We start from the raw sequence: 50,988 nt of genomic DNA on the forward strand, positions 1-50,988 counted from the left end.
TCATGACGTTGTTCGGCGTGATTCGTGCTGCGGAATGGATGCGCACGCGCGGACGGACGCGCACCCCTGAGCAGATGCTGGCGGCGCTGAAGCGCACCAATATGCTCGCGCCGTTTGTCGCCGTGGCGTTCACCGCCTGGTCGCTGGCGCTGTTTCCCTATGGCGACAGCTATGCCCAGGCGCATGTCGCCTTTTATATGGCGATCACCGTCATCGGCTGCATTTTTTGCATGATGCACCTGCTGCCAGCAGCCCTGGCCACCACCGCAGTGGTCAACACAGCGTTCGTGGTGTTCTTCGCGTCCACCAATATCATGACCTTTGTTGCCACTGCGATTGACGTCCTGCTGGTGTCCATCGCCATGCTGATCATTCTCAAGGCACAGTACGCCGACTTCACCCGGCTGGTGAACATGCAGGCGCAGACGGCAAAACTCAGCGAGGAAAACCTTCACCTGGCCAATCAGGACAGCCTGACCGGACTGGCCAATCGGCGGCAGTTCTTTTCCCGCCTCGATACGCTGCTGTCCCGCGCCCGCGAGCAGGAGATTCGCCTTGCCGTGGGGCTGATCGACCTGGATGGCTTCAAGCCGGTCAACGATCTGTATGGCCATAGCATTGGTGACAAGCTGCTTTGCCAGGTTGGCCAGCGCCTGACCGGGCTGCTCGACGAAGATGTACACCTGGCCCGGCTGGGAGGCGACGAGTTTGGCCTGATCATCACTCAGGCCATGAGCGACGACCAGTTGCGGGAGTTTGGCGACAGAATCTGCGCCAGCATGCGCGAGCCGTTTCTGCTGGTGGACATCCCTATTCAGATCAGTGCATCACTGGGCATCGCGACCTTCCCGGATCAGGCATCCGACGCCACGCAAGTGTATGAATACTCCGACTACGCCCTGTATCAGAGCAAGCGCCACCGCCCCGGCACGGTCTGCCTGTTCAGCGCAGCCCATCGCCAGCAGCTCAATCGCGAAGGGCTGACCGAACAGGCCCTGCGCAGGGCCGATCTGGATTCTGAGTTTCACGTGGTGTTCCAGCCCATCGTGGATATTCACAGTGAGCAAACCGTCGCGTTCGAGGCCCTGGCACGCTGGGAAAGCCCGGAGTTGGGTAACGTGCCGCCCAGTGAGTTCATCCCGATTGCCGAGCGCGTCGGCATGGTCAATCGCCTCACGGTGCCGTTGCTGAGCAAGGCGCTGGACACGGCCGCGAGCTGGCCTGCGGGTATCCGCCTGTCATTCAACCTGTCCGCCCACGACTGCGGTTCGGAGGACGCCGCCCAGCAGATCGTCGAGCTGATCAAAAGCAGCCATTTCGACCCGGCCTGCCTCGATCTGGAAATCACCGAAACCGCGGTCATCCAGGACCTGCCGCAGACCCAGCGAGCAATCAGCCGGTTTCGCGAACTGGGCTGCGGCATTTCCCTCGACGACTTCGGCACCGGCTATTCCAGCCTGAGCCAGATCCACGCGCTGTCACTGACCAAACTGAAGGTGGACCGCACCTTCGTCACCAACATCCACCTCGACCCGGCCAGCTTCAAGATCGTCAAGTCGCTGGTTGCCCTGTGCCAGGACATGCAGCTGGAATGCATCGTCGAAGGCGTGGAAACCGCCGCAGAGCTCGACGCCCTGAAAAACCTCGGCTGCGCCTGGGCCCAGGGCTACCTGTTCTCCAAACCCATGCGCGCCAGCGACATCAGCGCCTGGCTTGAAGGCGAGCAACTGGCCAGGGTGCAGGCGGTTTAATTCGCTGATCGGACGAGGCGCGACTCGCGCTCGTGCTACGGTAGCAAGCTCTGCTATCTGAGTTTTCCAGCCCCAAAAAACCAAAAGCCCGCAATTAAGCGGGCTTCAGGGTGTTTCTTGCTAGCGCTACCGGTCTACACCGTACGCTGGATCACTCCCACTCTATTATCAACAAGCGTGCGCAGGCCCTTCAAACCATAGCCCATAAGGCATCTGGAATTTTCAAACCATGAAAAATACCATTCGCTTTAGTCGGCACCCATTTCAGCTCTTAATCTCTTGAAGTTGGCTTCGAGATGCTCAGCAAGCGCCCGCTGACAGCCATCGGCAATCCAGGTTTCGACGGAAAGGCGCATCGCTCCGACACTGGCCATTGCAGCCAGGCGTAGTCCTGCCTGCCTATCGGCACCCGGCCAAAGCTCGCACAGGGCTTCATAGGCGGCATACTCCATTTGCAGAAACTTGGCCTGATTGCCCAACTGAAGCTGCTCCGTAGTCTGCACAATTCTCCCGATCAGCACCGCAACATCCGGATGCATGTGTGCAGCCAGAGCAATCAGTGCGGCGTGAATAGTAGCGAGTGGGGATGCTTTCACGCCCTGCTTGCGTATCTCAGCACCTAGCTCATCCGGCAACGACTTTTGCCAAGCCAGGATAATTTCGTCCTTGGAACCGAAGTAGTGGAAGAACGTGCGACGGGCGATACCCGACGCTTCGGCAATCGCATCCAGCGTAGTCCCCTCATAGCCACGTTCGGAAAACAGCTTCAGGCCTACATCGGTGATACGGCGGTACATCTCTCGGCGCTTCCGTTCGCGAACGCCTTCTTTGCCCTTCTGCTCGCGCGTCATGCATTCGATCTCACATGTTCGGGGTTGCATTTATGCACTGAGTGCAATATATTTTTTGCACCAAGTGCAAAATTTACCAGCAAACCCTGCTACATCCAAGTGGAACCCACACAATGAAAGCCATACGCATCCATGGTTTCGCAAATGCCCCTCTCATAGAGGACATCCCCACGCCTCATATCGGTCCAGAAGACGTGCTCGTGCGCGTAGAGGCAACTGCTCTCAATCCTCTCGACGGCCTCGTGGCATCAGGGGTCGCCCGTCAATTTTTCAAGATTGATCTACCGATAACCCTCGGCACCGATTTCGCCGGGACCGTTGAGCGCATCGGCGAGGCTGTCACACGATGGAATGTCGGGGACAGGGTGATTGCCTGCGTCGATGCGGGATCAGGTGGCGGTCTTGCGGATTTCGCCGTGGCGCCCGCCAACGCATGTGTTCCTCTACCCGGTGCTCTTTCCGCTGCTCAAGGAAGTGCGATTCCTACCGCAGGTATCACAGCATGGCATGCATTGTTTTCCAACGCCGGGCTGAAAGCCGGCGAGACGGTGTTGATCCATGCTGCGGCAGGGGGCGTCGGCAGCTTTGCCGTCCAATTCGCTTGCATGTCAGGTGCGCACGTGATCGCAACCGCCTCGGGTGATGGCTTGGCAATGGCGTACGCACTGGGAGCAGAGAAAGTCATTGACTACCAAAACGAAGATTTCACCCGCTTAACCAGTGACGTCGATGTGGTGCTCGATTTGGTCGGTGGCGAAACCCAAAGTCGATCCTACAGAGTCCTGCGCACGGGCGGGCGGCTCGTTTCCACAGTTATGCCACCTGACGAGGCAGAGGCACGGGAACACGGAGTAACGGCGAGCATGTTCTACGCCAAGCCCTTTATTGACCGCCTCGACGAGCTCGTCACGATGGTCATCGAGCAAAATTTGAAGGTCGTCATCGACCGTACGGTCGCCTTTGAGCGTTTCGACGAGGCATGGAAACACCAGCTCTCGGGTCGCGCACGCGGCAAGATCATCGTTCTCCCGCACTAAAACCATCAGTCCATCTACAGGAACATCCTATGACCACTTCTTCCCTTGGCGGGACATTTACACCTGCCGGCACAGCGATGAACCTCAAGCGCATGGGCTACGGCACCATGCAGCTACCCGGACCGCACGTTTGGGGGCCTCCGCGCGATAAAGAAGCCGCTCTGGCGGTATTGCGCGAAGTAATTACCTTGGGTGCAAATCACATCGACACCGCCGAGTTCTATGGTCGTGGTGTCTCGAATCGACTGATCCGTGAAGCACTATCGCCTTATCCCACAGACCTCACGATCATTACCAAGGTCGGTTTCGTACGCGGTGAAGATGCGTCCTGGGCGCCTGATCTTACGCCGGACGGTCTCAAGCGGGCAGTGCATGAAAACCTTGCCAGTCTTGGCCTGGAAACCCTCGATGTCGTCAATTTGCGGCTAGGTGGTGCACATGGTCCGGATGACCGATCACCTCTGGAGCCGCTGCAGGTTCTGGTCGAGTTGCAACAACAAGGCCTTATTCGCCATATCGGCCTTAGCAATGTTACCCCAGCGCAATTTGCTGAGGCCAAATTACTGGCCAAGATCGTCTGCGTGCAGAACCAGTACAACCTGATCAAACGAGACGATGACCATTTCATCAACGCGCTGGCAGATGAAGGCGTGGCCTATGTGCCGTTTTTCCCGCTAGGCGGTTTTTCTCCGCTGCAATCGTCGCTGCTTTCTCAGGTGGCTGAAGAGCTGGGAGCTACACCAAAACAAGTTGCTCTGGCGTGGTTACTTCAGCGCTCGCCCAATATTCTGGTAATCGCGGGGACATCCTCTTCAGAGCACCTTCGAGAAAACTTTTGCGCAACGAATCTCCTACTATCGGAAACGCAGATCACAACACTCGATAGAATTGCCGAAATAACTGAGTAACAACACAACTTCAGAATTGTATGCGGCAGATCTACATCCGCTTTATAAACAAACGCCCGCTATTACGCGGGCGTTTGTTTATTGCGAGCAGGGCTCACTCCCACTCAATCGTAGCCGGCGGCTTACTCGAAACATCGTAAGTCACCCGAGAAATCCCGTCGATTTCATTGATGATCCGCCCGCTGACGGTTTCCAGCAGTTCGTAAGGCAGGTGTGCCCAACGTGCGGTCATGAAGTCGATGGTTTCTACGGCGCGCAGGGCGACGACCCAGGCGTAGCGGCGGCCGTCGCCTACGACGCCAACCGATTTGACTGGCTGGAAGACGACGAATGCCTGGCTGACTTTGTGGTACCAGTCGGCCTTGCGCAGTTCTTCGATGAAGATGTGGTCGGCACGACGCAGCAGGTCCGCGTATTCCTTTTTCACTTCACCGAGGATGCGCACGCCCAGGCCAGGACCCGGGAATGGGTGGCGGTAGACCATGTCGTAGGGCAGGCCGAGTTCCAGGCCGAGGCGGCGGACTTCGTCCTTGAATAGCTCGCGCAGGGGTTCAACCAGCTTGAGGTTCATTTCTTCCGGCAGGCCGCCCACGTTGTGGTGCGACTTGATGACGTGAGCCTTGCCGCTTTTCGCGCCAGCCGACTCGATGACGTCCGGGTAGATGGTGCCTTGGGCCAGGTACTTGATGTTGTCGAGCTTGCAGGATTCGGCATCGAACACGTCGATGAAGGTGCGGCCGATGATCTTGCGCTTTTTCTCCGGGTCGCTTTCGCCAGCCAGGTTGTTCAGGAACTGCTCTTCGGCATTGGCACGGATGACCTTGACGCCCATGTTCTCGGCGAACATGGCCATGACCTGCTCGCCTTCGTGCAGACGCAGTAAGCCGTTATCGACGAATACGCAAGTCAGTTGATCGCCAATGGCCTTGTGCAGCAAGGCTGCAACCACGGAAGAGTCGACGCCGCCGGACAGGCCCAGCAGAACGTTGTCGGTACCGACCTGGGCGCGGATGCTGGCAATCGCGTCTTCAGCAATGTGCGACGGGGTCCACAGCGCTTCACAACCACAGATGTCGAGGATGAAGCGCGACAGGATGCGGCCGCCCTGCTTGGTGTGGGTCACTTCCGGGTGGAACTGCACGCCGTAGTAGCCGCGGGTATCGTCAGCCATACCGGCGATAGGGCAGCTTGGTGTGCTGGCCAGGACGTGGAAACCGTCCGGAATCTCGGTGACCTTGTCGCCGTGACTCATCCAGACATCGAGGCCCAGGACGCCATCGGCATCCACGTGGTCTTCGATGCCGTCGAGTACGCGGCCCTTGCCGACTACATCGACACGGGCGTAGCCGAACTCGCGCAGGTCGGAGCCTTCAACGCGGCCACCCAACTGCTCGGCCATGGTCTGCATGCCGTAGCAGATGCCGAAAACCGGCACGCCCAGATCAAACACGGCTTGCGGAGCACGCGGGCTGTTGGCTTCGTGCACGGACTCGGGGCCGCCAGCGAGGATGATCCCGCGCGGGGCGAATTCGCGAATCGCTTCATCGTCCATGTCGAACGGATGCAGTTCGCAATACACACCGATTTCACGCACGCGGCGAGCGATCAGTTGAGTGTACTGGGAGCCGAAATCGAGGATCAGGATACGGTGGGCGTGAATATCGAGGGCCATGGAAGGAGCTCTGATGAGCAGTTGCGAGCTTTAAGCTGCAAGCTGCAAGTTGTCGGAATCTGCGGTAGCTGCATAAGCGCAACTACCGCTTGTAGCTTAAAGCTTGAAGCTATCAGCTGTCGGCCTTAGCCGACACGATAGTTCGGTGCTTCCTTGGTGATCTGCACGTCATGGACGTGGGATTCAGCCATGCCAGCGCCGGTGATGCGTACGAACTCGGGCTTGGTGCGCATTTCTTCGATATCGGCGCTACCGGTGTAGCCCATGGAAGAACGCAGGCCGCCCATCAGTTGATGGATGATGGCCGACAACGAACCCTTGTAGGCCACACGGCCTTCGATACCTTCCGGTACCAGCTTCTCGGCACCTGCGGACGAGTCCTGGAAGTAGCGGTCCGAAGAACCTTGCGCCTGGGACATGGCGCCCAGCGAGCCCATGCCGCGATAAGCCTTGTAGGAGCGGCCCTGGAACAGTTCGATTTCGCCTGGCGCTTCTTCAGTACCGGCAAACATCGAACCCATCATCACGCAGCTTGCGCCAGCAACGATGGCCTTGGACAGGTCACCCGAGAAACGGATGCCGCCGTCGGCGATCAGGGGAACGCCAGTGCCTTCAAGGGCAGCGGCAACGTTGGCGATAGCGCTGATTTGCGGGACGCCCACGCCTGCAACGATACGGGTGGTGCAGATCGAGCCTGGGCCGATACCGACCTTGACCGCGTCAGCGCCGGCTGCAGCCAGAGCCTTGGCCGCTTCGCCAGTGGCGATGTTGCCGCCGATGACCTGCACTTCAGGGAAGTTTTCCTTGACCCAGCGAACGCGGTCGATCACGCCTTTGGAGTGACCGTGAGCGGTGTCGACCACCACCACGTCAACACCGGCAGCCACCAGCGCCGAAACGCGATCGCCAGTGTCCTTGCCAGTACCGACAGCAGCGCCGACACGCAGACGACCCTGGTCGTCCTTGCTCGCCAGCGGGTAAGCCTTGGCCTTTTCGATGTCCTTGACGGTCATCATGCCCTTGAGTGCGAACTTGGCGTCGACGATCAGGACTTTTTCAAGACGGTGCTTATGCAGCAGCTCGCGCACTTCGTTCTTGTCTGCGCCTTCACGCACGGTGACCAGACGCTCTTTAGGCGTCATCACTTCGCGAACAGGGATATCCAGACGGTTTTCAAAACGCACGTCACGAGAAGTCACGATGCCGACCAGGTCGCCATCATGCAGGACAGGTACGCCGGAGATGTTATGCAGGCGGGTCAGCTCGAACAGGTCACGAACCGTGGCGTCAGCCTCGATGGTGATCGGGTCCTTGACGACACCGGCCTCGAACTTCTTGACCTTGCGAACTTCAGCGGCTTGCTGCTCGATGGTCATGTTCTTGTGGATGATACCGATACCACCTTCCTGAGCCATGGCGATGGCCAGACGGGCTTCAGTGACAGTATCCATTGCAGCGGAAACCAAAGGGATATTCAGTTCAATGCCACGGGTCAAACGGGTTTTCAGACTGACTTCGTTGGGCAGTACCTCGGAATAACCGGGCACAAGGAGAATGTCGTCGAATGTTAGGGCTTCTTGACTGATACGCAGCATCGCGGGGGCTCCCGGGCGGGAAAATTGGAAGCGCGCCATTATACCTACACACCCGCGCAGGCTCAATGTAAACCTCAGCCTAATATCAAACGAACTTATAGCCGGACTTTGACGAAGGAAACCGGGCGGTCCAGGCGTTCGGCGAAGTCGTCGAGAAAGCTCTGAGTGAAGGACGCATCGAGCCAGTTATTGAAGATGAATCCGAGGTTGGAAAACCCGCAGGCGTCCAGGAACAGAAAGCCGTTGATATCGTCCTCATGGCGGCATTCCGGGCAGATGAAGTTATCGGTGTGGCCGGGCATCCAGTCTTCCAGACTGTCAAACAGCGCCTCACCGATTTCCCGACGGCATTCAGGGCAACCGGCCTCTTCGGCAAAATTGTTCAACGGCGTGAAGATGCAGCGCCTGGTAACGATCTCCAGCCCGTTGACGGCCTGCCCGAACGGCAATGCGTCGGGGTTCTGCACTACCCTTTTCGCGCCCGGCGCAATGGCGTAGGCCATCTTGTTGTAGGTTCGCCCGCAGGTGCTCAGTTCAGGCTCGACCACATTGAGTTTGACCAGCCAGCGCAGGATCAGGCGCGCACGAGCCTCATGTCCGGGAAAACTGGAGATTTGCGGGACAATGATGCTTTGGGTGTTCATGGCAATGTGTCGCTGAAGGCTGATCGGGGGCGGCAGTTTAACAGGTCAGGCCCAAACCCCGGCTCATCAACCGGCAATGTAGCGGCCGATCAACGCCAGACCACTGACCAGCACCAACCAGGTCACCAGCCGCACAAAGGCTTCGCGGGACAGTTTCGTCACCAGCGACCTGCCGATCCATGAGCCCAGCAACATCGCCGGCAACAGGCAAACCGCCAGAACCAGCAACGGAATTTCGGCATAAACCCCGGCCAGCAGAAACAGCCCGAGGCGCACGATGGTGCTGCAACTGATCAGTGCGCTTTGCGTGGCTCGCGCCTGCTCCTTGGAAGTCAGTCGACTATTAAGGTAAATCGCATAGAGAAAGCCACCGCTGCCAAACAGGGCACCGAACAGACCACCAATTGTGCCCATAGGGATCGCCCAGCCCGCCGCCAATTGCGTCGGTCGCACCTTCACCGCCAGGCTGTAAAGCGCATACGCGGTCACGAACAGCCCCATCAATAAAAGCAGCACATCGGATTTCAGATTGAGCAGAAACAGCACGCCCAAGGTGCAACCTACCGCCATGCAGGGCAGCAGACGAAGCAACTCCGAGCGGACCACCGATTGCCGGGAAGGCAGCAGGTTGCCGAAAGCCGCCAGGAAATCCAGCATCACCAGCAAGGGAATGATCCGCGACAGCGGCATGAAATGAATCAGGACAGGCCCGGCAACCAGTGCCGTACCGAAACCGGCAACGCCAAACACCACATAAGCGGCCACTACCGCCAGCTCGATCCATAGCAGATCCAGCGGTGCAAAACCCAACTGGTTGAACCATTCGCCCGCCACAGGACTCTCCCTGAATTGACCACGCGCTGCTTATATACAGACCGTGTGAAGACGTAGCGAGCGAAGGTCAGGCAAGGCGAAAACAGGCGAGGAAGCGGAGTTTACTGGTTGTAAATGAGCATTCCGAGCCTGTTTTCAACGCAGCATGACCGAGCGCAGCAGTTTTCACGCAGTCTGTATAGCTGCGCCACCCGGAAACCGCCAGTGGTGGTGGCCGGGCAAATCCCTTTATGATGCCGTCATGATTAAAGATCCTTTCGCAAGACTCGGCCTGAACCGGGAAGTCCTCACTGTCAGCCAGCTCAACGGCCGCGCCCGCGTATTGCTGGAGGATGTGTTCAGCAGCATCTGGGTCGAGGGCGAGATATCCAACCTGTCGCGCCCGGCCTCCGGCCATGTGTACTTCACGCTCAAGGACTCCGGGGCTCAGGTGCGCTGCGCGCTGTTTCGCCAGAGCGCGGCACGTGTCCGGCAGGCGCTCAAGGATGGCTTGCAGGTCAAGGTTCGCGGCAAGGTTTCGCTGTTCGAGGGCCGTGGCGACTATCAACTGATCCTTGATACCGTCGAGCCTGCGGGCGATGGCGCATTGCGACTGGCCTTCGATGCACTCAAGGCCAAGCTCAGCGACGAAGGCCTGTTCAGTACCGAACGCAAGATCGCGCTGCCGCTGCATCCGCAACGTATCGGCATCATCAGCTCGCCTACGGGCGCGGTGATACGCGACATCATCAGCGTGTTCCGCCGCCGTGCGCCACAAGTCGAGCTGACCCTGATTCCTACTGCCGTTCAGGGCCGCGAAGCGATTGCGCAGATTGTCCGGGCGCTCAAGCTGGCGGATTCCAGAGGCTTCGATGCCCTGATCCTCGCCCGAGGTGGCGGCTCGCTGGAAGACTTGTGGTGCTTCAACGAAGAAGCCGTGGCGCGGGCCATCGATGCCTGCGTGACGCCTATCGTCAGCGCAGTGGGTCATGAAACCGATGTGTCCATCAGTGACTTCGTGGCCGATGTGCGTGCGCCAACGCCTTCTGCTGCTGCGGAATTGCTGGCACCGGACTCCAGCGACCTGCATCGCCGGGTAGAAAACCTCAATCGACGCCTGATAAGCCGCATGCGTGATCGACTCATGCGCGAACGCTTGCGCCTGGACGGCATTTCCCGCCGCCTGCGCCATCCCGGCGAGCGCTTGCGTCAGCAGGCTCAGCGTCTGGACGACCTGGACATGCGCCTGCGCCGTGCTTTCGAGCAAGGCATGCACAAACAGCAAGTGCGCCTGGCGCATATGGAAAGCCGTCTCGCCGCCCAGCATCCGGGACGCACCCTGGCCTTTCTGCGCCAGCGTCTGGATGTTCTGGCCGAACGTTTGCCCCGAGCCATGCGCGAACAGATCAAGACGCGCAAGCTACAACTGCAAAGCCAGATTCAGACACTTCATGTCGTAAGTCCGCTGGCAACACTGGGCCGTGGCTACAGTATCCTGCTCGACGAACGCGGCCATGCCATCCACAACGCCGCACAAACCCAACCCGGTCAGCGCCTCACTGCCAAGCTGGGCGAAGGCGAATTGCAAGTGCGCGTTGAGGACAACCACCTGACGCCCGTGACCCTCTCTCTTCTGGACTGACCTATCGATGCTACGTTTTATCGCACCGCTGCTCGCCCTCCTTCTGTGCCTTCCCGCCCATGCCGACAGCTACATCACACGCGCCCTCAACAAGCCGGTGCCCGGCGGTGTCGCAGTGATTGATCTGGGTACCAGCAACCAGCCGCCCAAAGCCACCTTCCAGGGCAAACCGGTGCTGGTGGTCAAGGAACAAGGCACTCGCTGGCTGGCCATTGTCGGCCTGCCGTTGACGATCAAGCCCGGCACGCAACAACTGGCATCGGGTGGTCGCAACCTGAGTTTCACCGTTGGCAGCAAGAAATACCCCGAGCAACACATCACCCTGCAGAACAAGCGTCAGGTCAACCCGAACCCGGAGGACACCAAGCGCATCAACAGCGAAACGCCAAAACTGCTGGGCGGTTATGCGGTATTCAGCCCTGGCACGCCGAGTAACCTGATCCTCGACAAACCGGTAAACGGGCCGCTGTCGAGCAAGTTTGGTGTGCGCCGTTTCTTCAATGGCGAAGAGCGCAACCCACACTCAGGCCTGGATTTCGCGGTCCCGACAGGCACGCCGATCAAATCCCCAGCGGCCGGCAAGGTGATCCTGACCGGTAACTTCTTTTTCAATGGCAACACCGTGTATGTCGACCACGGCCAAGGCTTTATCAGCATGTTCTGCCATTTGTCGAAAATCGACGTGAAGACCGGCGATCAGGTGCCACGCGGCGGCTTGCTCGGCAAAGTCGGCTCCACAGGCCGCGCCACCGGCCCACACCTGCACTGGAACGTCAGCCTGAACGATGCGCGGGTAGACCCGGCGATATTCATTGGTGCGTTTCAGCCGTAATCCTTTTTCGCGAATGAATTCGCTCCTACGGTGACCGTGTAGGAGCGAATTCATTCGCGAAGGGGTTTGCGCACGTTTTTCAACTCGCACAATAACCTAGCAACAATCGCCTTTAAACAGCGATAAAAGCTCGCCATAAACAGAAAATCGAGAACTTATCTCAATTTTTTCGAGGTGCTTGCCAACTTTCACCTCAATGGTTACGGTTGGCTTCATGAAAGCCTCTCAAACCCTCATTCTATTGCGCCAACATCGGTGTCTGCGCCTGGTCAGTTCACGACTGCCAGGCTAGATTGCGGTGCCTCGCCCCTGTCTTGCGCGTCAATGGCTGGCCGCCTCTTTTCGGCCTACTCAGTACAAAGGACTAATCAAATGACCATGCTCAAAGATCCATCGAAGAAGTACCGCGCGTTCCCGACCATCGACCTGCCTGATCGTACCTGGCCTTCCAAAGCCATCACTACGACGCCGATCTGGTGCAGCTCGGACTTGCGCGACGGTAACCAATCGCTGATCGAGCCAATGGATTCGGTCAAGAAACTGCGCTTCTGGAAGACTCTGGTCCAGGTTGGCGTCAAGGAAATCGAAGCATCGTTCCCGGCAGCCTCGCAAACCGACTTCGACTTCGTACGTACTTTGATCGAAGACGGCCATATCCCGGATGACACCACCATTCAGGTGCTGACCCAGGCCCGTGAAGATCTGATCGCCCGTACTTTCGAATCCCTGCGCGGCGCGAAAAAGGCCATCGTTCACCTGTACAACGCCACCAGCCCCTCCTTCCGTCGTATTGTCTTCAATCAGGACAAGGCTGGCGTGAAGGAAATCGCTGTGAACGCCGCCAAGCTGTTCGTCAAATACGCCGCCCAGCAGCCGGAAACCCAGTGGACCTTTGAGTACTCGCCTGAAACCTTCAGCGCCACAGAGCTCGAGTTCGCCAAGGAAGTCTGCGATGCCGTGATCGAGGTCTGGAACCCGACGCCAGAGAACAAGGTGATCCTCAACCTGCCAGCCACCGTTGAAGTCGCGACCCCGAACGTCTATGCCGACCAGATCGAGTGGTTCGGTCGCAACATCACCCGCCGTGACAGCGTCCTCATCAGCCTGCACACCCACAACGACCGTGGCACTGGCGTTGCTGCCACCGAACTGGGCCTGATGGCCGGTGCCGATCGCGTCGAAGGCTGCCTGTTCGGCAACGGCGAGCGTACCGGTAACGTGGATCTGGTCACCGTCGCCTTGAACCTCTACACCCAGGGCATCAACCCTGGCCTGGACTTCTCGGATATCGACGGCGTGCGCAAGGTCGTTGAAGAGTGCAACCAGATCCCGGTTCACCCACGCGCGCCTTATGTCGGCGATCTGGTCCACACCGCGTTCTCCGGCTCGCACCAGGACGCTATCCGCAAGGGCTTCGCCCAGCAGAAAGACGACGCACTGTGGGAAGTGCCTTACCTGCCAATCGACCCGGCCGATATCGGTCGCAGCTACGAGGCGGTGATTCGCGTCAACAGCCAGTCGGGCAAAGGCGGCATCACTTACCTGCTGGAACAGGAATACGGTATCTCCCTGCCACGTCGCATGCAGATCGAGTTCAGCCAGGTGGTTCAGGGCGAAACCGACCGTCTGGGCCTGGAAATGACTGCCGAGCAGATCCACTCGCTGCTGCGCCGCGAGTACCTGCAAGCCAACACGCCTTACGCCCTGATCAGTCACAAGCTGCAGGAAGAAAACGGCAACAGCTCGGTAGATGCCGAAGTGCATGTCGACGGCGAAACCCAGCACTGGCGCGGCAAGGGCAAGGGCGCCCTGGAAGCACTGGTTGCCGGCCTGCCGGTCAACGTGGAAATCATGGACTACAACGAGCACGCCATCGGTTCCGGCACCACGGCCAAGGCCGCTGCCTACATCGAACTGCGCGTGAACGGTGACCGTGCCGTACATGGCGTGGGTATCGACGAGAACATCACTACTGCCAGCTTCCGCGCTCTGTTCAGTGCCCTGAACCGGTCCCTGAGCCAGGCACAAGCCAAGGCTGCCTGAGTCTGAATAGCGAGGATGACGGACGCCCGTTCGTCATCCTCCAACAGGCTCTAACACGGGCTTTTCGATCTAAAACCCTCGTTTCAGAATCCGCATAACCATGCGCATATTCGGCATAATCTTTTCATTTATGCTGTGGTAGCATGCTGCCTTTAATGGATTTGGCCTGCTGATAGCACCTTTTTCAGCTACCGGCGCCACGTTCAACTTGCCTGTTAAAAGCTGCAACCTTTCCCAAAAGCCACGATGACTATTGCATTGATTTTCGGACGAAAAGAATGCACGGGCAGACCAACCGTGCATTGAAAAAACCATCGGCCTCGGTAACGCTGAGCTGATCCAATCACATTTGGAGCGATTATGCCTAAGGCTTCCCATCAAGATCTGCGCCGCAACTTTCGCGCACTCACTTCTTCAGATTCCTGCTATCACACAGCCTCGGTGTTCGATCCAATGTCTGCGCGCATCGCAGCCGACCTGGGCTTTGAAGTGGGTATCCTCGGCGGCTCGGTTGCATCCCTGCAAGTCCTGGCAGCGCCCGACTTCGCACTGATCACCCTGAGCGAATTCGTCGAGCAGGCCACTCGCATCGGCCGCGTCGCAGAGCTTCCGTTCATCGCCGATGCCGACCACGGTTATGGCAACGCACTCAATGTCATGCGCACCGTCATCGAACTCGAGCGTGCAGGCGTTGCGGCGCTGACCATCGAAGACACCCTGCTGCCCGCCCAGTTTGGCCGCAAGTCCACTGACCTGATTTCCACCGCAGAAGGCGTCGGCAAGATCCGCGCAGCCCTGGAAGCCCGTGTCGACCCTGAACTGTCGATCTTTGCGCGCACCAATGCCGCGATCATCCCTGTGCAGGAAGCCGTCAGCCGGATTCAGCAGTACCAGAGTGCAGGCGCCGACGGCATCACCATCGTGGGCGTGCGCGATTTCGAGCATCTGGAGCAGATCACGGAAGGTGTGACCATTCCTTTAATGCTGGTCACTTACGGAAACCCTGCGCTGCATGACAACAAGCGTCTTGCAGAGATGGGCGTCAGGATCTGTGTACACGGCCATGCGGCCTATTTCGCATCGATCAAGGCAACCTATGACTGCCTGAGAGAACAGCGCCAGATTCTGAGCAGCACCAGCGACATGAACGCGACAGAACTGACCCACACTTACACACAGCCTGAAGACTATGTTGAGTGGGCCAGGAAGTTCATGAATGTGAACGAGTAAGTACGCCGTACTTATCGATTGAAGCGATGAAAAAAAGCCTCCGCAAGCGGAGGCTTTTTTGTCTGTGCAATCAGGCAGTGGTGTTGACGCCGCCGCTGGTTGTCAGTTGCAGCAATGTACCCTGCAGGGTTTGTATGGTTGCGGAGGTCTGGGCGATCTGCCCTTGGATGGCCAGAATACGCGCAGCCTTTTCCTCTTCCGAGCCTTTGCTGTTCTGAGCGGCGGCCAACTGAGCCTGCTGCTGAACCAGTTGCTTTTGAGCCTGCTTGATCTGCTCTTTGATCTTTTCGATGGTTTCTTCGGCAGGAGACGCGGCAGCAGAAGCGCCTGCACCACCTGCTGTACCCGCCTTCGCACCCTCAAGCGAAACACTTACACCGCTTTTTTCCGTGCTGTCGGTTGCAGTCGAGGTCGCCGTGTCTGCGTCCTTGTTCTTGACGGTCAGGGTCAAGGCGCTGGAATAAGCACTCAGCGATGAGGTATTGATGGTAGTCATGACGAACTCCTGGTTGTATGCAAAGGCTATCGACACATTTACACACAACTTGAATGAATCATTGTATCTCGAATGTATCGGCATCCAGATTGGCCGGGAAGCGCGTACGGTAATCCCGCAGCGCCGCAGCACTCAGGGTTGCCTGGAAGACACCATCGCCCTCCCCGATATCGACGAGACTTTCACCCTCAAAATCCAGCACCTGGCTATCACCTGTGTACGCAAAGCCTTTGCCATCGCTGCCGACCCGGTTGACCGCCGCGACGTAACACAGGTTTTCGATGGCTCTTGCCGGTAGCAGACGATTCCAGTGCAGGCGACGAGCGCCGGGCCAGTTCGCGGTATAGAGCAACAGGTCGGTGTCCTGAGCATCACGGCTCCAGACCGGGAAGCGCAGGTCGTAGCAAATCAATGGCCGAATGCGCCAGCCGTTCAATTCGAACATCACCTGGCGCTCGCCAGGGCTGTAGTGCTCGTGCTCACCGGCCATGCGGAACAGGTGACGCTTGTCGTAATACAGCAACTCACCATCGGGGCGCGCCCACAACAGCCGGTTGCGATGATTACCCTCGGCATCACGAATGATCACGCTGCCGGTAATCACCGCCTGAATACGCTTGGCTTGCTCCAGCAGCCACCGGGATGTCGGACCGCCTTCAGGTTCCGCCAGGGTTTCAGAGTCCATGGAAAACCCGGTGGTGAACATCTCAGGCAGAATCACCAGATCGACGTCTTTCACCTGTTCCAGCAAACCGCTGAAGTGCTCGAGATTGGCCTGCCGGTCATGCCAGACCAGCGTGGTCTGGATCAAGGCCAGGTTGAGGTCCTGCAACTGACTCAAATCGCGCATAGTTTTTCCGCTGCCTGAAGCAACGTCTCCTCTCGCTTGGCAAAGCACAGACGTATAAGGCGCTGGCCTTCAGGCGGCTTCTGGTAGAAGACCGACACCGGAATGCTGGCCACACCGTGCTCTCGGGTCATCCACAACGACATGTCGACATCGTTGAGGTCCGGACGGATCTGCGAGTAATCCACCAACTGGAAATACGTGCCGCCCACCCGCTCGAAGCTGAAACGCGAGGACGCCAGCTGGTCGCAGAAAAAATCACGCTTGGCCTGATAGAACGCCGGCAGTTCTTCTACATGCTCGGGATGCGCCGCCATGAAATCAGCCAGCGCCCACTGCAATGGCGTGACGCCACAGAAACTCACGTACTGATGGACCTTGCGCAGTTCAGCGGACAAGGCCGGTGGCGCCACCACATAGCCGGTCTTCCAGCCGGTCACGTGGTAGGTCTTGCCGAACGAGCTGACCACAAAGGCGCGCTGATACAGCTCTTCATGGGCCAGTACGCTGACATGCTGGACGCCATCGAACACCAGATGCTCGTACACCTCATCGCTGACCAGATAAATGTCGCGATTGGCGATAAGAGCAGCCAGCTGGTCCAGCTCGGCACGACTGATCAAGGCTCCGCTGGGGTTGTGCGGGCTGTTGAGGATGATCATGCGCGTGCGCGGGCTCAAGGCATCGCCCAGCTTCTGCCAGTCGATGGAGAAGTCGTCCAGCCCAAGCTGCACATGCACGCAACGGCCACCGGCCAGTTCCACGGCAGGCTCATAGCTGTCATAGCAAGGGTCGAAAACAATCACTTCATCGCCAGGACGAATGACCGCCTGAACGGCGCAGAAAATCGCCTGGGTCGCGCCCGGCGTGATGGTGACTTCGCTGTCCGGGTTGACCTCGCGCCCGTAACTGCGGGCAATCTTGGCTGCAACCTGCTGGCGCAGGGCTGGCAGGCCAGTCATGGGTGAATATTGGTTGTGGCCTTGAGCAACATGCAGGCTCAAGGCGTCACGCAGCGCTTGCGGCCCGTCGAAATCGGGAAAGCCCTGGGACAGATTGATCGCACCGGTTTCGGCAGCGAGCTGAGACATGACGGTGAAGATGGTGGTGCCAACATTAGGCAACTTGCTGTCGATCATTAGGGCCCTTCCCTGCAATACCCCCGGCATCACGGTGGCACGGGTCAGGCAGGATAGCCCATCGGGCGCGCATAAAAAAAGGCACCGTGCGGACTGCAGGGTGCCTTTTCAGGAGAAAGACTCAGCGCTTGTCGCGGCGCTTCTTGTCTGCCTTCTTATGGTGCGACATCAAGCGACGCTTCTTGTTGACCTGACGGTCAGTCAGCGTGTTCTTGTTGCCTTCGTACGGGTTCTCGCCGCCCTTGAATTCGATACGGATCGGCGTACCGACCAGTTTCAGAACACGGCGATACGTGTTTTCCAGGTAACGGACATAGGACTTCGGTACTTTCTCGACCTGGTTACCGTGAATCACGATCAGTGGCGGGTTGGCACCACCCAGGTGGGCATAACGCAACTTGATACGGCGGCTGCCGACCATTGGCGGCGCGTGCTCGCTGACGGCATCTTCCAGAATCTGGGTCAGGCGGCTGGTTGGCCAGCGGGTGACGGCAGACTTGAAGGAGTTCTGTACCGACTGATACAGGTTACCCACACCGGTGCCGTGCAAGGCAGAGATGAAGTGGATATCGGCAAAGTCGACGAAGAACAGCCGGCGCTCCAGCTCGGTCTTCACGTAGTCACGCTCGCCCGGCGTCATGCCATCCCACTTGTTCAGTGCGATGACCAGTGCGCGACCGGCCTCGAGTGCGAAGCCCAGCAGGTTGAGGTCGTGATCGACCACGCCTTCGCGGGCATCCATCACGAAGATCACCACGTTGGCGTCCTTGATGGCCTGCAACGTCTTGACCACGGAGAACTTCTCGACTTCCTCGTGGATCTTGCCGCGCTTGCGCACACCTGCGGTGTCGATCAGCGTGTACTTCTCGTCGTTACGCTCGAACGGAATGTAGATACTGTCGCGCGTGGTGCCCGGCTGGTCATAGACGATAACCCGGTCTTCACCGAGCATGCGGTTGACCAGGGTCGACTTGCCGACGTTGGGACGACCGATGATAGCGATCTTGATGCCGTCTTTTTCGCTCGGGCCAGGAATGCGCTTGGCTTCCTCGCCTTCTGCGACGTCCTCGGCCTCGCCTTCTTCGATTTCGTCATCGTCCTTGGGGAAATCCTTCAGGGCGATTTCCAGCATCTGGGAAATGCCGCGACCATGAGCACCGGCAACCGGGATCGCATCGCCCAGGCCCATCGGGCTGAACTCGGCACGCGCCAGGTTTTCATCGATGTTGTCGATCTTGTTGGCAACCACGTAAGAACGCTTGTTGCGCTTGCGCAGGTGCTCGCCGATCATCTGGTCAGCCGCGGTGTAACCCGCTTTGGCATCCACCAGGAACAACACGACATCAGCTTCTTCGATAGCCAGCAGCGACTGCTCGGCCATCTTTTCGTCCATGCCATGCTCGTCGCCGGAAATACCACCGGTGTCGATCAGGATATAAGAGCGCCCCTGCCACTTCGCCTCTCCGTATTGGCGATCACGGGTCAGACCGGACAGATCGCCGACAATGGCGTCGCGGGTCCTGGTCAGGCGGTTGAACATGGTGGATTTGCCGACGTTCGGTCGACCCACCAGGGCAATTACGGGAACCATGCGGCTCTCCACTTCGTTATTTCAGAAAATACAAAAGCCGCTGCAGGGCAGCGGCCGGAGTTCGGAGCAGCGCCCGCAGGCGCCGCAGCCTTGCCGAAGCAAGGTCGCCCGGGGCCTCGGCCCCGGACATGGACAATCATCACTTGATGGTCAGGGCTTCCAGCTTGCCGCTGTTACCAAACACATAAATCATGTCACCAACTACCAGCGGACGCGCACGAAGACCATCGCTGTCGATACGCTCACGCCCTACGAAACGGCCATCTACCTGGCTCAACAGGTGCAGATAACCTTCCAGGTCGCCAACCGCTACATAGCTGGAAAACACTTCTGGCGCGCCCAGTTGACGGCGAGCCAGCGATTCGTTGCTCCACAGTGCAGTGGAAGAACGCTCGTCGATACCTTCGACAGTGCCGGAGGCCAGGGTCGCGTAAACGCTACCAAAGCCCTGGGCTACGCCCGAGTAGCTGGAAGCATCACGCTGCCAGAGCACACGACCGCTTTCCAGATCCAGACCGGCAACCCGGCCCTGATAACTGGCAACGTACAGAGTACCACCCGACAGCAGCAGGCCACCGTCGATGTCGACAACACGATCCAGTTCTGAACGGCCTTGCGGAATGGCAACACGCTGTTCCCAGACCGGTACGCCGTTGCTGATATCCAGCGCCACGACCTTGCCGGTGGACAGTCCGGCAACAGCCAGTCGGTTGGTGACCAGCGGTGCGCCAGTACCGCGCAGGGTCAGTACCGCAGGAGTGCTTTCGTAGATCCAGCGCTGGGAACCTGTGACAGCGTCCAGACCGATCACACGGTCATCCTGGGTCTGAACCACGACTACATCGCCGTTGTTCGCAGGTGGCGCCAACACTTCGCTGGTCACACGGGCACGCCATTTCTCTTCACCGGAAGAAGCGTCAAGAGCAACGATTTCACCTTTTTCAGTACCGATGGTGACCAGACCGTAGGCCACACCGACAGCACCGGAAACAGGCAGCTCGAGATCTTTCTTCCAGATCACGTCACCGTTCATGCGATCCAGGGACATGATGACCCCGGTCACGTCCGAAGCGTAGATGCGGTCGCCATCGATAGCCGGAACCAGCATGTTGTAGGTTTTGCCCTGACCGTCACCGATCGAGCGGCTCCACTGCTTTTGCAGGACCACTTCTTCTTTGAAGTCGGTCAGCTCGGCTGGTGGCAATTCCTTTTTGCTGTTGCTGCTGCAACCCGCGGCCAGAATGGCCAGAGCCAGCAATGCTGCATGTTTCCAACGAATCACGTCACGCATCCCCTTTCGCCAGATCGTCGAGCTTCATTTGCAGGCCACCCACCGCAGCGTCTTCAGACAGAGCGGACTTGGCCTTTTGGTATGCAGCATGCGCCTCGTCGGTACGACCCAGTTGCACCAGCAGGTCACCCTTGAGTTCTTCACGGCTGGCCAGGAACGCCTTGTCGGCATCGCCAGCAAGCAGTTTCAGTGCATCATCAGCCTTGTTCTGCGCAGCCAGCACACGAGCAAGACGCTGACGGGCGATTTCACCCAGAGTCGCGCTGGCCGGCTTGTCGGCTACGGTTTTCAGTTCTGCCGCGGCATCGTCGAGCTTGCCGGCATCGACCGCAACCTTGGCGACGAACAGGCTACCGAACTGGGCATAGGCAGTGCCACCAAATTCGCTCTTGAGCTTGCCGGCGATTTCCGCAACGCGGGCGGTATCGGCCTGGCCGCTTGGCGTCAGCGAAGTTTCCAGCAGTTGCTGATAAAGCATCGAGGCGCCTTGCGACTGCTTGCTGTTGTAGTTCTGCCATGTGTACCAGCCAAAGACCACAACCAACGCCAGCAGACCGCCAGTTACCAGGGGTTTGCCGTTACGCTGCCACCAGTCCTTCATTACGGCCAGCTCTTCATCATCGGTACGCGACACCCCAATACTCCTATTCGCTAAATCGGCTGTTAATCAGCTTCAACCCTGCACGACGCAGGAGGCCAGGTGCTCGGACAGAGCATCCCAGGCAATATTTTGTTGTTCGCCCTGACCGCGCAGAGGCTTGACGCCTATCTCCTGGCGGGCAAGTTCTTCATCGCCAAGGATCAGCGCATACAGCGCACCGCTCTTGTCGGCCTTCTTGAACTGGCTCTTGAAGCTGCCAGCACCGGCGTTGACCTGCAAACGCAGATTCGGCAACTGGTCACGCACACGCTCGGTGAGCGTCAGTGCAGCCAGCTCGGCCGCTTCGCCGAAGGCGCACAGGTAGACATCCACCTGACGCGAGATTTCTTGCGGGACCTTTTCAAGGGTTTCCAGCAGCAGCACCAGACGCTCGATGCCCATGGCGAAACCGACGCCCGCCGTAGGCTTGCCGCCCATCTGCTCGACCAGACCGTCGTAACGGCCACCGGCGCATACGGTTCCCTGAGCCCCCAGTTGATCGGTGACCCACTCGAACACGGTCTTGCTGTAGTAATCCAGGCCACGCACCAGCTTGGGGTTGATGACGTAGGGAATGCCAGCCGCATCCAGACGGGCCTTGAGGCCTTCGAAGTGGATACGCGACTCTTCGTCCAGGTAATCCGCCAGCTTGGGCGCATCGACCAGCACGGCCTGGGTGTCAGGATGCTTGGTGTCCAGAACCCGCAGCGGGTTGGTTTTCAGACGACGCTGGCTGTCTTCGTCCAGTTGCTCCAGACGCGCTGACAGGAACTCCACCAGTGCATCGCGATAACGCGCACGGGCTTCGCTGGTGCCCAGGCTGTTGAGTTCGAGCTTGACGGCATTGCGGATGCCCAGCAGGCCCCACAGGCGCCAGGTCAGGACAATCAGCTCGGCATCGATATCGGGACCGTCGAGGTTGAAGACTTCGACACCGATCTGGTGAAACTGGCGATAGCGGCCTTTCTGAGGACGCTCGTGGCGGAACATCGGGCCGATGTACCACAGTTTCTGCACCTGACCGCCACCGGTGATCCCGTGTTCGAGTACCGCACGCACACAGGCGGCAGTGCCTTCAGGGCGCAGGGTCAGGGAGTCACCGTTGCGGTCGGCAAAGGTGTACATCTCTTTCTCGACGATATCGGTGACTTCGCCGATGGAGCGCTTGAACAGGTCGGTGAACTCAACGATAGGCATGCGAATCTGCCGATAACCGTAGTTATCCAGCAAACGCGCAACAGTGCCTTCAAAGTGACGCCACAGCGGGGTCTGCTCGGGCAGGATGTCGTTCATGCCACGAATGGCTTGCAGAGACTTACTCACAAAAAATCCTTAGCAATCTTGATTAGCCACGCACGATGACGGATGCGTCGGCTTCAGCTTTTTCGGCCGCTTTCTCGCGAATCAAGCGTTCAAGCTCGTTCACAAGATTGTCGTTGGTCAGTTTCTGCGCAGGCTTGCCGTCGATGTAGATCAGGTTCGGCGTACCGCCCGTGAGACCGACATGGGCCTCCTTGGCTTCACCAGGACCGTTGACCACACACCCGATGACCGCAACGTCCAGCGGCACCAGCAAATCTTCGAGACGCCCTTCCAGCTCGTTCATGGTCTTGACCACATCGAAGTTCTGCCGCGAGCAGCTCGGGCAGGCGATGAAGTTGATGCCACGGGAACGAAGGCGCAAGGACTTGAGAATGTCGTAACCGACTTTCACCTCTTCAACCGGGTCAGCGGCCAACGAGATGCGGATAGTATCGCCAATCCCTTCGGCGAGCAGCATACCGAGGCCGACAGCGGATTTCACCGTGCCTGAGCGCAAACCGCCCGCTTCGGTGATACCCAGGTGCAACGGCTGGACAATCTGCTTGGCCAGCAGGCGATAGGCTGCGACGGCCATGAACACGTCCGAAGCCTTGACGCTGACCTTGAAGTCATGGAAATCCAGACGATCCAGATGCTCTACATGACGCAGGGCCGACTCGACCAGCGCCTCGGGCGTCGGCTCGCCGTATTTCTTCTGCAGGTCTTTTTCCAGGGAACCGGCGTTGACGCCGATCCGGATCGGAATACCACGATCACGGGCGGCATCGACCACCGCACGCACACGGTCTTCGCGACCGATGTTGCCGGGGTTGATGCGCAGGCAGTCGACACCCAGCTCGGCTACGCGCAGGGCGATCCGGTAGTCGAAATGAATATCGGCGACCAGTGGCACCTTGACCAGTTGCTTGATCCGGCCAAATGCCTCGGCCGCATCCATATCGGGAACCGAAACCCGCACGATATCGACGCCAGCCGCTTCAAGGCGGTTGATCTGGGCAACCGTGGCCGCGACATCGTTGGTGTCGCTGTTGGTCATGCTCTGGACAGCGATCGGCGCATCACCGCCGACCGGCACGGAGCCGACCCATATCTTGCGGGATTCGCGACGCTTGATTGGAGATTCGCCGTGCATGACTTATTGCCCTAGTTTCAGGCGAGCAGTTTCGCCGCTGGTAAAGGGAGCTACGTCTACAGGCTCACCGTTATAACTGACTTGTGCACCACGGGCGTAACCCAGACGCAAGGTCAGTGGTGGACGGCCAGTGACGTCCAGACTATCACCCTTGCGCTTGAGGCCGCTCATCAAAACCTTGCCATTGCCATCGGTGACCTGAGTCCAGCAATCGGCGGTAAATTGCAGCTTGATCTGGCCCGAACCTGCAGGAATCGGTGCAGATTCGACGGACTCGGCAGGAGTCGAAGGCACGGCAGGCGCAACCGGCGCGACAGACGGAGTGTGCGTCGCGGCAACGGCAGGTGCAGTAGGCGCTGGAGCCGTTGCCGGAGCGCTCGGGGCAGCAGCCGGCGCCGTCACAACCGGAGCAGGTGCAACAGGTGCAGTGGCAGGCACTTCGGTCGGAGCGCTCGGGGTCAGAGGCAGTGGCGACTCATTGCCAGCCTTGCTGCTTTCGGCAGCGGCCTGCTCCTCTGACTCGTCCAGTGGATGAATCTGGGTGGTGCCATCAGCGCTTTCGACCTCGACGTGCTCCATGCTCAGGCCGGCCTGATCCTTGCCGCGCATGGACGTCTGATCCTGCCACCAGAAAAAGCCGCCACCGACAAGAACCACCAGCAATAACAGGCTGACGATGCGCAGGATATTGTGGGAAAGGCGCACAGGCTCTTCGATACGGCCCAGCGCATGGACAGAACTGCCCTTGCCATCGGTGCCGGTGTACTGATCGAACTGATCGACCAGCGCGGCCTGATCCAGCTCCAGCAGTTTGGCGTAGGCACGCACATACCCACGGGCGAAGGTATGTCCGGGTAGCTTGTCAAAATTCCCGTTCTCGAGATGAGTCAGGGAAGACACGGTGAGGTTCAGCCTCAAAGCCACATCTGGCAGCGACCAGTTTTTGCTCTCACGGGCCTGACGCAAGGTCTCACCAGGGTTAGAGCGAGTGGTTGCTACAACTTCGGGATGCGCCGCTTTCATCATTGCTCCGACAGGTATTGCTGATATTCCGGCGTACCGGGATAGAGTCTTTTGAGTTGCAGGCCAAAACTGGCCGCCTTGTTACGGTCGTCATAGACCTTGGCCAATCGAATGCCGAGCAGCAGGCTACGCGCATTCTGCTCGCTGAGTTGGCTGAAACGGTCGTAGTAGTCACGCGACGGCACATAATGCCCGTCTTCGTAAGACAACTCAGCCATTTCCAGCAAGGAACGTGGCTGTTGACGGTCAAGACGCAGTGCCTTGGTGAAATGCTCGCGAGCTTCCTCGCGCTTGTTCAGCTTCAGGGCGGTCATGCCCAGGCTTTCAAAGACCCGTGACCGCTCAGGATACAGGTTGTCTGCGGCAGCCTGCTGGAAACGTTCGTAAGCTTCCTGATAGCGCTTCTGCTCGTAAAGGAAACTGCCGTAATTGTTGACGATTCGAGCATCGTTGTTGCTTGAAGACAACGCCTTGCGAAAGTGCTGATCGGCCAGTTCAGGCTCCATCTCGACCTGAAACACCAGCGCCAGCGCGGCATTGGCGTCAGGGTCGGAACTGTCGAGTTCCAGCGCCTTCTTCAGCGGCACCTTGGCGCGTTCGGTCTGGCCCTGCTGGAAATAACCCAGCCCCAGCTGCACGTATGCCTTGCGAGCTTCATCACGCCCTTGCGGTGTCTTGAGTGGATCGACATGCCCTGTCGAAACGCACCCTACCAGCAACATAACAAAGCATGACAACAGCAAGGCACGCACAGACATGGAGTCCCTCTCGGTCAGTTTCGAGCGCCAGCGTTTGGAGCCGCATCGGCCTCGGCATTGAGCTCACGCACTGCAATATAGCGTTCACTGCGGCGCGTGCGGTCCATCACCTGCCCGACCAGTTGGCCGCAGGCAGCATCGATGTCCTCGCCACGGGTGGTACGCACAGTGACGTTATAGCCAGCCTGATGCAACAGATCCTGGAAACGACGGATCGCATTGTTGCTCGGACGCTCGTAACCGGAGTGCGGGAACGGGTTGAACGGGATCAGGTTGATCTTGCAAGGGGTGTCCTTGAGCAGCTCGATCATCTCGATGGCGTGCTCGACCTTGTCGTTGACGTCCTTGAGCAGTGTGTACTCGACGGTCAGCACGCGCTTCTCGCCCAGACTGGACATGTAGCGGCGGCAGGAGTCGAGCAGGACGCTCAGGGGATACTTCTTGTTCAGCGGCACCAACTGGTTGCGCAGTGCGTCGTTAGGCGCATGCAGCGACAGGGCCAGCGAAACGTCGATGTGCTTTGACAGCTCATCGATCATCGGCACCACGCCAGACGTGGACAACGTCACACGGCGCTTGGAAATGCCATACCCCAGGTCATCCATCATCAGATGCATGGCGGCAATGACATTGTCGAAGTTCAGCAGTGGCTCACCCATGCCCATCATCACCACGTTGGTGATGGCACGGTCGACGGTTGCCGGGACACTGCCAAAGGATTTGTTGGCAATCCAGACCTGGCCGATGACTTCGGCAGCGGTCAGGTTGCTGTTGAAGCCTTGCTTGCCGGTGGAGCAGAAACTGCAATCCAGGGCACAGCCCGCCTGGGACGAAACACACAAGGTGCCGCGCTTGCCCTGGGGGATATAAACGGTTTCGACGCAGCTGCCGGACTCTACGCGCACCACCCATTTACGGGTGCCATCGCTGGAGATGTCCTCGCTGACGACTTCAGGACCACGTATTTCGGAACAGGCCTTGAGCTTTTCGCGCAATGCCTTGCTGACGTTGGTCATGGCGTCGAAATCATCGACGCCAAAGTGGTGAATCCACTTCATGACCTGACCGGCACGGAAGCGCTTCTCCCCGATAGAGTCGAAGAATTTCTCCATTTCCTGCTGAGTAAGGCCCAGGAGGTTGGTTTTACCAGTCGTTGCAATCATGAATTCACCCTTCACTCGTTAGTCGGCAGGACTTAGCGAGCGGTTACTTCTGTAGCTGCGAAGAAGTACGAGATTTCGCGAGCGGCAGCAGCTTCGGAGTCCGAGCCGTGAACAGCGTTGGCGTCGATGGAGTCAGCGAAGTCAGCGCGGATGGTGCCTGGAGCAGCTTCTTTAGGGTTGGTAGCGCCCATCAGCTCACGGTTCAGAGCGATAGCGTTTTCGCCTTCCAGAACCTGAACAACGACAGGACCGGAGATCATGAAAGCAACCAGGTCGCCGAAGAAACCACGAGCGCTGTGCTCAGCGTAGAAACCTTCAGCTTCAGCCTTGGACAGTTGCTTCAGCTTGGAAGCGACAACGCGCAGACCGGCTTTTTCGAAACGAGTGGTGATCTCGCCGATTACGTTTTTAGCAACGGCGTCAGGCTTGATGATGGAGAAAGTACGTTGAACAGCCATGTGAAACTCCAGAAACAATGATTAAAGCGAAAAATTAAACCCGCGAATTATACGCGGGTTCTGGTGTATTGCCTAACTGCTTGCGTTACAGGTTCAGTCAGCTTCTTCGATCCAGGCCGCCTGAATGGCTTCCAGGACCTTTTCCCCGCCACGATTGAGCTCGTCGTCGAACCCTGGCAGCGCAGCTACCCAGTTGCGAAGATCGACGAAATTCACATAGCGCGGATCGACATCAGGCCTGGTTTCAGACAACTGAATCGCGATTTCCAGCACATCGACCCATTTCAGACTCATGAGCGTTCCTTGAATCAATGCGGCGCTTCGGCGGCATGGTTGAGCGAATACTTCGGAATTTCAACGGTGAGGTCTTCATTTCCGACGATTGCCTGACAGGACAGGCGCGAATGCACTTCCAGCCCCCAAGCCTTGTCCAGCATATCTTCTTCCAGCTCATCCGCCTCGTTCAGCGAGTTGAAACCCTCGCGGATGATGCAGTGACACGTCGTGCAGGCACAGACGCCGCCGCACGCACTCTCGATCTCGATATGGTTATCGTGAGCGATTTCAAGAATAGACGTACCGGGCTCCACCTCTACAACCAACCCGTCCGGGCAATGCTCGGCATGGGGCAGAAAAATCACCTGCGGCATCAGCTATTCCTCAATATCATTCAGGTTGCGCCCCGCGAGTGCGGCTTTCACCGTCGAATTCATGCGTCGGGCAGCAAATGCATCGGTCACCTGCGACAGACGCCGGGTCTGCTGCTCGATGGCCGGGCCATCGGTGCCTTGCATCAATTCACGCAATTCTGTCAGTTGCAGGTCGATCACCATCCGCTCTTCGGCATCGAGCAGGCTGTCGCCATCGACTGCAAGTGCGGCCTCGACCGCCTCCACAAGGCGTCGGGCGTCAACCTGCTGTTCACGCAGTACCCGGGCGACCTTGTCGTCACCGGCGTACTCGAACGAATCCTTGAGCATCCGGGTAATTTCGCCATCGGTCAGGCCATAGGACGGCTTGACCTGAATGCTCGACTCGATCCCCGAGCCCAGTTCACGGGCAGACACGCTGAGCAGGCCATCCGCATCCACCTGGAAGGTGACACGAATTTTCGCAGCACCGGCCACCATCGGCGGAATACCGCGCAGCTCGAAGCGCGCCAGGGAGCGGCAATCGCTGATCAGCTCACGCTCGCCCTGCAGGACATGAATCATCATGGCCGACTGGCCATCCTTGTACGTGGTGAAATCCTGAGCGCGGGCCACGGGAATGGTGGTGTTGCGCGGAATCACCTTCTCCATCAGGCCGCCCATGGTTTCAAGCCCAAGGGAAAGCGGAATCACATCCAGCAACAACAGGGCTTCGCCATCTGTCTTGTTGCCAGCCAGGGTATCGGCCTGGACCGCAGCGCCAATAGCAACCACCTGATCAGGATCGATCCGGGTCAGCGGCTGGCGACCGAACAACTCGGCCACAGCTTCGCGAACACGCGGCACACGGGTCGAACCACCGACCATGACCACGGCTTCGACTTCTTCAATCTCGATATTCGAATCGCGCACCGCACGACGGCAAGCCTTGAGGCTGCGAGCAACCATCGGCTCGATCAGCGCATTGAAGGCATCACGTGTCAGCACGCCACGCCAGTCGCCATGAGCCACTTCGACCGATTCGGCATCGGTCAGGGCTTCTTTCGCCGCGCAGGCGGTCTGCAACAGGCTGCGCTGCACGGAAGGATCAAGGCTGGCGGACAGGCCGGCATCAGCAACAATCCAGCTGGCAATCGCGTGGTCGAAATCATCGCCACCCAATGCCGTATCGCCGCCCGTGGCCAGTACTTCGAAGACACCGCCAGTCAGGCGCAGAATGGAAATATCGAACGTACCGCCGCCCAGGTCGTAAATGGCGACTACACCTTCGGCTTTCTGGTCCAGACCATAGGCAACCGCAGCAGCCGTCGGCTCGTTGAGCAGGCGCAGCACATTGAGGCCGGCCAGTCTGGCGGCATCTTTGGTGGCCTGGCGCTGGGCATCGTCGAAATAGGCCGGCACGGTAATGACCGCACCCACCAGATCACCACCCAACGTAGCTTCGGCACGCTGACGCAGCACCTTGAGAATATCCGCCGACACTTCCACCGGGCTTTTCGGCCCCTGGACGGTGTCAATGAACGGCATGTGCGACTCGCCCTCGACAAAGCGGTAAGGCAATTGCTCGCCCAGTTGCTTCACGTCACTGAGGCCGCGCCCCATGAGACGTTTGACCGACAGCACGGTATTGAACGGATCGACAGAGGCAGCCGCCTTGGCCGACAGCCCGACCTCGACGCGATCGGCGTGATAGCGCACCGCAGACGGCAGAATGATCTGCCCGTCGGCATCGGCAAGGGGCTCGGAAAGGCCGCTGCGCAATGCAGCCACCAGCGAATTGGTAGTGCCCAGGTCAATACCGACAGCCAGACGACGCTGGTGCGGTTTAGGACTTTGCCCGGGTTCAGCGATCTGCAGTAAGGCCATGCTTTTCTGAATAATCACAGGCGTGCGGCCGGGGCGGCACGGGGTTAATCGTCGAGGCGCTCTTCCAGCTGGCGCACTTCGTAGGAAAGCTTGTCGAGGAACTGCATACGCCGCATCAGCCGTTCGGCGTGCTCGCGCTGTGCAGCATCGTCCCAACAGGCGGCGAAGCTTTCGTTCAGTTCATCCTGAGCGCTTTTGAGGCGGCGCTTGAAGACCGCGACACCCGCCAGATCAGCCTCATCCTGCAGATCCTCCAGCTCTTCGCGCCATTGCATCTGCTGCAGAAGAAAATCGGGATCGTGGACAGTGACTTCCAGCGGCACCTCATCGCCTTTCATGACCAACAGGTAACGCGCTCGTTTCGGGGCGCTCTTGAGAGTCTGATAGGCCTCGTTGAGGCGGGCGGAATGCTCAAGCGCCAGACGCTGCTCACGCTCGTTGGCGTCAGCAAAACGGTCTGGATGTACGCTGCGCGCCAGCTCACGATAGCGCGTCGCCAACTGGTCGAGATCAAGACGAAAATCGGGCTTGAGGTCGAACAGGGCGAAGTGACAAGGAGTACCCACGGATAAAAGCCTCAGACGTTGAAGCTTTCGCCGCAGCCGCACTCACCGCGCGAATTGGGGTTATTGAACTTGAAACCTTCGTTCAAACCTTCACGGACGAAATCGAGTTCGGTGCCGTCGAGGTAGACCAGGCTTTTCGGGTCGATAATCACCTTGACGCCATGCAGTTCGAACACGCTGTCCTCGGTGCCCGCCTCGTCAACGAACTCGAGTACATAGGCAAGACCTGAACAGCCTGTGGTACGAACCCCAAGACGAATGCCATCACCTTTGCCGCGCCCGTCGAGGGAACGACGTACGTGGTTAGCGGCAGCTTCTGTCATGCTGATAGCCATCGGAACTCCTTTCTTGTCGCCAGCTTTCTCTGAAAAGACCGCTTCTTACAGCAAGCCTTTCTTCTGCTTGTAGTCACGAACGGCCGCCTTGATGGCGTCTTCCGCGAGCACCGAGCAGTGAATCTTTACCGGAGGCAGAGCAAGCTCTTCAGCCAGCTGAGTGTTCTTGATGGTCTCTGCTTCATCCAGAGTCTTGCCCTTCATCCACTCGGTCGCCAGGGAGCTGGAAGCGATGGCGGAGCCGCAGCCGTAAGTCTTGAACTTGGCGTCTTCGATGACACCTTGCTCATTGACCTTGATCTGCAGACGCATCACGTCGCCGCAAGCCGGAGCGCCGACCATGCCGGTGCCAACATCAGGATCTTCCGCGCTCATCTTGCCGACGTTGCGCGGGTTCTCGTAGTGGTCGATGACCTTTTCGCTGTAAGCCATGATTATGTTCCTCTCACATCAGGGAGTCGCTCTACAGGCCGGTCAACGGGGTTGCTCCCGGCCTGTGTGGCGGCGACTTTAAATTAGTGCGCCGCCCACTCGATCTTGGAGATATCGACGCCATCTTTGAACATGTCCCACAGCGGCGAAAGAGCGCGCAGCTTGGTAACAGCCTCGCAGACTTTCTGCGCGGCGTAGTCAATCTCTTCTTCAGTCGTGAAGCGACCGAAAGTGAAGCGTATCGAGCTATGTGCCAGTTCGTCATTACGACCAAGGGCGCGTAGCACGTACGAAGGTTCAAGCGATGCCGACGTACAGGCCGAACCGGACGAAACCGCCAGATCCTTGAGCGCCATGATCAGCGACTCGCCTTCGACATAGTTGAAGCTCAGGTTCAGGTTGTGCGGTACGCGAGCAGTCAGGCTGCCATTGACGTACAGCTCTTCCAGATCTTCGACCTGCTTGAAGAAGCGGTCGCTCAGGGCCTTGATGCGAACGTTCTCGCTCGCCATCTCTTCCTTGGCGATACGGAAAGCTTCGCCCATGCCGACGATCTGGTGAGTCGCCAGCGTACCGGAACGCATGCCACGCTCGTGACCGCCACCGTGCATGGTCGCTTCGAGGCGAACACGCGGCTTGCGGCTCACGTACAGCGCGCCGATACCCTTTGGACCGTAGGTCTTGTGGGCCGAGAACGACATCAGGTCAACCTTGAGGCTGGCCAGATCGATTTCAACCTTGCCGGTGGACTGAGCACCATCGACATGGAACAACACGCCACGCGAACGGGTCAGTTCACCGATGGCAGCGATGTCGTTGATGGTGCCGATCTCGTTGTTCACATGCATGATCGAAACCAGGATGGTGTCGTCGCGCAGGGCAGCTTCGATCATGGCCGGCGTGATCAGGCCGTCTTCGCCCGGCTCGATGTAAGTCACTTCAAAACCTTCACGCTCCAGTTGGCGCGTGGTGTCGAGAACGGCTTTGTGCTCGACCTTGGAGGTGATGATGTGCTTGCCCTTGGTGGCGTAGAAATGCGCTACACCCTTGATGGCCAGGTTGTCGGACTCGGTGGCACCGGAGGTCCAGACGATTTCGCGCGGATCGGCGTTGACCAGATCAGCAACCTGACGGCGGGCGTTTTCGACGGATTCTTCGGCCTTCCAGCCAAATACGTGGGAGCGGGAAGCCGGGTTACCGAAGTTTCCGTCAACCAGCAGGCAATCCATCATTTTCTGCGCTACGCGCGGATCGACCGGCGTGGTCGCAGAGTAATCGAGGTAAATCGGCAACTTCATTGAATCTCTCCTATCAGGCAGGCGCACCGCTCATTCATCTGCGTTCATTCGACGGCGGACGTTTCAATCTTACCCAGCTGCGACGCATTGTTATTACTGCGGCGCATGTCCTGGCGCTGGGCGACTTCCTGCACCTCACGGCGAGTGACAAGATCCGCCAAGCTGATACCGCTTAAAAATTCATGAATCTGCTGGCTGAGGTCGCACCACAGGTGGTGGGTCAGGCAGGTATCACCGGCATGGCAATCACCCAGCCCCTGGCAACGAGTGGCATCGACCGACTCATTGACCGCATCGACGACCTGGGCAACCTGGATACCCTGCATGTCGCGGGACAACTGGTAACCACCACCAGGACCACGCACGCTCGATACCAGATTACTGCGGCGCAGCTTGGCGAACAATTGCTCAAGGTAAGACAGGGAAATGCCTTGCCGCTCAGAGATATCGGCCAGAGACACTGGCCCGTGCTGCGCATGCAATGCCAGGTCAAGCATTGCTGTTACAGCGTATCGGCCTTTTGTAGTCAGTCGCATGGCGTGTACCGCAGAGGTTCGGAATGGGAGCGAGTATGCTATTCCCGAGTATTTAAGTCAACTATTAGACCTAGTGAAACAGTCGGGATTAGCCAAAATAGCGGGCGGTATCATAGCAAAGGCGCGTCGCATTGACACGCCTCCATATTCAGCAAGCCCTAGCCGACTTTCTCTTCGCTCTTGTCCTTAACGCAATCGAAAACCTCATCATGCAGCTTGGGCAGCTCCTTGGCGCAGTAATCGCTGCCAAGACGCCCCAGAGCGCCGCCCATGTCTTCCAGACGGGCATCCACAGCTTGCAGGTGATCGAGCAACTGGCCAATGGCCCGCGCAACCGGGTCCGGCATGTCCGCACTGACGCCGTAGGCGTCGAAACCCAGCTTCTCGGCCATCGCCTTGCGACGCGCCTCTGCTTCGTCATCTGATTTGACGATGATGCGCCCCGGAATCCCCACCGCCGTCGCCCCCGCCGGCACAGCCTTGGTGACGACTGCATTGGAGCCGATCTTGGCACCCGCGCCCACCGTGAACGGCCCAAGCACCTTGGCACCCGCTCCGACCACGACGCCATCCTCAAGAGTCGGGTGACGCTTGCCTGCATTCCAACTGGTGCCACCCAGGGTCACACCCTGATAGAGCGTGACATCGTTGCCGATCTCGGCCGTTTCGCCGATCACGATACCCATGCCGTGATCAATGAAGAAACGACGACCGATGCGCGCACCCGGATGTATTTCGATGCCGGTCATCCAGCGCCCGAAGTTGGACACCATCCGCGCCAGCCACTTCCAGCCTTGGCGCCACAGAATGTGCGCCAGCCGGTGCAGCCAGATGGCATGCATGCCCGGGTAGCAGGTCAGCACATCAAAAGCGTTACGCGCAGCCGGATCACGATGAAAAACACTTTGGATATCTTCGCGCAGACGTTCGAACATCATTGATCCTTTCGCTTATAAGGTTCACCGCGAGCCACTTTCTGGGTCTCGGTGAGGATGCCACGCAGAATGCTCAGCTCGGAGCGCTCCACCTCGCTACGACCATACAGACGACGCAGCCGCGCCATCAGATGACGGGGCTTTTCGGGATCAAGAAAGGCGATGTCCACCAGCGCCGCTTCCAGATGACCATAGAAGCCCTCCATCTCATCCATGGTCGCCAGCTCGGCATTACGCTCCGCTGCGACTGGAGCTGTCGTCGACTCCTGCGCAGCCAGCCAGGACATGCGCACTTCGTAGGCCAGCACCTGAACCGCAGCCGCCAGATTGAGCGAACTGAATACAGGGTCCGACGGGATATGGACGTGGTAATGACAACGTTGCAGCTCTTCGTTGGTCAGGCCGGCATGCTCGCGACCGAAGACCAGCGCAACCTCGGCGCCCTGCCCGGCCTGCTCGACGACCTTCACACCAGACTCACGCGGGTCGAGCATTGGCCAGGGAAGACTGCGATCACGGGCACTGGTGCCCAGCACCAGACTGCAACCCACTAGCGCTTCTTCAAGGGTCGCCACGACCTGCGCGCCTTCAAGAATATCGCCAGCACCCGACGCTCGCGCATCGGCCTCGGGAGACGGGAACACACGCGGCTCGACCAGTACCAGGCGCGAAAGCCCCATGTTTTTCATGGCACGCGCAGCCCCACCGATATTTCCGGGATGGGTAGTGCCGACCAGGACAACACGAATGTTCTGCAGCAAAGCGAGCGCTCACCGACAAAATTAAGGGGTGCAAATCTTACAGAACCTGCCTCATTAACGCCATGAACCTTACAGAGGCGCAACCACGGAAAATCGTAAAACCTGATCGGGACGACAATGCCAGGGCTGGAAATAATTCGACTTAACCCATAGAATACCCGGCTCTCTTTAACAACCTTAGGTGAATTGTCCATGCAGCCCATGCTGAATATCGCGCTGCGCGCCGCCCGCAGCGCCAGCGAATTGATTTTCCGCTCCATCGAGCGCTTGGATACCATCAAGGTTGACGAAAAAGAAGCCAAAGACTACGTCACGGAAATCGACCGTGCCGCCGAGCAGAGCATCATCACCGCCCTGCGCAAGGCTTACCCTACCCACGGCATCCTCGGCGAAGAAAGCGGCCTGCACGCAGGCAGCGGCGAAGGCGCCGATTACCTGTGGATCATCGACCCGCTGGACGGCACCACCAACTTCGTTCGTGGCATCCCCCACTTCGCCGTCAGCATCGCCTGCAAATACCGCGGTCGCCTTGAGCACGCCGTGGTTCTCGACCCGGTTCGCCAGGAAGAATTCACCGCCAGCCGTGGCCGTGGCGCCGCTCTGAACGGTCGTCGCCTGCGCGTCAGCCAGCGCAAGAGCCTTGAAGGCGCACTGCTGGGTACCGGCTTCCCGTTCCGCGACGAGCAAATGGATGGCCTGGAAAACTACCTGGGTATGTTCCGCAGCCTGGTCGGCCAGACCGCCGGCATCCGCCGCGCAGGCGCCGCCAGCCTGGACCTGGCTTATGTTGCAGCCGGTCGCTTCGATGCATTCTGGGAATCGGGCCTGTCCGAGTGGGACATGGCAGCGGGCGCACTGCTGATTCAGGAAGCAGGCGGCCTGGTCAGCGACTTCACAGGCGGTCACGACTTCCTGGAGAAAGGCCATATCGTTGCCGGTAACACCAAATGCTTCAAGGCAGTCCTGACCGCCATCGCCCCACACCTGCCGCCTTCGCTGAAACGCTGAATGGCAGATGTAAAAAAACCGGCTTTCGCCGGTTTTTTTATGCCTGTTGCCTACTGCCTGCGGGAGCGAATTTATTCGCGAATCAGCGGATCACCGCCCGATTGCTCCCACAGGATGTTATGGCTTATTGAGCAGCCTGGCTCAGAATCAGCTGACCATTCTTGTCCACAGGGATCTGACTACCCGGGTCATTGGCCATACGGACCTGTCCAACCTTCTCGTTCAACTTGTACTTCACGTTGTAGCCCACGACCTTGTCGCTGATATCGTTGACGGTATTGCAACGCGTTTCAGTCGTGGTGTAGGTATCGCGGTTCTGCATGCCTTCCTGAACCTTGTTACCCGCATAACCACCGCCTACCGCACCGGCGACCGTGGCAATCTTCTTGCCGTTACCGCCGCCAACCTGGTTACCGAGCAAGCCACCCGCCACTGCACCGATCACGCTACCCACGATCTGATGCTCGTCCTTGACCGGAGCACGATGGGTAACGGCTACATCCTTGCAGACCTCACGAGGGGTCTTGATTTGTTCCTTGATCGGCTCGACGGCCAACACATCTGCATACTCTGGGCCGCCCTTGACCAGGCTGTAGGTGGCAACAGCGCCACCAGCGGTAACGACAGCAGCACCCAACACAGCACCAACAAGCAGAGACTTGTTCACTTTGAACCTCCTGACCTACGATCGCGTAGATTCTTTCCTACGCACTACCAAGCCTTGGAGCATAAAAAAAGGCGCGAGTTCCGAACTCGCGCCTTTTCATTTTTACATTTTCCGTAGGAGCGGATTCATCCGCGAACATTCCCGATCACCCAGGCATCAGAGGCATTCGCGAATGAATTCGCTCCTACAGAAGGAGTGCATCAAGGCAAATCATCTGCCTTCTCGGTGACAACCGGAGGAATCAGATCCTCGGTGGTCAGGTTCAGCCAGATCAGCATCACGTTGGCGATGTAGATCGACGAGTAAGTACCCGCCAGAACACCGATGAACAACGCGATGGAGAAGCCTTCCAGGCTATCGCCACCGAACGCCCACAACGCAATGATTGCCAGCAGCGTCGAGACCGAAGTCGCGATGGTGCGCAGCAATGTCTGTGTGGTGGAGATGTTGATGTTCTCGATCAGCGAAGCCTTGCGCAGCAGGCGGAAGTTTTCACGGACCCGGTCGAACACGACAATGGTGTCGTTGAGCGAGTAACCGATGATCGCCAGCACCGCCGCAAGAACCGTCAGATCGAACGTGATCTGGAAGAACGACAGGATACCCATGGTCACGACCACGTCGTGAATCAGGGAAATGATCGCACCGACCGCGAACTTCCACTGGAAGCGGAACGCCAGATAGATCAGAACGCCACCCAGGGCCAGCAACATGCCGATACCGCCCTGGTCACGCAGCTCTTCACCGACCTGCGGGCCGACGAACTCGACACGCTTGACGGTCGCCGGGTTATCGGCACCCGCCTTGCGCAGCGCATCGGCTACCTGAGTACCCAGCTGCGGGTCTTCACCCGGCATGCGCACCAGCAAGTCGGTGGTCGCGCCGAAGCTCTGCACCACGGCCTCGTGGAAGCCGGCCGAAGCCAGTTCCTCACGCACCTTGCCCAGATCCGCAGGACGCTCGTAGGTCAGCTCGATCAGCGTACCGCCGGTGAAGTCCAGACCGAAGTTAAGCCCTTTATGGAACCAGCTGAACAGCGCCAGTGCGGTAAGGAGCATGGTAATGGCGAACGCAACATTGCGAACGCCCATGAAGTTGATGGTACGTAACATGGCAGCCCCTTAAATCCACAACTTCTTGAAGTCACGACCGCCGTAGATCAGGTTGACCATTGCGCGGGTCACCATGATGGCCGTGAACATCGAGGTAAAGATCCCGAGCGACATGGTCACCGCAAACCCTTTGACAGGGCCGGTGCCCATCGCAAAGAGAATGCCGCCGACCAGCAGCGTCGTCAGGTTGGCGTCGAGGATCGCCGTGTAGGCACGATCGAAACCTTCGTTGATTGCACGCTGCACGCTCATGCCATTGGCGATTTCCTCACGAATACGCGAGAAGATCAGCACGTTGGCATCCACCGCCATACCCATGGTCAGAACGATACCGGCAATACCCGGCAGGGTCAGCGTTGCCCCCAGCAGAGACATCAGCGCCAGCAGCATGACCATGTTGAAGGCCAGGGCGACCGTCGCGATCAGACCGAAGAAACGGTAGATCGCCATGATGAACAGCGAAACGAACAGCATGCCCCACAGGGAAGCATCGATACCCTTGGTGATGTTGTCGGCACCCAGGCTCGGGCCGATGGTGCGCTCTTCAGCGAAGTACATCGGTGCCGCCAGACCACCGGCGCGCAGCAACAGCGCCAGCTCGGAGGACTCACCCTGGCCGTTCAGACCGGTGATCCGGAACTGGCTGCCCAGTGGCGACTGAATGGTCGCCAGACTGATGATCTTCTTGTCTTCCTTGAAAGTCTGCACCGGCACGTCTTTCTCGACGCCATCGACCGTCTGCTTCACATAGGTCGTGACCGGACGCTGCTCGATGAAGATCACCGCCATGCTGCGACCCACGTTACTGCGAGTTGCGCGGCTCATCAGCTCGCCACCGTGACCATCGAGGTTGATGTTCACCTGTGGACGGCCGTGCTCGTCAAAGCTCGCCTTGGCGTCAGTCACCTGGTCGCCGGTAATGATCAGACCACGCTCGACCGCTGCTGCCGGACGTCCGCCTTCGCGGAATTCGAACATCTCGGTCGTGCCTTTGGAGTCATCAGGACCTGCGCCCAGACGGAACTCCAGGTTGGCCGTCTTGCCGAGAATACGCTTGGCTTCGGCAGTATCCTGCACGCCCGGCAGCTCAACCACGATACGGTTGGCGCCCTGGCGCTGAACCAGAGGCTCGGCAACACCCAGCTCGTTGACCCGGTTACGTACGGTGGTCAAGTTCTGCTTGATGGAGTAATCGCGAATTTCAGCCAGCTTGACGGCTGTCAGCGCCAGACGCAGAACAGGAATACCGTTCAACTCGGCAGGCGTGATATCGAAATCGGTGAAGGTCTTGCGGACCAGGGCACGGGCCTGTTCACGCTCGGCATCGTCGGTGAAACCCAACTGAATGACGTTATTGACCTGTGGAAGGCTGCGATAACGCACCTTTTCCTTGCGCAACAGGGTTTTGACTTCGCCTTCATAGACTTTCAGGCGAGCATCGATGGCCTTGTCCATGTCCACTTCCAGCAGGAAGTGCACACCACCGGAAAGGTCCAGACCCAGCTTCATCGGGCTTGCGCCCAGGTTACGCAACCATGTCGGGGTAGTACGGGCCAGGTTGAGTGCGACGACATAGTCATCACCCAAAGCCTTGCGCACCACATCCTTGGCTGGCAACTGATCTTCCTGCTTGCTCAGACGCAACAAACCGCCCTTGCCATTCTCAGCCAGAGAAGAGGCCTTGACCGCGATACCTGCATCGGCAAGAGCCTTGCCTGCACGGTCCAGATCCGCCTGACTGACCTGCAACGCAGTACTCGCGCCGCTGATCTGGATAGCCGAGTCGTCAGGGTAGAGATTGGGTGCGGAATAAATGAAACCGATCGCCAGCACCGCCAGGATCAGTACGTATTTCCACAGAGGGTATTTGTTCAGCATCACGCCGCCCGCTTAGAACGCGGGGCGCCTTGCGCGCCCCGTCGATTGGTAAAAGATGGTACTCAGATCGCTTTCAGGGTGCCCTTTGGCAGAGTGGCAGCGATAGCGCCCTTCTGGATTTTCAGCTCGACAGTGTCGGAAACCTCGATCACCACGAAATCGTCGGTCACCTTGTTGATCTTGCCAGCGATACCGCCAGTGGTAACGACTTCGTCGCCCTTCTGCAGGTTGCTGAGCAGGTTTTTCTGCTCTTTGGCGCGCTTGGCCTGTGGACGCCAGATCATCAGATAGAAGATGACCAGGAAGCCGACCAGGAAGATCCACTCAAAGCCGGTGCCCGCAGGACCGGCAGCCGGTGCAGCAGCATCCGCGAAAGCGGGAGAGATGAAAAAGCTCATTTAGCGCTCCAATTGCATAATTAGTATAAGAAACACGAAAAATCGGTTCTGTTTCAGCCAAGCGGCGGCGTTGGAAGGCCGCGTTTGGCATAGAAGGCATCGACGAAGGCGGCCAATGTACCTTGTTGAATAGCCTCGCGCAAACCAGCCATAAGCAGCTGGTAATGCCGCAAATTGTGGATCGTATTGAGCATGCTCCCCAACATTTCGCCGCATTTTTCCAGGTGATGCAGATAAGCGCGGGAGAAGTTCTGGCAGGTGTAGCAGTCACAGGTCGGATCCAGCGGCGAATCATCATGGCGATGGAACGCATTACGGATCTTCAGAACACCGGTATCGATGAACAGATGACCGTTGCGGGCATTGCGGGTCGGCATCACGCAGTCGAACATGTCGACTCCGCGACGCACACCCTCAACCAGATCCTCGGGCTTGCCTACCCCCATAAGGTAACGAGGTTTGTCTGCTGGCATCTGGCCCGGCAGGTAATCCAGCACCTTGATCATCTCGTGCTTGGGCTCGCCCACCGACAGGCCGCCAATGGCCAGGCCATCGAAACCGATCTGGTCCAGCCCCTCGAGCGAGCGCATGCGCAGGTTTTCATGCATGCCGCCCTGCACGATGCCGAACAGCGCCGCCGTGCTTTCGCCATGGGCGACTTTCGAGCGCTTGGCCCAGCGCAGCGACAGCTCCATGGAAACCCGTGCGACGTCTTCATCAGCCGGGTACGGCGTGCATTCGTCGAAAATCATCACGATGTCCGAGCCCAGGTCACGCTGGACCTGCATCGACTCTTCCGGCCCCATGAACACCTTGGCGCCATCGACCGGAGAAGCGAAGGTCACGCCCTCCTCCTTGATCTTGCGCATCGCGCCCAGGCTGAACACCTGGAAACCGCCGGAGTCGGTCAGGATCGGCCCTTTCCACTGCATGAAATCGTGCAGGTCGCCATGGCCCTTGATGACCTCGGTGCCCGGACGCAGCCACAGGTGGAAGGTGTTACCCAGAATGATCTGCGCGCCGGTCGCCTCGATATCCCGAGGCAGCATGCCCTTGACCGTGCCATAAGTGCCCACCGGCATGAACGCCGGGGTTTCCACCACGCCACGAGGGAAGGTCAGGCGACCGCGACGAGCCTTGCCGTCAGTGGCCAGCAGCTCGAAAGACATACGACAGGTGCGACTCATGCTTGATCCTCTGAGGCCGATTCCTGCGGAGCAGTCGGCGCGGGATTGCGGGTGATGAACATCGCATCACCGTAACTGAAGAAGCGGTACCCATGCTCGATGGCCGCCTTGTAGGCCGCCATGGTTTCGGGATAACCGGCGAACGCCGAAACCAGCATCAACAGCGTGGATTCAGGCAAATGGAAATTGGTCACCAGCGCATCGACCACATGAAACGGCCGACCTGGATAAATGAAGATATCGGTGTCGCCGCTGAACGGCTTCAACACGCCATCACGCGCAGCACTCTCCAGCGAACGCACGCTGGTGGTCCCGACCGCAATCACCCGCCCGCCCCGCGCACGGCACGCGGCCACGGCATCGACCACTTCCTGGCTGACTTCCAGCCATTCGTTGTGCATATGGTGATCTTCGATCCGATCCACGCGCACCGGCTGGAAGGTGCCAGCGCCCACGTGCAGGGTCACGAACGCCGTCTCGACGCCCTTGGCGGCAATCGCCTCCAGCAGCGGCTCGTCGAAATGCAGACCTGCCGTCGGCGCAGCCACCGCACCGGCACGCTGGGCATAGACCGTCTGATAACGCTCGCGGTCAGCGCCTTCGTCCGGGCGATCTATATAAGGAGGCAACGGCATATGCCCGACGCGGTCCAGCAGCGGCAGCACCTCTTCGGCAAAACGCAGCTCGAACAGCGTGTCGTGACGCGCCACCATCTCGGCCTCGCCACCGCCGTCGATCAGAATCGACGAACCCGGCTTGGGCGACTTGCTCGACCGCACATGCGCCAGCACCCGATGACTGTCCAGCACCCGCTCAACCAGAATCTCCAGCTTGCCGCCGGACGCTTTCTGCCCGAACAGACGTGCGGGAATCACACGGGTGTTGTTGAAGATCATCAGATCACCAGAGCGCAAATGCTCAAGCAAATCAGTGAATTGACGATGCGCCAGCGCGCCGCTCACCCCGTCCAGGGTCAACAGACGACTACTGCGCCGCTCGGCCAGCGGGTGGCGAGCAATCAGGGAATCAGGAAGATCGAAGGTAAAGTCAGCAACGCGCATGATGGTGTTCGATAAGCAGGGCCGGGGAGTTTATCCGGTTTGGAGGGATTAGTAAAAAACCTGCAAAAAACCTTGTTGACCAATGATATGCGCATCCCTATACTTCGCCGCCATTGAGCCCTGATGGCGGAATTGGTAGACGCGGCGGATTCAAAATCCGTTTTCGAAAGGAGTGGGAGTTCGAGTCTCCCTCGGGGCACCAAATAGCAAGACACCCACGCGGTTGCAGAGCTTGGGTTTAAAAGAAACCGGCCAGTTGAGCCGGTTTTTTTGTGTCTGGGTTTTGGTGATTATCCAGTCTGCCTGCTGGGCCTGTAAGAGCGAATTCATTCGCGAAACGGCGTTCCAGACAATACATCTCCTGTAAATGTACCAACCTCTCGCGACTGAAGTCGCATCCTACAAGTCCGGTGCCAGACCACCACTTAACGCACCCTCCTTTTGACCCTATTTTTTCGTCCCACCATGCACCCTTTTAAAATCAATCACTTACAGAACCGGCGAAAAAAGGGGTAAAACGACCGCAAGCGCATATTTTTCTTTGAAAACGGAAGGTTATCGAGCAGAGTGCCTACTTCACTGCCGTGTAGGCAGCTCAGAAATGGCAGCGCACTCAATGCGGCGTTCAGCGCCTCTTCACTGCCGTGTAGGCAGCTCAGAAATATGAGTCAGCTCTTCAGCTCATGATTGGTGCCTTCACTGCCGTGTAGGCAGCTCAGAAAGTAGCCCCCTTCACTCCTGAAGGCATAAAAGGCTTCACTGCCGTGTAGGCAGCTCAGAAAGAACTGCTGGGCGTCGTACTCGATGCAGTCCACTTCACTGCCGTATAGGCAGTTCAGAAAACCAATATCATCACTCATGCAGCCTGTTCAACCGCAAAATCCTACGCTCCTCTCATACCAGCCCTACCATTACCCACTCCCCATCCATCCACCCAAACTGAATCTCCTCATTTAACCCACACAGCCCCCCAAGCTACTCTTCCCGACAGTTCGCTACTAATTCAGCGACAGGGTTTGGCGACCCGACCAAGCTAAATCTCTCCCCATCGTGATGCAGGCGCTTTATCCTGTCAGCTCATCGCGTTATGGCGGTTGTGTGCGGGAGGCCTTCGGGCCTGCCGGGCTTGGAGATGGCTACCGGTTCGCCAACCCACACACAACTGCCACCCATTGTTTGGCGACAATTCGGGCAGTTCCAACAGCCATATCCGATGAATGAAAACCATGCAAAATTTCAACAGCGATCTTCCCTGTACATCCTCCTTCGAATCCACCCTCTTCCTCCGCCACAGCCGCATGCTGCGCGCCATGTTCACCGAATCCCAAGCCTGGTTCTGTCTCTCAGACCTTGCCCGTCTGATGGGCCAAACCCTGGGCGAACGATCAGCGCTCAAGCTGGATGCCGATCAGCGTCGGGTTGTCTGGTTGCAGGCCAATGGCAAGTGGCAAAAGCAGTTGATGGTCAGCGAGTCGGGGGCGTTTGCGTTGTTGGTTCATCATTACGTGCCTGAGAACCGGGCGTTGCGGCAGTGGCTGACTCATGAGGTGTTGCCGGTGCTGCATGGGGCGCAGAACGTGACGTTGGATAATCCGCGGCTGAGCCATTTGCACTGGCCGGGTACGTCATTGAGTGTGATGCAGTGGCGTGATGAGCCCTGGATTCGGTTGCGGGATATGCCGAATGTTGCCCCGCAGGTTCTATCTTCGCCTGAGCGCGGGTTCTGGCGGAAGGTGATGGGGCGCTGAGGCAACAAAGACCGAGTAAGGCCGTGTTGCTTATACGGCCTTGCTGTTCCGGGTAGACATTGTTGGCAGAAATGACGCTTTCCCGGATAAATCCGGTCCCACAGATCGCGTGGTGCCGGGGAGTACGGAACCATTCCACACTGGAATGCACATCATGAAAATTGTGATTTTTTGTTATCCCGGCAAATGGCTATAGTGGCGATACACGCGCCGGGGCCACACCTTGGGCGTTTCAGTCGCTACCCAATAAAAATGAATACCGGAGCCTGTCATGCCACTGAAAGAAGAGTTCGATAACCCGCAATTCAAGAAAGGCCTGGAGGTGCGTCGCGAGGTGTTGGGCGCGGCTTATGTGGACAAGTCGGTCGATGAGGTCGAGGACTTCATGATTCCGATGCAGAAGATCACCACCGAATGGTGCTGGGGTGAGGTCTGGACTCGTCCGGGGCTGGAGCGCAAGACTCGCAGCATGCTCAATCTGGCCATGCTGACGGCTCTCAACCGGCCCAACGAGGTGCGTCTGCATGTGCTGGGTGCCTTGAACAATGGCGTGACGCCTGCCGAGATTCAGGAAATTCTTTTGCAGGCCTGTATCTACTGCGGCGTGCCGGCAGCGCTCGACAGTTTCAAGATTGCCAATGAAGTGGTGAAGAAGTTTCAGGCTGATCAAGCCGCCGATCAGGCGTGACCTGAGCGATGCCTTCCACTGCACCGCAACTCACCGCACGCCAGTGGCGGGCGATGGCGGCGATTCTGGTGTCCATTGCACTGGCAACGCTGGATATCGCCATTGCCAATACCGCCTTGCCCGCGATTGCGGCGGATCTGAATACGCCACCCGCTGCTGCGGTATGGATCATCAACGCCTATCAACTGGCGGCGGTGGCAACCCTGCTTCCGCTGGCTGCGCTGGGCGGTGTCATCGGGCCGCGCAAGATTTATCTGGGCGGCCTCATCCTGTTTGTCCTGGCGTCCGGGCTGTGCAGTCTGGCGGATTCGTTGAGCACACTGATCGCGGCACGTGTGCTGCAAGGCCTGGGTGCCAGCGCGATCATGAGCGTGAATACCGCCCTGATCGGCCAGATCTTTGCGCGGGAGCATCTGGGGCGCGGGGTGGGCCTGAATGCTCTGGTGGTAGGCACCGCCTTTTCAATCGGCCCTACCGTGGCCTCGCTGGTGTTGTCAGTCGCCAGTTGGCCCTGGCTGTTTGCGATCAATCTGCCTATCGGGCTGTTTGCAGTGGCCTTCGCCTGGAATTCCCTGCCCACAGCCCATACTCGCGCCGAGCAGCCTTTCGATTACAAGACAGCGCTGCTGAACACGGTCACGTTCGGCGCACTGATCTTTGCATTGGGTCAGGCCGCTCAACTGGAATCCATGTTCAGTGTGCTGGTCGGGTTGGGTGTATTTCTGATCGCCGGGGCGCTGATGCTGCGGCGTGAGCGCAATCATCCGGCCCCGATGTTCCCGCTGGACCTGCTCAGGCGGCCAATGTTTGCCTTGTCGGCCCTCACGGCGTTTTGTGTGTTCACGACTCAGGGGCTGGCGTTTGTGTCTCTGCCGTTCTTTTTTGAACATACGCTGGGGCTTGATCCGATCCAGACCGGTTTTCTGATGACGCCGTGGTCGGTTGTGGTGGCAGCCATCGGTCCCTTTGCCGGGCGGTTGTCGGATCGTTATCCGCCAGGCGTGTTGTGCAGCATCGGGCTGGCCATCCTGAGTACCGGCATGCTGTCGCTGCTATGGATGCCCGATCATCCTTCGACCAGCGAAATCGTGGCCCGCATGATTTATTGCGGGATCGGGTTCGGGTTTGTCCAGGCGCCCAACCTCAAGGCGATCATGACCACAGCGCCGAAGGAACGGGCCAGTGGTGCCAGCGGTACTGTGGCCAGTTCCCGCCTGATTGGTCAGGCGACCGGCGCAGCGCTGGTTGCGCTGTGTTTCGGGCTGGTTGGCGACAGCGGGCCGAGCCTGGCGTTGGCTGTGGGTGCTGGTTTTGCGGCGGCGGGTTGTGTGGCCAGCAGTTTGCGGATGGTTGTTCGGTAACGCCTTCGCGGATAAATCCGGTCCCACAAAGTGATATGCCTGTTAGCCAGGTGAACATTGCATTCATCGTGTCCGTTGCCTATATTCCGCTCGGCGCTATCCAGGCCCCCATCTGCGGAAAGCTTACAGGCCACACATTCACTGACTGCACCGCTTTGGCCCTTTTTTCCACCCATCTCAGCTCAATCGCGCTTCATTTTTCTGCAAAACCTTTCACACGATGAATTCGCCGACCAATTTAAAGCCCCTCGGCTGGTCTGTGCTGCAGATTTTTTGTACTGCGAAAAGCGCGTCAGCGAGAGGGGTGAGCGCTTTTTCAGCAATCTTTTGTCTTGTGTCTACCGCCTTGGGAGACGACTTGTCAGCCTCATGATTCAAGACGTACGGACTGGCTGAGGTCCGGCCCAAGACAAAAAGCACTTGCCCAAATTTGATGGAATGACATAATCGCCACGTAGCCACAACGTAGCTACATACCAAGCTGAGGAAGCTGAGATCATGACTGCAACACTTAAAACCACCGATGTGCGTTGCCGCATCGACGAGGAGTTGAAGGATCGTGCCACCGCAGTACTGAATGCATGCGGGCTGACCCTCAGTGACGGCTTGCGTCTTTTTCTCCGCCAAGTTGTGACAACTCAAGGGCTGCCTTTCGAGGTACGCGTCCCCTCGGAAAAAACCGCTCGAGCCATGGCACAAGCGCGTGAAATTCGTCGTCAGTTCGACTCTATCGATGACATGTTAAGGGATACTGATGGCAAAGCCGGAAAAGAAGCAAAAGCGCGCCGACCTGCCAAAACAGTGCGCGCAGACACCTGAATTTAAGAAGTCCTGGGAGCGTTATAAGCGCGCCGGGCTTCGCGACATGCATGAAGTCCGCAAGGTTATGGTGATGCTGTTCTTGGGGGAGCAGTTACCTCCCGAGTATCTGGATCATGCACTGAAGGGCGAATGGGCCGGGTATAGGGAATGTCACATCGGCGGGGACTTTCTTCTGATTTATGATATAGCCCGAGCCGATCTAGTGACCTTTGTCGATCTCGGCAGCCATGCTGAATTGTTCAAATAGCTCAACATCACCGCCTCTGATTTCTCAAGATCAGGGGCCAAACCTCCTAATGCCGATCAGTTAAGGCATACCTGTCACTGGTGGGAATACGTTGGCCGCGACGAGCTGTGGCCAGCAGCATCCGGATGGTTATTCGGTAACGCCCTCCTGAATAAATCCGGTCCCACAAAGTGATATGCCTGTTAGCCAGGTGAACATTGCATTCATCGTGTCCGTTGCCTATATTCCAGCCCGGCGCTATCCACGCCACCACCCGCGGAAAGGGCTGCGCCCAGGATCATGCTTCCCCGCATTCGTCATTACGACTCCCAACCTTCAAGCGGACAAGGTTTGTGCAAGGAGATCGTATGTCTACTCGTTCTACGTCATTGTCCAATGACGGTCGTATCAACCTTGAGCAGCAGCGCAAGCGTGCCAAGGAGCTTTTGCAGCGCATGAAAAACGGCGCTGCGCCTGATGAGCTTTCGCTGCTTTCACGTACTCATTCCTCCGTGCCTGTGACGCTGTCCGATGCTCAGTGGCTGATCGCCCGAGAGTTGGGTTTCAGCAGTTGGCCCAAGCTCAAGGCTCATGTGGATGCGGTGGAGTTTGCGGCGCTGCATCCGGATTTCGAGGCGAGTGACGAAGCGCGTACCGTGCATTGGCGTTGCGGCAACGACATTGCGCACAGCCTGCAACTGGCGGGTTTCAAGGGTTCGTTCCGAATGCTGACGGACCCGCTGTGCATGGGACCGGTCCAGGATCTGCCTGCCGAGGCGTACAAGGCGCTGCGCAGCCAGTTCATCAACGAGGCTTTCGGGGTTGATGTGGCCGACGCCGCACGACGGTTCGATGATGAATATTCCAACCTCTCGCAGTTGAGTGACGCCGACCATAGCGTGCTGTGGTGCGAAGCGGATGCTTATGATCAGCTTTTCCTTGCACGGGCGCTGGCGGGCCTTGAGCGTCTGCCGCGCAAGCTTGAGCTGATCGAGTTGGATCGGGTGCCAGGCGTCCAGCGCTTCATCGGCATCGGGCAACTGGCTCCCGATGTGCTTGCCTGGCTTTGGCCACAGCGCAGGCTAGTGGATGAGGACGCGCTGTTGTTGGCCCGTCAGGCGTGGCTGGCGTATTGCGATTCATCTCCCGTGGCCCTGGCGAAACTGGCTCATGAACCGAACGCGGCCCTGCCCTTTCTCGCGCCGGCGCTGTTGCGGCAATTGCAGGAGTTGCCGGGTATTCGCGATGGTTTGTCGCTCACGGAGCGCCTGGCTTTGCAGTATGTGGACGAGGCTGGCCCGGTGGCATGCGGCAGGGTTTTCGCCGAGCTGATGGCCAGGCGCGAACCGCTGCCGTTTCTGGGGGATATGATGTTTCACACGATGATGCGACCGCTGATCGATACCCCGCGCCCCTTGCTGATCGAGTCGGAGGCTCATCAGGAATGGCCTCGGCGTCTGTTGACGATTACGGAGCTGGGCAAACAGGTTTTGAGTGGCGCGGCTTACTGGCCGGAGCATGCGACTCATGAGCGTTGGGTCGGTGGAGTCTGTGTTCGTCCAGGTCAGCCTCATTGGGGGATTGATGAGCAGGTGTTGCCGGTCTGGCGTGAGTCTCTTTCGGGCATGTAGCAAAGTCTATGGCGGCGCAGCTTTCAGCAGCAGAAGATTAAGGTTGCGCCCCCATTGGAAATGCCGGTAATTAACTCTCACCCGACCAGTACCAAATCGTATCCCCCCACGTCGAATCACTGATGCGCGGCATGATTTCACCTTGCTGGAAGTGGCGTCTTGAGTTGGCTTGGGCTGGGGTGAACCAGTAGCCAGCGACAGTGCATGGCTGACCGGCCTCAAGACGGGCGGGAGTTTTTGATTGATCATCATCCTGGTCGAAACGAGCGTACCAGCGCGAAGTGCTCTCTTCTTCAAAGGCATTCCCATAGGGCGAATAGGGGTGCAGTTGATCAGGTTGTTGAATGCGTATCTGTTTAATTATTCTATTTACTGCAACATAAGGTAGAGGGGGGCCGTCCTCCAATCGTCCCAGCTGTGGGTACTCGCCAGCTTTGATAATAAGACCGTTGCTATACGTCAGGATCTCTATATCGCCGCGACCACTGAACGCCTGACGAAGCACCGCTTCGCCACCTAGACGGTTCACAAAGTACGTCCCTAAAACAGTGAACCAATTAACTCCTTTTACAGCCTCCAATAGTTCGATTGACGACGCATGAGGCATGGAATCAACTTCCAACCCAGAATATTGCTGAGCCAGTTGGTACTCGGTAGGAATATAGCGATGGTAGTCATAAGGCAAAATACTCGACAGCCCCCCATAGCCATGTTCTGCATTGACTTGATCACATAGATACGTAGCCCACTCTTGAAACCTTGAAAGTCCATCAGACTCCAAGAGAACATTCCAAGGCATTACAAGCTTGATATAAGATCGGAGTTTATCACCATGCACTTCAAAAGAGTTCAGGGCGCTAAGCGAATACTCAGCTGCCTCCGTATCATTGGAAGCACTGCCTAGAAAAAGACTGAACTCCTCATTCCCGCCACTCGCTAAAATGGCTTGTTGGGCCTTTTCAAAACTAGCAGCCGTCAGTTTTTTATGGCGACCATACACCAAGCACTTCAACTTTTTCTGGTGTTCGTCGTAAAAGCGACGAAAACACTCCAAAAGCTTTCCTTTAGTTTCACTTGTATATCCTTGCTTGAAATACACAGTAAAAATCAGGCCTAGCCTGACTACAGGCTTACCATCCGGCAATTCAAAAGCAAGGTCGGGTGCTTGCTGTTCCAGCTTTTTTAATATATTCATGTTCTCTCTCATTAGCCAGCAGCTACTGTAGCAGTCACTGTAGCACCGCCCAAGATTGTGGCTAACAGAGCCCAAGAGGCTTGGGCCAAGCGAATAATAACCAGCAGAGCGGCTACGAGGGCAGCCGGGATACCTGCGGCAACAACTGCGGCTCCGATAGCAAACGCTACAACTACAGTGGCAACGACGACGCCCACATCAATCAAGACCTGCACCCAGTCAATCTGCCGCAACATCTCCAAGGTAATGTCGGTATATCGTTGAATCTCTTTCCAGGCCGCTCGTAACTGATCATCTGTCCAGCGTACTATCTGAGCGCCGGTTTCGCTTACCCAGTCCCATGCTTTCTGCGATTCACGACGCACCCAATCACCTTTGATACCCAGCCAAGTGGCGGCATCCTCCAGATGCTGTTGAATTTCTTGCGACAATTGCCTGATACCTTCAGCACCCTGCTCTAAAAGACCATCCACAGCAGACTGAACCTGCTGAGTCCAGCTTTCAACATGTGCAGGTCTGGGTGTTGCTGTTGGGCCATAGGCTGGCACCGGTACAGGTGCTGGCCTCGGCGCTTCATCAGGGTTACGACCGGGCAAAATCGACGGCCATTGCAAAGGGTTAAACTCGCCTGTTGGCTTATGTTCTCTGTTGTACTGACGATCTCGTTCACGCTCATCATCATCTCGACAGTCACTAATCTCCAAAACAGAGAAACGACCACGCCCTCCAGCGATTAACAGATAGGCTCGCTCCTGCTCGGGATATAACTTGTCTCCCGGAAACTTCACCTCCACGAGCCGCTCCAGATTATTCGGATGAGCAACGCCCTGATGATCAGGTCCTGCCTGCCCCGGCCATCGGATGCTGCGGTTTTTCACAATAATGACGTCCGGGCGCCTCAGTAAGCCCTTGACCGAATTTTTGGGAAACGGAAATAACGTATGGCGCCGCAACGGATCAGGCGTCTCGTTCTCGCCAAAAAATGAAGAGCTGAGAAATGGCTTGGGCGGAAGAAATGCCATGTCAAAGCAGACTTCCGCTTTGTAGTCCCAAAGAAAATCCCGGCGATACTCGTCAGCTCTGATCAACCCGCTCATGACCAGTTGCTTGAGCTCCAACCCTGTCACACCACCATCCTTTGTCTTCTTGATCGATAGCTTCGGAAATCGCGATGCGTAATTCGCCTTTTCCATCAAGTAAGGCTTGTTGTCCGGATTGGGCAATGGGGCTTCTTTGACCGTGCCTTCAATGCTCGTATTGGTACAACTTTGAGGCGTCTGAGGGGCCTGAGGTGGTTGCATGACTGCCATGTCTTAGCCCTCCGAGTTGGCGTCTTTGAAGTCCAGAGTCATTTCTTTTGGAGCACTTTCACCCGCCCTGATCAATGGTTCTTCAGGCTCAGGCTTACGAACAGGCGTCAACAACTCCACTTCGACAGGGTCAGTGCTATGGGCAAGAAAGGTCTTGCCTTCTTCATTGGTGTAACCTGCGATACGCGTACCGTCGGCCAGTTTCAGGGTGTAAGGACTTCCTACTAAAGGCTCGCCTGTTTTTTCGTCTTGAAGCAGGTAGCGTGCTTTGTGACTGCGCGGAGCATTTTTAAGTAATTGTCCGAACCGGTCCTTATCAGCCAAGCCGGGCAACAAAGCCGCTAATATCTGAATCCCGCTCCCCGCCCCCGGCGACCCACCGGAATTGGTCTTCACCTGCGCCCCACTGATGGTCACGCCGCCAGCATCGATCTTGAT

50 protein-coding genes, 1 tRNA gene and 1 CRISPR repeat array (1 of these 52 cut by a window edge) are annotated in these 50,988 nt (G+C 58.0%); of the genes, 15 read left to right on the top strand and 36 right to left on the bottom strand.

Annotation, left to right across the window (positions count from 1 at the left end; translation table 11 throughout):
- A protein-coding gene (locus K5D32_RS14315; protein ID WP_216705063.1) for a bifunctional diguanylate cyclase/phosphodiesterase crosses the window boundary here: on the top strand, positions 1-1,751 show its 3' portion. 196 nt of this gene lie to the left of the window's left edge; only the last 1,751 of its 1,947 coding nucleotides appear in the window; its start codon lies beyond the left edge, outside the window; the stop codon is at positions 1,749-1,751.
- A gap of 248 nt (positions 1,752-1,999) precedes the next feature.
- Here the strand turns inward: K5D32_RS14315 and K5D32_RS14320 are convergent, their stop codons facing one another.
- A complete protein-coding gene (locus K5D32_RS14320) occupies positions 2,000-2,602 on the bottom strand; it encodes a TetR/AcrR family transcriptional regulator (RefSeq protein WP_221527121.1) in 603 nt (200 codons plus the stop codon).
- A 113-nt stretch (positions 2,603-2,715) separates the two neighbouring features.
- Here K5D32_RS14320 and K5D32_RS14325 point away from each other — a divergent pair, with 113 nt between their 5' ends.
- On the top strand, positions 2,716-3,639 hold the full coding sequence (locus tag K5D32_RS14325) for an NADP-dependent oxidoreductase (protein ID WP_221576699.1): 924 nt from the start codon (positions 2,716-2,718) through the stop codon (positions 3,637-3,639).
- 29 nt (positions 3,640-3,668) lie between these two features.
- Positions 3,669-4,547 carry an oxidoreductase gene (locus K5D32_RS14330; RefSeq protein WP_221527123.1) on the top strand — a complete coding sequence of 293 codons (879 nt, stop codon included), beginning with the start codon at positions 3,669-3,671 and terminating at the stop codon, positions 4,545-4,547.
- A gap of 94 nt (positions 4,548-4,641) precedes the next feature.
- Here K5D32_RS14330 and guaA read toward each other — a convergent pair whose 3' ends face one another.
- The 4 genes from guaA to K5D32_RS14350 form a co-directional block, all read right to left on the bottom strand.
- Complete coding sequence (gene guaA, locus K5D32_RS14335) at positions 4,642-6,219, bottom strand: glutamine-hydrolyzing GMP synthase (RefSeq protein ID WP_221600703.1); 1,578 nt, start codon at positions 6,217-6,219, stop codon at positions 4,642-4,644.
- A 125-nt stretch (positions 6,220-6,344) separates the two neighbouring features.
- A complete protein-coding gene (gene guaB / locus K5D32_RS14340; protein WP_221527125.1) occupies positions 6,345-7,814 on the bottom strand; it encodes an IMP dehydrogenase in 1,470 nt (489 codons plus the stop codon).
- Positions 7,815-7,909: 95 nt separating this feature from the next.
- Entirely contained in the window at positions 7,910-8,458 is a 549-nt protein-coding gene (locus K5D32_RS14345) for a sugar ABC transporter ATPase (protein WP_221600705.1), read from the bottom strand.
- Positions 8,459-8,524: 66 nt separating this feature from the next.
- The gene (locus tag K5D32_RS14350; protein WP_221600707.1) at positions 8,525-9,292 is read right to left on the bottom strand and encodes a sulfite exporter TauE/SafE family protein; all 768 of its coding nucleotides are present in this window, start codon (positions 9,290-9,292) and stop codon (positions 8,525-8,527) included.
- Positions 9,293-9,533: 241 nt separating this feature from the next.
- Between K5D32_RS14350 and xseA the strand changes: the two genes are divergently transcribed.
- The 4 genes from xseA to K5D32_RS14370 all read left to right on the top strand — a co-directional run bounded on the left by xseA (position 9,534) and on the right by K5D32_RS14370 (position 15,018).
- Positions 9,534-10,913, top strand: coding sequence for an exodeoxyribonuclease VII large subunit (gene xseA, locus K5D32_RS14355; protein WP_221600709.1), 1,380 nt, complete (start codon positions 9,534-9,536; stop codon positions 10,911-10,913).
- Between the two features lie 7 nt (positions 10,914-10,920).
- Positions 10,921-11,745, top strand: coding sequence for a M23 family metallopeptidase (locus tag K5D32_RS14360; RefSeq protein ID WP_025258853.1), 825 nt, complete (start codon positions 10,921-10,923; stop codon positions 11,743-11,745).
- A 372-nt stretch (positions 11,746-12,117) separates the two neighbouring features.
- On the top strand, positions 12,118-13,788 hold the full coding sequence (gene leuA, locus K5D32_RS14365; protein ID WP_221527129.1) for a 2-isopropylmalate synthase: 1,671 nt from the start codon (positions 12,118-12,120) through the stop codon (positions 13,786-13,788).
- 360 nt (positions 13,789-14,148) lie between these two features.
- On the top strand, positions 14,149-15,018 hold the full coding sequence (locus K5D32_RS14370; protein ID WP_221576696.1) for an oxaloacetate decarboxylase: 870 nt from the start codon (positions 14,149-14,151) through the stop codon (positions 15,016-15,018).
- Between the two features lie 70 nt (positions 15,019-15,088).
- On the opposite strand, the gene K5D32_RS14375 is transcribed toward K5D32_RS14370, so the two are convergent.
- From K5D32_RS14375 to trmJ, 22 genes are all read right to left on the bottom strand, one after another.
- A complete protein-coding gene (locus K5D32_RS14375; protein ID WP_221593661.1) occupies positions 15,089-15,514 on the bottom strand; it encodes a hypothetical protein in 426 nt (141 codons plus the stop codon).
- Positions 15,515-15,572: 58 nt separating this feature from the next.
- Positions 15,573-16,364: an amidohydrolase gene (locus K5D32_RS14380; protein WP_221527131.1), complete on the bottom strand. Its 792-nt coding sequence runs from the start codon at positions 16,362-16,364 to the stop codon at positions 15,573-15,575.
- Positions 16,352-17,500 (bottom strand): pyridoxal phosphate-dependent aminotransferase, encoded by a 1,149-nt coding sequence (locus K5D32_RS14385; protein WP_216705054.1) that lies wholly within the window; start codon positions 17,498-17,500, stop codon positions 16,352-16,354. The genes K5D32_RS14380 and K5D32_RS14385 overlap by 13 nt, the downstream gene beginning before the upstream one ends.
- Positions 17,501-17,621: 121 nt before the next feature.
- Positions 17,622-19,091, bottom strand: a complete 1,470-nt coding sequence (der, locus tag K5D32_RS14390; protein ID WP_122320918.1) for a ribosome biogenesis GTPase Der — start codon at positions 19,089-19,091, stop codon at positions 17,622-17,624.
- Positions 19,092-19,230: 139 nt separating this feature from the next.
- Positions 19,231-20,382 (bottom strand): outer membrane protein assembly factor BamB, encoded by a 1,152-nt coding sequence (gene bamB / locus K5D32_RS14395; protein WP_025258846.1) that lies wholly within the window; start codon positions 20,380-20,382, stop codon positions 19,231-19,233.
- Positions 20,375-21,016 carry a tetratricopeptide repeat protein gene (locus K5D32_RS14400; RefSeq protein ID WP_221600711.1) on the bottom strand — a complete coding sequence of 214 codons (642 nt, stop codon included), beginning with the start codon at positions 21,014-21,016 and terminating at the stop codon, positions 20,375-20,377. Before K5D32_RS14400 ends, bamB begins: the two co-directional genes overlap by 8 nt.
- Before the next feature lie 39 nt (positions 21,017-21,055).
- Complete coding sequence (gene hisS / locus K5D32_RS14405) at positions 21,056-22,345, bottom strand: histidine--tRNA ligase (protein WP_221536910.1); 1,290 nt, start codon at positions 22,343-22,345, stop codon at positions 21,056-21,058.
- Positions 22,346-22,367: 22 nt separating this feature from the next.
- The gene (gene ispG, locus K5D32_RS14410) at positions 22,368-23,477 is read right to left on the bottom strand and encodes a flavodoxin-dependent (E)-4-hydroxy-3-methylbut-2-enyl-diphosphate synthase (protein WP_221578663.1); all 1,110 of its coding nucleotides are present in this window, start codon (positions 23,475-23,477) and stop codon (positions 22,368-22,370) included.
- A 3-nt stretch (positions 23,478-23,480) separates the two neighbouring features.
- Positions 23,481-24,500: a RodZ family helix-turn-helix domain-containing protein gene (locus K5D32_RS14415; protein WP_221600713.1), complete on the bottom strand. Its 1,020-nt coding sequence runs from the start codon at positions 24,498-24,500 to the stop codon at positions 23,481-23,483.
- The gene (gene pilW, locus K5D32_RS14420) at positions 24,500-25,258 is read right to left on the bottom strand and encodes a type IV pilus biogenesis/stability protein PilW (RefSeq protein ID WP_198726910.1); all 759 of its coding nucleotides are present in this window, start codon (positions 25,256-25,258) and stop codon (positions 24,500-24,502) included. Before pilW ends, K5D32_RS14415 begins: the two co-directional genes overlap by 1 nt.
- A 14-nt stretch (positions 25,259-25,272) precedes the next feature.
- On the bottom strand, positions 25,273-26,421 hold the full coding sequence (rlmN, locus tag K5D32_RS14425) for a 23S rRNA (adenine(2503)-C(2))-methyltransferase RlmN (RefSeq protein ID WP_198726909.1): 1,149 nt from the start codon (positions 26,419-26,421) through the stop codon (positions 25,273-25,275).
- Between the two features lie 32 nt (positions 26,422-26,453).
- A complete protein-coding gene (gene ndk, locus K5D32_RS14430) occupies positions 26,454-26,879 on the bottom strand; it encodes a nucleoside-diphosphate kinase (RefSeq protein WP_025258839.1) in 426 nt (141 codons plus the stop codon).
- Positions 26,880-26,972: 93 nt separating this feature from the next.
- A complete protein-coding gene (gene iscX, locus K5D32_RS14435) occupies positions 26,973-27,173 on the bottom strand; it encodes a Fe-S cluster assembly protein IscX (RefSeq protein WP_221578666.1) in 201 nt (66 codons plus the stop codon).
- Positions 27,174-27,187: 14 nt separating this feature from the next.
- The gene (fdx, locus tag K5D32_RS14440; protein ID WP_025258837.1) at positions 27,188-27,529 is read right to left on the bottom strand and encodes an ISC system 2Fe-2S type ferredoxin; all 342 of its coding nucleotides are present in this window, start codon (positions 27,527-27,529) and stop codon (positions 27,188-27,190) included.
- Positions 27,530-27,532: 3 nt separating this feature from the next.
- Positions 27,533-29,395 (bottom strand): Fe-S protein assembly chaperone HscA, encoded by a 1,863-nt coding sequence (gene hscA, locus K5D32_RS14445; protein ID WP_221600715.1) that lies wholly within the window; start codon positions 29,393-29,395, stop codon positions 27,533-27,535.
- A gap of 44 nt (positions 29,396-29,439) precedes the next feature.
- Positions 29,440-29,961, bottom strand: coding sequence for a co-chaperone HscB (hscB, locus tag K5D32_RS14450; RefSeq protein ID WP_221600717.1), 522 nt, complete (start codon positions 29,959-29,961; stop codon positions 29,440-29,442).
- 11 nt (positions 29,962-29,972) lie between these two features.
- Positions 29,973-30,296, bottom strand: a complete 324-nt coding sequence (iscA, locus tag K5D32_RS14455; RefSeq protein WP_025258834.1) for an iron-sulfur cluster assembly protein IscA — start codon at positions 30,294-30,296, stop codon at positions 29,973-29,975.
- Positions 30,297-30,341: 45 nt separating this feature from the next.
- Positions 30,342-30,728, bottom strand: coding sequence for a Fe-S cluster assembly scaffold IscU (gene iscU / locus K5D32_RS14460; protein ID WP_221600719.1), 387 nt, complete (start codon positions 30,726-30,728; stop codon positions 30,342-30,344).
- Positions 30,729-30,811: 83 nt separating this feature from the next.
- Positions 30,812-32,026 carry an IscS subfamily cysteine desulfurase gene (locus K5D32_RS14465; RefSeq protein WP_198726899.1) on the bottom strand — a complete coding sequence of 405 codons (1,215 nt, stop codon included), beginning with the start codon at positions 32,024-32,026 and terminating at the stop codon, positions 30,812-30,814.
- Positions 32,027-32,070: 44 nt separating this feature from the next.
- On the bottom strand, positions 32,071-32,562 hold the full coding sequence (gene iscR, locus K5D32_RS14470; RefSeq protein WP_025258832.1) for a Fe-S cluster assembly transcriptional regulator IscR: 492 nt from the start codon (positions 32,560-32,562) through the stop codon (positions 32,071-32,073).
- A 158-nt stretch (positions 32,563-32,720) separates the two neighbouring features.
- Positions 32,721-33,497 (bottom strand): serine O-acetyltransferase, encoded by a 777-nt coding sequence (gene cysE / locus K5D32_RS14475; RefSeq protein ID WP_221593667.1) that lies wholly within the window; start codon positions 33,495-33,497, stop codon positions 32,721-32,723.
- Positions 33,497-34,258 carry a tRNA (cytosine(32)/uridine(32)-2'-O)-methyltransferase TrmJ gene (gene trmJ / locus K5D32_RS14480; RefSeq protein WP_221600721.1) on the bottom strand — a complete coding sequence of 254 codons (762 nt, stop codon included), beginning with the start codon at positions 34,256-34,258 and terminating at the stop codon, positions 33,497-33,499. Before trmJ ends, cysE begins: the two co-directional genes overlap by 1 nt.
- Positions 34,259-34,450: 192 nt before the next feature.
- Here trmJ and suhB point away from each other — a divergent pair, with 192 nt between their 5' ends.
- Positions 34,451-35,266: an inositol-phosphate phosphatase gene (gene suhB / locus K5D32_RS14485; protein WP_025258829.1), complete on the top strand. Its 816-nt coding sequence runs from the start codon at positions 34,451-34,453 to the stop codon at positions 35,264-35,266.
- A 124-nt stretch (positions 35,267-35,390) separates the two neighbouring features.
- On the opposite strand, the gene K5D32_RS14490 is transcribed toward suhB, so the two are convergent.
- The 6 genes from K5D32_RS14490 to queA all read right to left on the bottom strand — a co-directional run bounded on the left by K5D32_RS14490 (position 35,391) and on the right by queA (position 41,569).
- A complete protein-coding gene (locus tag K5D32_RS14490; protein WP_025258828.1) occupies positions 35,391-35,933 on the bottom strand; it encodes a glycine zipper 2TM domain-containing protein in 543 nt (180 codons plus the stop codon).
- Between the two features lie 200 nt (positions 35,934-36,133).
- Positions 36,134-37,045, bottom strand: a complete 912-nt coding sequence (secF, locus tag K5D32_RS14495; protein WP_122320920.1) for a protein translocase subunit SecF — start codon at positions 37,043-37,045, stop codon at positions 36,134-36,136.
- A gap of 9 nt (positions 37,046-37,054) precedes the next feature.
- Complete coding sequence (gene secD / locus K5D32_RS14500; RefSeq protein WP_221578670.1) at positions 37,055-38,923, bottom strand: protein translocase subunit SecD; 1,869 nt, start codon at positions 38,921-38,923, stop codon at positions 37,055-37,057.
- Positions 38,924-38,985: 62 nt separating this feature from the next.
- Positions 38,986-39,321, bottom strand: a complete 336-nt coding sequence (gene yajC / locus K5D32_RS14505) for a preprotein translocase subunit YajC (RefSeq protein WP_025258825.1) — start codon at positions 39,319-39,321, stop codon at positions 38,986-38,988.
- Between the two features lie 53 nt (positions 39,322-39,374).
- A complete protein-coding gene (tgt, locus tag K5D32_RS14510) occupies positions 39,375-40,490 on the bottom strand; it encodes a tRNA guanosine(34) transglycosylase Tgt (RefSeq protein WP_221600734.1) in 1,116 nt (371 codons plus the stop codon).
- Positions 40,491-40,504: 14 nt separating this feature from the next.
- A complete protein-coding gene (gene queA, locus K5D32_RS14515) occupies positions 40,505-41,569 on the bottom strand; it encodes a tRNA preQ1(34) S-adenosylmethionine ribosyltransferase-isomerase QueA (protein WP_221600723.1) in 1,065 nt (354 codons plus the stop codon).
- Positions 41,570-41,686: 117 nt separating this feature from the next.
- Between queA and K5D32_RS14520 the strand changes: the two genes are divergently transcribed.
- The 7 genes from K5D32_RS14520 to K5D32_RS14550 all read left to right on the top strand — a co-directional run bounded on the left by K5D32_RS14520 (position 41,687) and on the right by K5D32_RS14550 (position 48,045).
- A tRNA-Leu gene (locus K5D32_RS14520) sits at positions 41,687-41,771 on the top strand.
- Between the two features lie 372 nt (positions 41,772-42,143).
- A CRISPR array of direct repeats spans positions 42,144-42,411; the repeat unit is 28 nt; unit sequence CTTCACTGCCGTGTAGGCAGCTCAGAAA.
- 384 nt (positions 42,412-42,795) lie between these two features.
- On the top strand, positions 42,796-43,317 hold the full coding sequence (locus K5D32_RS14525; protein ID WP_221600725.1) for a Bro-N domain-containing protein: 522 nt from the start codon (positions 42,796-42,798) through the stop codon (positions 43,315-43,317).
- Positions 43,318-43,588: 271 nt separating this feature from the next.
- Positions 43,589-44,005, top strand: a complete 417-nt coding sequence (locus K5D32_RS14530) for a carboxymuconolactone decarboxylase family protein (protein ID WP_095067095.1) — start codon at positions 43,589-43,591, stop codon at positions 44,003-44,005.
- 8 nt (positions 44,006-44,013) lie between these two features.
- On the top strand, positions 44,014-45,366 hold the full coding sequence (locus K5D32_RS14535) for an MFS transporter (RefSeq protein ID WP_260407390.1): 1,353 nt from the start codon (positions 44,014-44,016) through the stop codon (positions 45,364-45,366).
- Between the two features lie 498 nt (positions 45,367-45,864).
- Complete coding sequence (locus K5D32_RS14540) at positions 45,865-46,185, top strand: type II toxin-antitoxin system RelB/DinJ family antitoxin (protein WP_095067098.1); 321 nt, start codon at positions 45,865-45,867, stop codon at positions 46,183-46,185.
- Entirely contained in the window at positions 46,121-46,435 is a 315-nt protein-coding gene (locus K5D32_RS14545) for a type II toxin-antitoxin system YafQ family toxin (protein ID WP_095067099.1), read from the top strand. Before K5D32_RS14540 ends, K5D32_RS14545 begins: the two co-directional genes overlap by 65 nt.
- A 347-nt stretch (positions 46,436-46,782) precedes the next feature.
- The gene (locus tag K5D32_RS14550; protein WP_221600727.1) at positions 46,783-48,045 is read left to right on the top strand and encodes a DUF1835 domain-containing protein; all 1,263 of its coding nucleotides are present in this window, start codon (positions 46,783-46,785) and stop codon (positions 48,043-48,045) included.
- A gap of 70 nt (positions 48,046-48,115) precedes the next feature.
- Here the strand turns inward: K5D32_RS14550 and K5D32_RS14555 are convergent, their stop codons facing one another.
- The 3 genes from K5D32_RS14555 to K5D32_RS25970 all read right to left on the bottom strand — a co-directional run.
- Positions 48,116-49,240 (bottom strand): type VI immunity family protein, encoded by a 1,125-nt coding sequence (locus K5D32_RS14555; protein ID WP_221600728.1) that lies wholly within the window; start codon positions 49,238-49,240, stop codon positions 48,116-48,118.
- 11 nt (positions 49,241-49,251) lie between these two features.
- Entirely contained in the window at positions 49,252-50,550 is a 1,299-nt protein-coding gene (locus K5D32_RS14560; protein WP_221600730.1) for a VRR-NUC domain-containing protein, read from the bottom strand.
- Positions 50,551-50,553: 3 nt separating this feature from the next.
- On the bottom strand, positions 50,554-50,988 hold a 435-nt coding region (locus tag K5D32_RS25970), incomplete at its 5' end, for a hypothetical protein (protein ID WP_260407391.1).

The organism is Pseudomonas cichorii, from assembly GCF_019719005.1.
Classification (GTDB): Bacteria; Pseudomonadota; Gammaproteobacteria; order Pseudomonadales; family Pseudomonadaceae; genus Aquipseudomonas; species Aquipseudomonas cichorii_E.

What these genes read in the sequence shown, in the direction of transcription:
- K5D32_RS14555 (WP_221600728.1), bottom strand. Translation starts at nt 49,240, where the DNA reads ATGAATATATTAAAAAAGCTGGAACAGCAAGCACCCGACCTTGCTTTT.
- pilW (WP_198726910.1), bottom strand. Translation starts at nt 25,258, where the DNA reads ATGTCTGTGCGTGCCTTGCTGTTGTCATGCTTTGTTATGTTGCTGGTA.
- fdx (WP_025258837.1), bottom strand. Translation starts at nt 27,529, where the DNA reads ATGCCGCAGGTGATTTTTCTGCCCCATGCCGAGCATTGCCCGGACGGG.
- bamB (WP_025258846.1), bottom strand. Translation starts at nt 20,382, where the DNA reads ATGCGTGACGTGATTCGTTGGAAACATGCAGCATTGCTGGCTCTGGCC.
- iscA (WP_025258834.1), bottom strand. Translation starts at nt 30,296, where the DNA reads ATGGCTATCAGCATGACAGAAGCTGCCGCTAACCACGTACGTCGTTCC.
- K5D32_RS14550 (WP_221600727.1), top strand. Translation starts at nt 46,783, where the DNA reads ATGTCTACTCGTTCTACGTCATTGTCCAATGACGGTCGTATCAACCTT.
- K5D32_RS14465 (WP_198726899.1), bottom strand. Translation starts at nt 32,026, where the DNA reads ATGAAGTTGCCGATTTACCTCGATTACTCTGCGACCACGCCGGTCGAT.
- secF (WP_122320920.1), bottom strand. Translation starts at nt 37,045, where the DNA reads ATGTTACGTACCATCAACTTCATGGGCGTTCGCAATGTTGCGTTCGCC.
- K5D32_RS14325 (WP_221576699.1), top strand. Translation starts at nt 2,716, where the DNA reads ATGAAAGCCATACGCATCCATGGTTTCGCAAATGCCCCTCTCATAGAG.
- K5D32_RS14530 (WP_095067095.1), top strand. Translation starts at nt 43,589, where the DNA reads ATGCCACTGAAAGAAGAGTTCGATAACCCGCAATTCAAGAAAGGCCTG.
- guaA (WP_221600703.1), bottom strand. Translation starts at nt 6,219, where the DNA reads ATGGCCCTCGATATTCACGCCCACCGTATCCTGATCCTCGATTTCGGC.
- K5D32_RS14360 (WP_025258853.1), top strand. Translation starts at nt 10,921, where the DNA reads ATGCTACGTTTTATCGCACCGCTGCTCGCCCTCCTTCTGTGCCTTCCC.
- suhB (WP_025258829.1), top strand. Translation starts at nt 34,451, where the DNA reads ATGCAGCCCATGCTGAATATCGCGCTGCGCGCCGCCCGCAGCGCCAGC.
- K5D32_RS14380 (WP_221527131.1), bottom strand. Translation starts at nt 16,364, where the DNA reads ATGCGCGATTTGAGTCAGTTGCAGGACCTCAACCTGGCCTTGATCCAG.
- leuA (WP_221527129.1), top strand. Translation starts at nt 12,118, where the DNA reads ATGACCATGCTCAAAGATCCATCGAAGAAGTACCGCGCGTTCCCGACC.
- queA (WP_221600723.1), bottom strand. Translation starts at nt 41,569, where the DNA reads ATGCGCGTTGCTGACTTTACCTTCGATCTTCCTGATTCCCTGATTGCT.
- xseA (WP_221600709.1), top strand. Translation starts at nt 9,534, where the DNA reads ATGATTAAAGATCCTTTCGCAAGACTCGGCCTGAACCGGGAAGTCCTC.
- cysE (WP_221593667.1), bottom strand. Translation starts at nt 33,497, where the DNA reads ATGTTCGAACGTCTGCGCGAAGATATCCAAAGTGTTTTTCATCGTGAT.
- iscU (WP_221600719.1), bottom strand. Translation starts at nt 30,728, where the DNA reads ATGGCTTACAGCGAAAAGGTCATCGACCACTACGAGAACCCGCGCAAC.
- rlmN (WP_198726909.1), bottom strand. Translation starts at nt 26,421, where the DNA reads ATGATTGCAACGACTGGTAAAACCAACCTCCTGGGCCTTACTCAGCAG.
- K5D32_RS14345 (WP_221600705.1), bottom strand. Translation starts at nt 8,458, where the DNA reads ATGAACACCCAAAGCATCATTGTCCCGCAAATCTCCAGTTTTCCCGGA.
- K5D32_RS14330 (WP_221527123.1), top strand. Translation starts at nt 3,669, where the DNA reads ATGACCACTTCTTCCCTTGGCGGGACATTTACACCTGCCGGCACAGCG.
- K5D32_RS14560 (WP_221600730.1), bottom strand. Translation starts at nt 50,550, where the DNA reads ATGGCAGTCATGCAACCACCTCAGGCCCCTCAGACGCCTCAAAGTTGT.
- guaB (WP_221527125.1), bottom strand. Translation starts at nt 7,814, where the DNA reads ATGCTGCGTATCAGTCAAGAAGCCCTAACATTCGACGACATTCTCCTT.
- yajC (WP_025258825.1), bottom strand. Translation starts at nt 39,321, where the DNA reads ATGAGCTTTTTCATCTCTCCCGCTTTCGCGGATGCTGCTGCACCGGCT.
- ispG (WP_221578663.1), bottom strand. Translation starts at nt 23,477, where the DNA reads ATGCACGGCGAATCTCCAATCAAGCGTCGCGAATCCCGCAAGATATGG.
- tgt (WP_221600734.1), bottom strand. Translation starts at nt 40,490, where the DNA reads ATGTCTTTCGAGCTGCTGGCCACTGACGGCAAGGCTCGTCGCGGTCGC.
- hscA (WP_221600715.1), bottom strand. Translation starts at nt 29,395, where the DNA reads ATGGCCTTACTGCAGATCGCTGAACCCGGGCAAAGTCCTAAACCGCAC.
- iscX (WP_221578666.1), bottom strand. Translation starts at nt 27,173, where the DNA reads ATGAGTCTGAAATGGGTCGATGTGCTGGAAATCGCGATTCAGTTGTCT.
- K5D32_RS14375 (WP_221593661.1), bottom strand. Translation starts at nt 15,514, where the DNA reads ATGACTACCATCAATACCTCATCGCTGAGTGCTTATTCCAGCGCCTTG.
- iscR (WP_025258832.1), bottom strand. Translation starts at nt 32,562, where the DNA reads ATGCGACTGACTACAAAAGGCCGATACGCTGTAACAGCAATGCTTGAC.
- secD (WP_221578670.1), bottom strand. Translation starts at nt 38,923, where the DNA reads ATGCTGAACAAATACCCTCTGTGGAAATACGTACTGATCCTGGCGGTG.
- der (WP_122320918.1), bottom strand. Translation starts at nt 19,091, where the DNA reads ATGGTTCCCGTAATTGCCCTGGTGGGTCGACCGAACGTCGGCAAATCC.
- K5D32_RS14535 (WP_260407390.1), top strand. Translation starts at nt 44,014, where the DNA reads ATGCCTTCCACTGCACCGCAACTCACCGCACGCCAGTGGCGGGCGATG.
- K5D32_RS14370 (WP_221576696.1), top strand. Translation starts at nt 14,149, where the DNA reads ATGCCTAAGGCTTCCCATCAAGATCTGCGCCGCAACTTTCGCGCACTC.
- K5D32_RS14545 (WP_095067099.1), top strand. Translation starts at nt 46,121, where the DNA reads ATGGCAAAGCCGGAAAAGAAGCAAAAGCGCGCCGACCTGCCAAAACAG.
- K5D32_RS14525 (WP_221600725.1), top strand. Translation starts at nt 42,796, where the DNA reads ATGCAAAATTTCAACAGCGATCTTCCCTGTACATCCTCCTTCGAATCC.
- ndk (WP_025258839.1), bottom strand. Translation starts at nt 26,879, where the DNA reads ATGGCTGTTCAACGTACTTTCTCCATCATCAAGCCTGACGCCGTTGCT.
- K5D32_RS14540 (WP_095067098.1), top strand. Translation starts at nt 45,865, where the DNA reads ATGACTGCAACACTTAAAACCACCGATGTGCGTTGCCGCATCGACGAG.
- K5D32_RS14385 (WP_216705054.1), bottom strand. Translation starts at nt 17,500, where the DNA reads ATGATCGACAGCAAGTTGCCTAATGTTGGCACCACCATCTTCACCGTC.
- K5D32_RS14320 (WP_221527121.1), bottom strand. Translation starts at nt 2,602, where the DNA reads ATGACGCGCGAGCAGAAGGGCAAAGAAGGCGTTCGCGAACGGAAGCGC.
- K5D32_RS14415 (WP_221600713.1), bottom strand. Translation starts at nt 24,500, where the DNA reads ATGAAAGCGGCGCATCCCGAAGTTGTAGCAACCACTCGCTCTAACCCT.